Origin of the sequence: Nocardia sp. NPDC003269, assembly GCF_042888005.1 — a bacterium.
Lineage (GTDB): Bacteria > Actinomycetota > Actinomycetes > Mycobacteriales > Mycobacteriaceae > Nocardia.
This window is the reverse complement of sequence record NZ_JBIAPA010000003.1, coordinates 335,077-392,747: the sequence shown is the minus strand read 5'-3', so window position 1 is coordinate 392,747 and position 57,671 is coordinate 335,077. Positions and strand designations below refer to the sequence as shown.

The 57,671-nt window shown below is 70.4% G+C and carries 48 protein-coding genes (2 of these 48 only partly in view); 20 read left to right on the top strand and 28 right to left on the bottom strand.

From position 1 onward, the window contains the following. The 9 genes in view from ACFYWJ_RS21760 to ACFYWJ_RS21720 are tightly spaced (at most 32 nt apart) and all read right to left on the bottom strand, a layout consistent with a single transcriptional unit that may run on beyond the window. Window positions 1-454: the 5' portion of an SRPBCC family protein gene (locus tag ACFYWJ_RS21760; RefSeq protein WP_355272276.1), read on the bottom strand. The gene continues 44 nt to the left of window position 1, outside the view; the window shows 454 of its 498 coding nt (coding positions 1-454); its start codon is at window positions 452-454; its stop codon lies beyond the left edge, outside the window. Window positions 455-469: 15 nt separating this feature from the next. Next, the gene (locus tag ACFYWJ_RS21755; protein ID WP_355272277.1) at window positions 470-1,171 is read right to left on the bottom strand and encodes a TetR/AcrR family transcriptional regulator; all 702 of its coding nucleotides are present in this window, start codon (window positions 1,169-1,171) and stop codon (window positions 470-472) included. A 5-nt stretch (window positions 1,172-1,176) separates the two neighbouring features. After that, the gene (locus tag ACFYWJ_RS21750) at window positions 1,177-3,342 is read right to left on the bottom strand and encodes a 3-hydroxyacyl-CoA dehydrogenase NAD-binding domain-containing protein (RefSeq protein ID WP_355272279.1); all 2,166 of its coding nucleotides are present in this window, start codon (window positions 3,340-3,342) and stop codon (window positions 1,177-1,179) included. A 29-nt stretch (window positions 3,343-3,371) separates the two neighbouring features. Next, on the bottom strand, window positions 3,372-4,583 hold the full coding sequence (locus ACFYWJ_RS21745) for an acetyl-CoA C-acetyltransferase (protein ID WP_355272281.1): 1,212 nt from the start codon (window positions 4,581-4,583) through the stop codon (window positions 3,372-3,374). A gap of 32 nt (window positions 4,584-4,615) precedes the next feature. Next, the gene (locus ACFYWJ_RS21740; RefSeq protein ID WP_355272283.1) at window positions 4,616-5,392 is read right to left on the bottom strand and encodes an enoyl-CoA hydratase; all 777 of its coding nucleotides are present in this window, start codon (window positions 5,390-5,392) and stop codon (window positions 4,616-4,618) included. Further along, a complete protein-coding gene (gene mmsB / locus ACFYWJ_RS21735) occupies window positions 5,389-6,285 on the bottom strand; it encodes a 3-hydroxyisobutyrate dehydrogenase (RefSeq protein WP_355272285.1) in 897 nt (298 codons plus the stop codon). The genes ACFYWJ_RS21740 and mmsB overlap by 4 nt, the downstream gene beginning before the upstream one ends. Then, on the bottom strand, window positions 6,282-7,352 hold the full coding sequence (locus ACFYWJ_RS21730) for an enoyl-CoA hydratase/isomerase family protein (RefSeq protein WP_355272287.1): 1,071 nt from the start codon (window positions 7,350-7,352) through the stop codon (window positions 6,282-6,284). The genes mmsB and ACFYWJ_RS21730 overlap by 4 nt, the downstream gene beginning before the upstream one ends. After that, window positions 7,349-8,488, bottom strand: coding sequence for an acyl-CoA dehydrogenase family protein (locus ACFYWJ_RS21725; RefSeq protein ID WP_355272289.1), 1,140 nt, complete (start codon window positions 8,486-8,488; stop codon window positions 7,349-7,351). Before ACFYWJ_RS21725 ends, ACFYWJ_RS21730 begins: the two co-directional genes overlap by 4 nt. Window positions 8,489-8,495: 7 nt before the next feature. Beyond that, complete coding sequence (locus ACFYWJ_RS21720; protein WP_355272291.1) at window positions 8,496-9,995, bottom strand: CoA-acylating methylmalonate-semialdehyde dehydrogenase; 1,500 nt, start codon at window positions 9,993-9,995, stop codon at window positions 8,496-8,498. A gap of 187 nt (window positions 9,996-10,182) precedes the next feature. On the opposite strand from ACFYWJ_RS21720, the gene ACFYWJ_RS21715 reads away from it, so the two are divergent. From ACFYWJ_RS21715 to ACFYWJ_RS21705, 3 genes are all read left to right on the top strand, one after another. Then, window positions 10,183-11,340, top strand: coding sequence for an acyl-CoA dehydrogenase family protein (locus ACFYWJ_RS21715; RefSeq protein ID WP_355272293.1), 1,158 nt, complete (start codon window positions 10,183-10,185; stop codon window positions 11,338-11,340). Between the two features lie 71 nt (window positions 11,341-11,411). Continuing rightward, window positions 11,412-13,889: an aminopeptidase N gene (gene pepN / locus ACFYWJ_RS21710; RefSeq protein WP_355272295.1), complete on the top strand. Its 2,478-nt coding sequence runs from the start codon at window positions 11,412-11,414 to the stop codon at window positions 13,887-13,889. A gap of 90 nt (window positions 13,890-13,979) precedes the next feature. After that, window positions 13,980-14,666 (top strand): DNA alkylation repair protein, encoded by a 687-nt coding sequence (locus ACFYWJ_RS21705; protein ID WP_355272296.1) that lies wholly within the window; start codon window positions 13,980-13,982, stop codon window positions 14,664-14,666. Between the two features lie 54 nt (window positions 14,667-14,720). Here ACFYWJ_RS21705 and ACFYWJ_RS21700 read toward each other — a convergent pair whose 3' ends face one another. Continuing rightward, complete coding sequence (locus ACFYWJ_RS21700) at window positions 14,721-15,344, bottom strand: TetR/AcrR family transcriptional regulator (protein WP_355272298.1); 624 nt, start codon at window positions 15,342-15,344, stop codon at window positions 14,721-14,723. An 84-nt stretch (window positions 15,345-15,428) separates the two neighbouring features. Between ACFYWJ_RS21700 and ACFYWJ_RS21695 the strand changes: the two genes are divergently transcribed. Next, window positions 15,429-17,099, top strand: coding sequence for an FAD-binding dehydrogenase (locus tag ACFYWJ_RS21695; RefSeq protein WP_355272299.1), 1,671 nt, complete (start codon window positions 15,429-15,431; stop codon window positions 17,097-17,099). 65 nt (window positions 17,100-17,164) lie between these two features. Here ACFYWJ_RS21695 and ACFYWJ_RS21690 read toward each other — a convergent pair whose 3' ends face one another. The 5 genes from ACFYWJ_RS21690 to ACFYWJ_RS21670 form a co-directional block, all read right to left on the bottom strand. Beyond that, entirely contained in the window at window positions 17,165-17,608 is a 444-nt protein-coding gene (locus ACFYWJ_RS21690; protein WP_355272301.1) for a hypothetical protein, read from the bottom strand. A 187-nt stretch (window positions 17,609-17,795) separates the two neighbouring features. Then, window positions 17,796-18,428, bottom strand: a complete 633-nt coding sequence (locus ACFYWJ_RS21685; protein WP_355272303.1) for a TetR/AcrR family transcriptional regulator — start codon at window positions 18,426-18,428, stop codon at window positions 17,796-17,798. Window positions 18,429-18,493: 65 nt separating this feature from the next. Continuing rightward, window positions 18,494-20,059: an acyl--CoA ligase family protein gene (locus ACFYWJ_RS21680; RefSeq protein ID WP_355272304.1), complete on the bottom strand. Its 1,566-nt coding sequence runs from the start codon at window positions 20,057-20,059 to the stop codon at window positions 18,494-18,496. 41 nt (window positions 20,060-20,100) lie between these two features. Further along, window positions 20,101-21,195 (bottom strand): saccharopine dehydrogenase NADP-binding domain-containing protein, encoded by a 1,095-nt coding sequence (locus ACFYWJ_RS21675; RefSeq protein ID WP_355272306.1) that lies wholly within the window; start codon window positions 21,193-21,195, stop codon window positions 20,101-20,103. An 11-nt stretch (window positions 21,196-21,206) separates the two neighbouring features. Then, entirely contained in the window at window positions 21,207-22,484 is a 1,278-nt protein-coding gene (locus tag ACFYWJ_RS21670; RefSeq protein WP_355272308.1) for an NADH:flavin oxidoreductase/NADH oxidase family protein, read from the bottom strand. A gap of 105 nt (window positions 22,485-22,589) precedes the next feature. On the opposite strand from ACFYWJ_RS21670, the gene ACFYWJ_RS21665 reads away from it, so the two are divergent. Further along, a complete protein-coding gene (locus ACFYWJ_RS21665; RefSeq protein WP_355272309.1) occupies window positions 22,590-23,171 on the top strand; it encodes a TetR/AcrR family transcriptional regulator in 582 nt (193 codons plus the stop codon). A gap of 23 nt (window positions 23,172-23,194) precedes the next feature. On the opposite strand, the gene ACFYWJ_RS21660 is transcribed toward ACFYWJ_RS21665, so the two are convergent. The 4 genes from ACFYWJ_RS21660 to ACFYWJ_RS21645 form a co-directional block, all read right to left on the bottom strand. Further along, the gene (locus ACFYWJ_RS21660) at window positions 23,195-24,793 is read right to left on the bottom strand and encodes a succinic semialdehyde dehydrogenase (RefSeq protein ID WP_355272311.1); all 1,599 of its coding nucleotides are present in this window, start codon (window positions 24,791-24,793) and stop codon (window positions 23,195-23,197) included. Window positions 24,794-24,863: 70 nt separating this feature from the next. Next, entirely contained in the window at window positions 24,864-25,817 is a 954-nt protein-coding gene (locus ACFYWJ_RS21655; RefSeq protein WP_355272313.1) for an alpha/beta hydrolase, read from the bottom strand. Between the two features lie 32 nt (window positions 25,818-25,849). Continuing rightward, window positions 25,850-26,776 (bottom strand): acetoacetate decarboxylase family protein, encoded by a 927-nt coding sequence (locus ACFYWJ_RS21650; RefSeq protein WP_355272314.1) that lies wholly within the window; start codon window positions 26,774-26,776, stop codon window positions 25,850-25,852. Between the two features lie 63 nt (window positions 26,777-26,839). After that, entirely contained in the window at window positions 26,840-27,541 is a 702-nt protein-coding gene (locus ACFYWJ_RS21645; protein WP_355272316.1) for a type 1 glutamine amidotransferase domain-containing protein, read from the bottom strand. A 213-nt stretch (window positions 27,542-27,754) separates the two neighbouring features. On the opposite strand from ACFYWJ_RS21645, the gene ACFYWJ_RS21640 reads away from it, so the two are divergent. Both ACFYWJ_RS21640 and ACFYWJ_RS21635 read left to right on the top strand, forming a co-directional pair. After that, complete coding sequence (locus tag ACFYWJ_RS21640) at window positions 27,755-28,582, top strand: serine aminopeptidase domain-containing protein (protein ID WP_355272318.1); 828 nt, start codon at window positions 27,755-27,757, stop codon at window positions 28,580-28,582. Window positions 28,583-28,665: 83 nt separating this feature from the next. Next, complete coding sequence (locus ACFYWJ_RS21635; protein ID WP_355272320.1) at window positions 28,666-28,998, top strand: plasmid stabilization protein; 333 nt, start codon at window positions 28,666-28,668, stop codon at window positions 28,996-28,998. Window positions 28,999-29,008: 10 nt separating this feature from the next. On the opposite strand, the gene ACFYWJ_RS21630 is transcribed toward ACFYWJ_RS21635, so the two are convergent. Then, entirely contained in the window at window positions 29,009-30,598 is a 1,590-nt protein-coding gene (locus tag ACFYWJ_RS21630; protein ID WP_355272322.1) for an FAD-binding protein, read from the bottom strand. A gap of 96 nt (window positions 30,599-30,694) precedes the next feature. Then, the gene (locus ACFYWJ_RS21625; protein ID WP_355272324.1) at window positions 30,695-31,297 is read right to left on the bottom strand and encodes a hypothetical protein; all 603 of its coding nucleotides are present in this window, start codon (window positions 31,295-31,297) and stop codon (window positions 30,695-30,697) included. 228 nt (window positions 31,298-31,525) lie between these two features. Between ACFYWJ_RS21625 and ACFYWJ_RS21620 the strand changes: the two genes are divergently transcribed. Continuing rightward, window positions 31,526-33,070: an acyl-CoA carboxylase subunit beta gene (locus tag ACFYWJ_RS21620; RefSeq protein WP_355272326.1), complete on the top strand. Its 1,545-nt coding sequence runs from the start codon at window positions 31,526-31,528 to the stop codon at window positions 33,068-33,070. A gap of 30 nt (window positions 33,071-33,100) precedes the next feature. Here ACFYWJ_RS21620 and ACFYWJ_RS21615 read toward each other — a convergent pair whose 3' ends face one another. Continuing rightward, window positions 33,101-34,729: an alpha/beta-hydrolase family protein gene (locus ACFYWJ_RS21615; protein ID WP_355272327.1), complete on the bottom strand. Its 1,629-nt coding sequence runs from the start codon at window positions 34,727-34,729 to the stop codon at window positions 33,101-33,103. 252 nt (window positions 34,730-34,981) lie between these two features. On the opposite strand from ACFYWJ_RS21615, the gene ACFYWJ_RS21610 reads away from it, so the two are divergent. Together ACFYWJ_RS21610 and ACFYWJ_RS21605 are read left to right on the top strand one after the other, a co-directional pair. After that, the gene (locus ACFYWJ_RS21610) at window positions 34,982-35,308 is read left to right on the top strand and encodes a hypothetical protein (protein WP_355272329.1); all 327 of its coding nucleotides are present in this window, start codon (window positions 34,982-34,984) and stop codon (window positions 35,306-35,308) included. A gap of 31 nt (window positions 35,309-35,339) precedes the next feature. Continuing rightward, window positions 35,340-36,623 (top strand): DUF1576 domain-containing protein, encoded by a 1,284-nt coding sequence (locus ACFYWJ_RS21605; protein WP_355272331.1) that lies wholly within the window; start codon window positions 35,340-35,342, stop codon window positions 36,621-36,623. A 47-nt stretch (window positions 36,624-36,670) separates the two neighbouring features. Here the strand turns inward: ACFYWJ_RS21605 and ACFYWJ_RS21600 are convergent, their stop codons facing one another. From ACFYWJ_RS21600 to ACFYWJ_RS21580, 5 genes are all read right to left on the bottom strand, one after another. Then, a complete protein-coding gene (locus ACFYWJ_RS21600; protein WP_355272332.1) occupies window positions 36,671-38,146 on the bottom strand; it encodes an aldehyde dehydrogenase family protein in 1,476 nt (491 codons plus the stop codon). 72 nt (window positions 38,147-38,218) lie between these two features. After that, on the bottom strand, window positions 38,219-39,229 hold the full coding sequence (locus ACFYWJ_RS21595) for an alcohol dehydrogenase catalytic domain-containing protein (protein ID WP_355272334.1): 1,011 nt from the start codon (window positions 39,227-39,229) through the stop codon (window positions 38,219-38,221). A gap of 37 nt (window positions 39,230-39,266) precedes the next feature. Next, window positions 39,267-41,213 (bottom strand): hydantoinase B/oxoprolinase family protein, encoded by a 1,947-nt coding sequence (locus ACFYWJ_RS21590; protein ID WP_355272336.1) that lies wholly within the window; start codon window positions 41,211-41,213, stop codon window positions 39,267-39,269. 2 nt (window positions 41,214-41,215) lie between these two features. Then, window positions 41,216-43,258: a hydantoinase/oxoprolinase family protein gene (locus ACFYWJ_RS21585; protein WP_355272338.1), complete on the bottom strand. Its 2,043-nt coding sequence runs from the start codon at window positions 43,256-43,258 to the stop codon at window positions 41,216-41,218. A gap of 25 nt (window positions 43,259-43,283) precedes the next feature. Beyond that, the gene (locus ACFYWJ_RS21580) at window positions 43,284-43,493 is read right to left on the bottom strand and encodes a hypothetical protein (RefSeq protein WP_355272339.1); all 210 of its coding nucleotides are present in this window, start codon (window positions 43,491-43,493) and stop codon (window positions 43,284-43,286) included. Window positions 43,494-43,684: 191 nt separating this feature from the next. Between ACFYWJ_RS21580 and ACFYWJ_RS21575 the strand changes: the two genes are divergently transcribed. The 9 genes from ACFYWJ_RS21575 to ACFYWJ_RS21535 all read left to right on the top strand — a co-directional run bounded on the left by ACFYWJ_RS21575 (window position 43,685) and on the right by ACFYWJ_RS21535 (window position 55,906). Next, a complete protein-coding gene (locus ACFYWJ_RS21575; protein ID WP_355272340.1) occupies window positions 43,685-44,656 on the top strand; it encodes an AraC family transcriptional regulator in 972 nt (323 codons plus the stop codon). A 147-nt stretch (window positions 44,657-44,803) separates the two neighbouring features. Continuing rightward, window positions 44,804-45,988 (top strand): MFS transporter, encoded by a 1,185-nt coding sequence (locus ACFYWJ_RS21570; RefSeq protein ID WP_355272341.1) that lies wholly within the window; start codon window positions 44,804-44,806, stop codon window positions 45,986-45,988. A 41-nt stretch (window positions 45,989-46,029) separates the two neighbouring features. Then, window positions 46,030-47,265 carry an aminotransferase class I/II-fold pyridoxal phosphate-dependent enzyme gene (locus tag ACFYWJ_RS21565; RefSeq protein WP_355272343.1) on the top strand — a complete coding sequence of 412 codons (1,236 nt, stop codon included), beginning with the start codon at window positions 46,030-46,032 and terminating at the stop codon, window positions 47,263-47,265. Beyond that, entirely contained in the window at window positions 47,262-48,827 is a 1,566-nt protein-coding gene (locus tag ACFYWJ_RS21560; RefSeq protein ID WP_355272345.1) for a carboxyl transferase domain-containing protein, read from the top strand. Before ACFYWJ_RS21565 ends, ACFYWJ_RS21560 begins: the two co-directional genes overlap by 4 nt. After that, window positions 48,824-50,758, top strand: coding sequence for a biotin carboxylase N-terminal domain-containing protein (locus tag ACFYWJ_RS21555; protein WP_355272347.1), 1,935 nt, complete (start codon window positions 48,824-48,826; stop codon window positions 50,756-50,758). Before ACFYWJ_RS21560 ends, ACFYWJ_RS21555 begins: the two co-directional genes overlap by 4 nt. A 116-nt stretch (window positions 50,759-50,874) precedes the next feature. Continuing rightward, window positions 50,875-52,392 (top strand): ABC transporter substrate-binding protein, encoded by a 1,518-nt coding sequence (locus ACFYWJ_RS21550; protein ID WP_355272349.1) that lies wholly within the window; start codon window positions 50,875-50,877, stop codon window positions 52,390-52,392. 36 nt (window positions 52,393-52,428) lie between these two features. Next, window positions 52,429-53,427: an ABC transporter permease gene (locus ACFYWJ_RS21545; protein WP_355272351.1), complete on the top strand. Its 999-nt coding sequence runs from the start codon at window positions 52,429-52,431 to the stop codon at window positions 53,425-53,427. Next, on the top strand, window positions 53,424-54,266 hold the full coding sequence (locus ACFYWJ_RS21540; protein ID WP_355272353.1) for an ABC transporter permease: 843 nt from the start codon (window positions 53,424-53,426) through the stop codon (window positions 54,264-54,266). Before ACFYWJ_RS21545 ends, ACFYWJ_RS21540 begins: the two co-directional genes overlap by 4 nt. Continuing rightward, window positions 54,263-55,906, top strand: a complete 1,644-nt coding sequence (locus tag ACFYWJ_RS21535; protein WP_355272354.1) for an ABC transporter ATP-binding protein — start codon at window positions 54,263-54,265, stop codon at window positions 55,904-55,906. The genes ACFYWJ_RS21540 and ACFYWJ_RS21535 overlap by 4 nt, the downstream gene beginning before the upstream one ends. A gap of 13 nt (window positions 55,907-55,919) precedes the next feature. Here ACFYWJ_RS21535 and ACFYWJ_RS21530 read toward each other — a convergent pair whose 3' ends face one another. Then, window positions 55,920-56,564 (bottom strand): hypothetical protein, encoded by a 645-nt coding sequence (locus ACFYWJ_RS21530; RefSeq protein WP_355272356.1) that lies wholly within the window; start codon window positions 56,562-56,564, stop codon window positions 55,920-55,922. 131 nt (window positions 56,565-56,695) lie between these two features. Between ACFYWJ_RS21530 and ACFYWJ_RS21525 the strand changes: the two genes are divergently transcribed. Further along, a protein-coding gene (locus tag ACFYWJ_RS21525) for an AI-2E family transporter (protein WP_355272358.1) crosses the window boundary here: on the top strand, window positions 56,696-57,671 show its 5' portion. Its footprint extends 191 nt past the window's final position; 976 of the gene's 1,167 nt are visible here — the first part of the coding sequence; it begins with the start codon at window positions 56,696-56,698; its stop codon lies beyond the right edge, outside the window.

The following is a 57,671-nucleotide window of genomic DNA, read 5'->3' as shown; positions in this document are numbered from 1 at the left end:
TGGAGGCTGTGAGGCGGTTCGTAATCGGGCCGGAGAGGCGTAGGAGCGGGCGTAGGGCCGCACCGCCTTCGACGGCGAAGGTCCAGGTCAGGCGGGTGCCGGTGGGGGTGGGGGTGAGGTCGATGTCTTCGGCGAAGCGGCGGAGGCCGGGGATGGAGGCCGAGTCGACGGTGAAGGTCATGCGGCGTTCGTCGTCCCAGCGGTAGAAGCGTTCGGTCAGGGCGGCCGCGCCGGCGAGGGTGACGACCCGGGTGGAGCCGATACCGTAGGGCCGCGGGGAGATCCAGCGCATCCCGGTGACGGCACCGGACCACGACACCAGCGCGTCGTCGGCGGTCAGCGCGGCCCAGACGGCGCTCGGCGGTGCGGCGAGGTCGACCACGTGCACGTAGCGATTCGGGGCGGACGCGAGGAAGGTGTCATCGGATTCGTGCAGGACAAAGGACGGTGACATGGCGTTGCGGTCCATTCAGTTGTGCGGATCGAGTTCTTTTGGCGGTGAAGGTCTTTCGTGTCCAGACTGCGGTCGGACCCCGGACAGGCCGTTCCAGCACAGCGCGACGGTGACGTCGACGGCGTCGTGCTTGGCGATCGGGCGGCCGGCGTCGAGCCACTGCCGGGCCGCGAGGTGACTGGCGCCGACCAGGCTCCAGGCGTACATGTCCGCGGGTGCTGCGGCCACCCCGACCGCCCGCAGCTCGGCGGCCACGAGGTCGGCGCACGCCCGCAGAGCGCTGCGCACCCGCCATTCGATGCTCGGTTCGCTCGGCACCGGTGATTCGAAGACCAGCACGTGCCCGCCCGGATCCTCGTCGACGAAATCGAAGTACACCGCGACGGCCACCCGCACCCGGGACCGGGGCGTGGTCTCGGCGGCGACCGCGGTGCGGACACCGTCGACCATCCGGTCCAGATACTGCTGCAGGACCGCGAGATACAGGTCAAGCTTGTTCGCGAAGTGGTCGTAGAGCACCGGCTTGGAGATCCCGGCGCGCGCACTGATCTCCTCCATGCGCGCGCCGTGATAGCCGTTGACGACGAACACGTCCCGTGCGGCGGCGACCACGGCGCGCCTGCGATGCGCGCGCCTGCCGTCACCACGCACCCCGCGCGCGGAGGCGGCCCCGGTGCCCGGCAGCACCGGATGCCGGAAGGTCGTGTCCGTCGTCATGTCGCTCAGCCGAGCGTTTCCCCGGCGGCGGCCTTGGTGCGCAACGACTCCGGCACCTCGAACCGGTCACCGTAGGCGGCCCGCAGCTCATCCGCGCGGGCCACGAATCCGGCCAGACCGCCCGCGTACTGGTTGATGTACTGCACGACACCACCCGTCCACGCCGGGAACCCGATACCGAAGATGGAGCCGATGTTCGCGTCCGGCACGGTCCGCAGCACGCCCTCGTCGAAACACCGCACGGTGTCCAGCGATTCGGCGAACAGCATCCGCTCCTGCATGTCCACGAACGAGATGCCGTGATCGTCGCGGGTGTACTTCTCGACCAGCCCGGACCACAGCCCGAGCTTCTTGCCGTCGGCGTCGTACTCGTAGAAGCCGCGGCCCTCGAGCCGGCCGGGCCGGTCGAAATCGTCGACCATCGCGTCGACGAGCGGGTACGCCTTGGAGTCGGTCCAGCGCTTGCCCTCGGCGAGCAGGTTCTCGCGCAGGCTGCGCCGGATCTTCTGCGCCAGCTTCATATTGATCTCGTCGGCCAGCGCCAGCGCGCCCACCGGATAGCCGGCCTGGGTGGCGGCCTGTTCCACCGACGCCGGGTGCACGCCCTCGGCGACCAGCGCGATCGCCTCGTCCATGAACTGGCCGATGACCCGGCTGGTGAAGAAGCCGCGGCTGTCGTTCACCACGATCGGGGTCTTCTTGATCGCGAGGGTGTAGTCGATGGCGCGGGCGATGGCCTCGTCGCTGGTCTGTTCGCCGACGACGATCTCCACCAGCGGCATCTTGTCCACCGGCGAGAAGAAGTGCAGACCGATGAAGTCCTGCTGCCGCTGCACCCCGGTGGCCAGATCGGTGATCGGCAGGGTGGAGGTGTTGGACCCGAGCAGCGCGTCGGGGTTCACCAGGTGCTCGATCTCGCCGAACACCTTCTGCTTCAGGCCCGGATCCTCGAACACCGCCTCGACGACGAAGTCGCATCCCGCGGCGTCGGCCGGGTCGGCGGTCGGGTGGATACGGCCCAGGACCTCGTCGTAGGAGTCCTGGCTGATCGCGCCCTTGCGCAGCGCCTTGTCGAGCAGCTTGCGCGAGTACTCCTTGCCGCGCTGCGCCGCCTCGAGGGTGACGTCCTTGAGCACGACCTGCATGCCGGCGCGGGCCTGCACGTAGGCGATGCCCGCGCCCATCATGCCCGCGCCGAGCACGAGGACCTTCTCCGGCGTGCGCACGGGGAAGCCTTCGGGGCGGCTGCCGCCCTTGTTGATCGTCCCCAGATCGAAGAACAGGGACTTGATCATGTTGGTGGAGACCTGACCGCAGATCAGGTTGGTGCAGTAGCGGGTCTCGATCGCGAACGCGGTGTCGATGTCGACCTGCGCGCCCTCCACGGCCGTGGCCAGCACCGCGATCGGCGCCGGCATCGGCGCGCCCTTGAGCTGCTTGCGCACGTTGGCCGGGAACGCGGGCAGGTTGGCCGCCAGCGCCGGGCTCGACGGGGTGCCGCCGGGGATCTTGTAGCCCTTCACATCCCACGGCTGGGCCGCTTCGGGATTGGCCGCGATCCAGGCGCGAGCCCGGTCGAACATCTCCTCGCGGGTGGCGGCGACCTCGTGGATGATCCCGGCCTGCAACGCCTTCGCCGGCTTCATCCGCTGGCCCTGACCCACGACGTTGAGCACCGCGTCGGTGATGCCGAGCAGCCGCACCGTCCGGGTGACACCACCGGCGCCGGGGAGCAGGCCGAAGGTGACCTCGGGCAGGCCGAGCAGGCTGCCCTTCGCGTCGAGCGCGATGCGGTGGTGGGTGGCCAGGGCGACCTCGAAGCCGCCGCCCAGCGCGGTCCCGTTGATCGCGGCGACCACCGGCTTGCCGAGGCGCTCGAGCCGGCGGAACGCGGCCTTGTAGGTGTCGAGGCCGAGCGCGATCTCCGGCGCGGTCTCCGGGGTCGCGTTCATCAACAGGTTCAGGTCACCACCGGCGAAGAAGGTGTCCTTGCCCGAGGTGAGGATGACACCGTCGTAGCTGTCCTTCTCGGCTTCGAGCCGGTCGACCGTGGCAGTGAGGTCGCGCGCGAACGCCTCGGTCATGGTGTTGGTCGACTGGTTCGGGTCGTCGATGGTGAGCACGAGCACCCGGTCGGTGCCGAGGTCCCAGCCGATCATGTTCTCTGTCATGGTCTTTCCTCTGTCTCCGGGTCCGGCGCTCAGACGCGCTCGATGATGGTGGCGATGCCCATGCCGCCGCCGATGCACAGGGTGATCAGCGCCCGCCGCGCGCCGCGCCGCTCGAGCTCGTCGACCATGGTTCCGGTGATCATGGCGCCGGTGGCACCCAGCGGGTGCCCCATGGCGATGGCGCCGCCGTTGACGTTGAGCTTCTCGTCCGGGATCGCCAGCTTCTTCTGGTAGTTGAGCACCACCGAGGCGAACGCCTCGTTGAGCTCGAACAGGTCGATATCGTCGACGGTGAGCCCGGCCAGCGCCAGCACCTTCTCGGTCGCCGGGACCGGGCCGGTCAGCATGATGGTCGAGTCGCTGCCGCTCACCGCGGACGCCACGACCCGGGCGCGCGGGGTGAGACCCGCCGCGGCACCGGCGGATTCGCTGCCGATGAGCACCAGCGCCGATCCGTCGACGATGCCCGAGGAGTTACCGGCGTGGTGGACGTGGTCGATCTTCTCGACGTGGTGGTAGCGCTGCAGGGCGACCGCGTCGAACCCGCCCATCTCCCCCATCGCCGCGAACGACGGGGTCAGCCCGGCCAGGCTCTCGACCGTGGTGTCCGGGCGCATGAACTCGTCGTGGTCGAGCAGCACGGCGCCGTTGATGTCGGTCACCGGCACGATCGACTTGGCGAAGTAGCCACCCGACCTGGCCGCCGCCGCCTTCTGCTGCGAGCGCACCGCGAACGCGTCGACATCCTCGCGGGTGAAGCCCTCGATGGTGGCGATCAGGTCCGCGCTCACCCCCTGGGGGACAAAGTAGGTGTTGTAGTTGGTGACCGGGTCCATCGCCCAGGCGCCACCGTCGGAGCCCAGCGGAATCCGCGACATCGACTCCACGCCACCGGCGATCACCAGCTGTTCCCACCCCGAGCGCACCTTCTGCGCCGCGGTGTTGACCGCTTCGAGGCCCGACCCGCAGAACCGGTTGAGCTGCACACCGGCCACCGTGTCGGGCAGCCCGGCCGCGAGCGCCGCCGTCTTGGCGATGTCGGCGCCCTGATCGCCGACCGGGGAGACCACGCCGAGGACGATGTCATCGATCAGCGCCGGATCGAGCCCGGGGTAGCGGACCTTCAGCTCCTCGATGAGCCCGACCACCAGGTCGAGCGGTTTGACGCCGTGCAGGGCGCCGTTCTTCTTGCCGCGACCGCGTGGGGTGCGGATCGCGTCATAGATGAATGCCTCGGTCATGGTTCCTCGAAACTGTGTCGTGTGATGACAGGTCAGCGATGGGTGAACTGTGCGGAGCGCTTGTCGACGAAGGCGTTCATGCCTTCCTTCTGGTCCTCGATCGCGAACAGCGAGTGGAAGACCCGGCGCTCGAAGCGGATGCCCTCGGCCAGCGTGGTCTCGAAGGACCGGTTCACGGCCTCCTTCGCGATCATGGTGACCGGCAGCGACTTGGCCGCGATGGTCTCGGCGACCTCGGCGGCGACGTCGAGCAGGTCGTCGGCGGGCACGATGCGCGAGACGAGCCCGGCTCGTTCGGCTTCCTCGGCACCCATGTTCCGGCCGGTCAGCACCAGATCCATCGCCTTGGCCTTGCCGACCGCCCTGGTGAGCCGCTGCGAACCGCCGATGCCGGGGATCACCCCGAGTTTGATCTCGGGCTGTCCGAACTGCGCGGTGTCGGCGGCGATCAGGATGTCGCAGAGCATGGCCAGTTCGCAGCCGCCACCGAGGGCGTACCCCGCGACCGCGGCGATGGTGGGCTTGCGGAACTGCGCCAGCCGGTCCCAGCGGGCGAAGAAGTCGTCCATGAACATGTCCATGTAGGACTTGGGCTGCATCTCCTTGATGTCGGCGCCCGCCGCGAAAGCCTTGGCGGAGCCGGTGATCACCACCGCGCCGATCTCGTCGTCGCGCTCGAGCTCGTCCAGGGCGGCGACGATGTCGTCGAGGACCTGGGTGTTGAGCGCGTTGAGGGCCTTGGGCCGGTTCAGGGTGATCCAGCCGACGCGGTTCTTGCGCTCGAGCAGGATCGTCTCGTACTCGGTCATGCGGTGGCCTCCCCGGAACGATCCCGGATGTCGGTGACGATGGCCGAGAAGTCCCGGCCCGCGTCGGTCTGGTTGAACCGCTCGTAGATCGCGGCGGCCAGCTCGCCGAGCTGCCCGTCGATGCCGTTGGCGCGCAAGGCGTTCGCGGCCAGCGTGAGGTCCTTCGACATCAGCGCGGTCGCGAAGCCGGGCTGGTAGTCGTTGTTGGCCGGACTCGCCGGAACCGGGCCGGGGACGGGGCAGTAGCTGGTCAGCGCCCAGCTCTGGCCCGACGCCGTGGAGACCACGTCGAAGAACGACTGGTGGCTCAGACCGAGCCGCTCACCGAGCACCAGGGCCTCGGACAGGCCGATCATGGAGATGCCGAGCAGCATGTTGTTGCAGATCTTGGCGGCCTGGCCGACGCCGGCGTCACCGCAGTGCACGACCTTGCCGCCCATCACGTCGAGGATCTCGCGCGCGTCGGCGAAGTCGGCGGCCGCACCGCCCACCATGAAGGTGAGGGTGCCCGCTGTCGCGCCCGCCACGCCACCGGAGACCGGGGCGTCCAGCGGCCGGTGACCGGCCGTCACCGCCTGCGCGGCAGCGGCTTTCGCGTCGGCCACATCGATCGTCGAACAGTCGATGAACAGCGTGCCCGGCGTGGCGGCAGGCAGCAGCTCGGCGTAGACGTCGAGCACGAGCTTGCCGTTGGGCAGCATGGTGATCACCACGTCCCGGTCGACCGCCGCGTCGGCGGCGACCGAGACCACGGTCGCGCCGTCGGCGCGCGCCTGATCCTGCGCCGCGGGCACCGGATCGAAGGCGACCACGTCGTAGCCCGCGCGCACCAGGTTCGCCGCCATCGGCGCACCCATGTGGCCGAGGCCGAGGAATCCGATCTTCTTGCTCATCGCTGCGCCTCCTGCGTGGTCGCGCCGAGTTCCTTGTCCCCCAGTGCGGCGAAGTACGCCGCCACCTGGGCATCGTCGACCTCGGCCAGCGTCGCCGGCTCCCACCGCGGATTGCGGTCCTTGTCGACGACCTGGGCGCGGATCCCCTCCACCAGGTCGTGCGAGCGCAGCGCGGCGATCGAGACCCGGTACTCCTGATCCAGTACCGCCTCGAGGCTCGGCAGCTCCCGCGCGACGCGCAGCGAGCGCAGCGTGACCTTCAGCGAGACCGGCGATTTGGCCAGCAGGTCCTCGGCGGCCTTGGTCGCCTCGGGCGAGTCGGCGGTCTGCAGGCGAGCCGCGATCTCCTCCACGGTGTCGGCGCTGTAGCAGGCATCGATCCAGCTCCGCTGAGCGAGCAGCTCCGAAGCAGGTGCCGGTTCGGCGAACTCCGCGATCGCCGCGTCGACCTCGGTCGTGCGCAGCGCGTCGAGCAGCGCAGGGAGGGCAGCCGAGGGCACGTAGTGGTCGGCGAAACCGGCCGCGATCGCGTCGCCCGCGCTCATCCGCGCGGTGGTCAGCGCGACGTGCGTGCCGATCTCCCCGGGCGCCCGCGACAGCAGGTAGGTGCCGCCGACATCGGGCACGAAACCGATCCCGACCTCGGGCATCCCGATCCGGGAGCGTTCGGTGACGATGCGGTGGCTGCCGTGCCCGGACAGGCCGACCCCGCCGCCCATCACGATGCCGTCCATGATCACCACATACGGCTTGACGTAGCGGCCGATCAGCGCGTTGAGGTGGTATTCGTCGCGCCAGAACACCCCGGTCGGTGAATCGGCGTTCGCCGCTCCGCCTTTCGCGTCGGCGTGGATGGCGACGATGTCACCGCCCGCGCACAGCCCGCGCTCGCCCGCGCCGCGTACGACGACCGCGCGCACCGCGTCGTCGTCGGCCCACGTGCGCAGTGCCTCGGTGATGGCCAGTGCCATCGGGTGGTTGAGCGCGTTGATGGCCTTGGGCCGGTTCAGGATGATGAGGCCGAGGCCGTCTTCGACGGTGATCAGCACTTCGGGTTCGTCGGTCATGCCGCTCCTGTCAGCGTGCGGGCCACGACCACCCGCATGATTTCGTTGGTGCCCTCGAGGATCTGATGGACCCGCAGGTCGCGGACGATCTTCTCCAGGCCGTATTCGTGCAGGTACCCGTACCCGCCGTGCAGTTGCAGTGCCTTGTTGGCGACCTCGAACCCGGCGTCGGTGGCGAATCGCTTGGCCATCGCGCACAGTTCGACCTTGTCCGGCGCATCGGCGTCGAGCGCGGCCGCGGCCCGCCACAGCAGGGTCCGGGCGGCTTCCAGCTGGGTCCGCATGTCGGCCAGCTCGAATTGCAGCGCCTGGTTGTGCGACAGCGGTTTACCGAAGGCGTGCCGTTCGGCCAGATACGGGACGGCCTTGTCCAGCGCCGCCTGCGCGCCGCCGATCGAGCACGCGCCGATATTGAGCCTGCCGCCGTTGAGGCCGTTCATCGCGATCGCGAAGCCGTCGCCCTCGGCGCCGAGTCGGTTGGCCACCGGCACCCGCGCGTCCTCCAGGATGACCTGGCGCGTCGGCTGGGCGTTCCAGCCCATCTTGCGCTCGTTCGGCCCGACCGTCAGGCCGGGTGTGTCGGCCGGGACGATCAGCGCGGAGACGCCGCGCGCGCCGTCCTGGCCGGTGCGCACCATCATCACGTACACGTCGTTGGCGCCCGCGCCGGAGATGAACTGCTTGGCGCCGGTGAGGATGTAGTCGTCGCCGTCGCGGACCGCCTTGGTGCTCAAGGCCGCCGCGTCGGAGCCGACGCCCGGTTCGGTGAGGGCGTAACTGCCGAGCAGTTCCATCGATGCCATTCCGGGCACCCAGCGATGGCGCTGCTCCTCGGTGCCGTAGGCGTCGATCATCCAGGTGGCCATGTTGTGGATCGAGATATAGGCCGCCACGGCCGGGCACCCGGTGGCCAGCTCCTCGAAGATCCGCACGGCGTCGAGCCTGCGCAGCTGTGAACCGCCGACGTCCTCGCGCACATAGATCCCGCCCAAACCGACCGGGCCCGCCTTGCGGAGCACGTCGACCGGGAAGTGTTTGCGCTCATCCCATTCCAGCGCGTTCGGCGCGAGGAATTCGTCGGCGAACTGGCGCGCGGTCTCACCGATCGCGCGTTCGTCGTCGTCGAGTGTGAACACGAGCGCCTCAGTCCATCGTCGGGATGACGAAGGCGTTGGACTCCTTCAACCCCGCGGGCCAGCGCTGGGTCACCGTCTTGGTCTTGGTGTAGAAACGGATCGAGTCCGGGCCGTGCTGGTTCAGATCGCCGAAGCCCGAACGCTTCCAGCCACCGAAGGTGTAGTAGGCGATCGGCACCGGGATCGGCACGTTGATACCGACCATGCCGACCTGCACGCGCGCGGCGAAGTCGCGGGCGGTGTCACCGTCACGCGTGAAGATCGCGACACCGTTGCCGTACTCGTGCTCGTTGGCCAGCCGCAGACCCTCCTCGTAGTCCTCGGCACGCACCACGGTCACCACGGGACCGAAGATCTCCTCCTGGTAGATCCGCATGTCCGCGGTCACCCGGTCGAACAGGCTCGCGCCGACGAAATAGCCGTCCTCGGCGCCCTCGACAACCAGCCCACGCCCGTCGACCACGAGCTCGGCGCCCTCGTCGACACCGATCTGGACGTAGTTGTTCACCCGGTCCACGCCGTCACGGCCGACCAGCGGACCGAAGTCGGCGCCCGGATCGTCGGACCGGCCCACATTGAGCTTGTGCACCCGCTCGGTCAGCTTGGCGACCAACCGGTCGGCGGTCTCCTCCCCCACCGGCACGGCCACCGAGATCGCCATGCAGCGCTCACCCGCGGAACCGTAGCCCGCGCCGATCAGCTGGTCGGCGACATCGTCGAGGTCGGCGTCGGGCATCACGATGGCGTGGTTCTTCGCGCCGCCGAAGCACTGGGCCCGCTTGCCGTTGGCGGTCGCGGTCTCGTAGATGTACTGCGCGATCGGGGTCGAGCCGACGAAGCCGACCGCCTTGATCCGCGGGTCGTGCAGGATCGTGTCCACGGCCTCCTTGCCGCCGTTGACCACGTTGAACACGCCCGGCGGCAGACCCGCCTCGAGGAACAGCTCGGCCAGGCGCAGCGGCACCGACGGGTCACGCTCGGACGGCTTGAGCACGAACGCGTTGCCACACGCCAGCGCCGGACCCGCCTTCCACAGCGGGATCATCGCCGGGAAGTTGAACGGGGTGATGCCCGCGACCACACCCAGCGGCTGGCGCATCGAGTACACGTCGATCCCGGTGCCCGCGCTCTCGGTGTACTCACCCTTGAGCAGGTGCGGGATACCGACGGCGAACTCGATCACCTCGAGACCGCGCTGGATATCGCCCTTGGCGTCGGCGATCGTCTTGCCGTGCTCCGAGGACAGCAGCGCGGCCAGGCTGTCGATCTCGTCGTTGACCAGGGTCAGGAACTTCATCAGCACCCTGGCCCGCTTCTGCGGGTTGAACGCCGCCCACACCGGCTGCGCGGCCGCCGCGTTGGCGATGACCGCCTCGACCTCGGCGGTGTCGGCCAGCGGAACCGTGGCCTGCACCTGCCCGGTGTTCGGATCGAACACCTCACCGAACGCGCCCGAGGCGCCCTTGACGTGCTGTCCGTCGATGAAGTGGGTGAGTTCGCGAACCATGCCAGTCCTTAGTCGTGGGTCGGTGCGCCGCGGCGCAGGTGAATGGAGCTCCAATAGTTGGATGTCCAATCAATTGATACCATGGAGCACTATTGGCGGTTTGTCAACATCTACTCGTCCTATTGACAGAACGCCAACAACTGCTCACTCTGGTGCGCAGCCCATCGACATCAGGGAGAGGAACCCGATGACCACCGCCGAAACCGACCGCGGCATCGACGCCGAGTCGGAGCTGCAAGGCCTGGCCGAGTTGGCCCGCACCTTCTTCGCGAACACCGTCGCGCCGCATCGCGAGGAGTTCGCCGCGCAGGGCTTCCCGAGCCGGGAGGTCTATCGGCAGGCCGGCGAACTGGGCCTGCTGTGCATGTCGATCCCCGAGGAGTACGGCGGCGGCGGTGGCACCTTCGCCCATGAGGCCGTGCTGTTCACCGAGCAGGTCAAGGGCGGCGATTCCGCCATGCAGCTCGGCGTGCACACCGGCATCGTGCCGCACTACATCCTGGCCTACGCCTCGGAGGAGAACAGGAAGCGCTGGCTGCCCAAGCTCGCCTCCGGCGAGTGGATCGGCGCCATCGCGATGACCGAGCCCGGCACCGGCTCCGACCTGCAGAACATCGCCACCAAGGCGGTCAAGGACGGCGACGACTACGTCATCACCGGCGCCAAGACGTTCATCTCCAACGGCCGCAACTGCGACCTGCTGATCATCGCCGTCAAGACCGATCCGACCCAGGGCGCCAAGGGCGTGTCGCTGGTGGTCGCCGAGGTCTCCGACGACACCCCCGGCTTCGAACGCGGCAGGCTGCTCAAGAAGATCGGCCAGAAGGGCCAGGACACCACCGAGCTGTTCTTCGACGGGCTGCGCGTGCCGCAGGCCAACCTGCTCGGCGCCGAGGGCGAGGGCTTCATCCAGCTCATGCAGCAGCTGCCCCAGGAACGGCTGATCTGCGGCGTCGCGGCCGCCGCGGCGATCGAAGCGGCCGTCGCCGAGACGCTGGCCTATGTCAAGCAGCGCAATGCTTTCGGCAAGCCGCTGTTCGCCATGCAGAACACCCGGTTCGAGCTGGCCGACTGCGCGACGATCGCCGAGGTCGTGCGGACCTTCGTCGACTCGGCCGTCGAGAAGCACCTGCGCGGCGCGCTGGACGTGAAAACCGCCGCGATGGTCAAGTACTGGACCACCGATCAGCAGTCCCAGGTGATCGACCGGTGCGTCCAGCTCCACGGCGGCTACGGCTACATGGAGGAGTACCCGATCGCCCGGATGTGGGCCGACGGCCGCATCTCGCGGATCTACGCCGGCGCCAACGAGGTCATGAAGGACCTCATCGCCCGCTTCCTCTGACGCGCGACGCCTGATCGAGGCCGCGACGCCGAGCGGCGGCGTCGCGGCGCTCGGGCTGGCAGGATCGACGCGTGACTACCGCGAACCTGACCCGTGCCGAGACCGCCGCCCGATCGGCCGCGGTCACCGTCCGCGCCTATCGCGTCGACCTCGACCTGTCCGGCGCCGCCGACCACAGCGGCGACACCTTCGCCACCACGACCACCGTGGAATTCGACGCGACTGTGGACCGGACCTGGCTCGACTTCCTCGGCGAGTCGGTCGACTCGATGACGGTGAACGGGCAGGACGTGTCCGTCGACTACGACGGCGCGCGGATCACGATTCCCGATCTCGCCGCGGCGAATACAGTCGTGGTGCGCGCCACCGGCCGCTACAGCCGCTCGGGCGAGGGCCTGCACCGCTTCCTCGACCCGGCCGACGGCGCGACCTACCTGTACACCCAGTACGAGCCCGCGGACGCCCGCCGGGTCTTCGCGTGCTTCGAACAGCCGGACATGAAGGCGCCCTTCACCTTCGTGGTGACAGCGCCCGCGGGCTGGGAGGTGGTGTCGAATCGGCCGATCGCGACGATCGAGGACGAGGGCCCCCGGCAGCGGGTCGAGTTCTCCCCCACCCTGCCGATCTCCACCTACATCACCGCGATCGCGGCGGGCCCGTATCACCGCGTCGAATCCTCGTGGACGCGAGACGAACTCACGGTCCCGCTCGGGGTCCTGTGCCGCGCGTCCCTCGCCGGGCACCTCGACGCCGACACGATCCTCGAGGTGACGAAGCAGGGACTGGACTTCTTCGCCGAGCACTTCGCCTACCCGTACCCCTGGGGCAAGTACGACCAGATCTTCGTCCCCGAATACAACCTCGGAGCCATGGAGAACCCGGGCCTGGTCACCTTCACCGAGGCCTACGTCTTCCGCGGCGCGGCCACCGCCGCGCAGTACGAGGGCAGGGCGAACACCATCCTGCACGAGATGGCGCACATGTGGTTCGGCGATCTGGTGACGATGGTGTGGTGGGACGACCTGTGGCTCAAGGAGTCCTTCGCCGACTACATGGGCGCGCTGGCCAGTGCCGAGGCGACCGAGTGGACCGATGCCTGGGTGGCGTTCGCGAATCGCAGGAAGGCGTGGGCGTATTCGCAGGACCAGCTTCCGACGACGCACCCGATCGTCGCCGACATCGGCGACCTCGAGGCCGCCAAGCTCAATTTCGACGGCATCACCTATGCCAAGGGCGCCAGTGTGCTCAAGCAACTGGTCGCCTATGTCGGGCGCGACGAGTTCTTCACCGGCGTGCGCCGGTACTTCCGCACGCACGCGTTCGGCAACACCACCCTGGCCGATCTGCTGACCGAGCTGTCGGCGGATTCGGGCCGCGATCTGGCGGGCTGGGCCCGGGCCTGGTTGCAGACGACCGGCATGTCGACGCTGCTGCTCGACGACGGCGCGATCGTACAGACCGACCCGCGACCGCATCGACTCGCCGTCGGACTCTACGACTTCGACGCCGCGGGCGATCTGGTGCGCCGGGATCGGGTGGAGCTCGACCTCGTTGCCGAGCGGACGCCGGTCGCCCTCGAGCCCGCGCCGCTGCGCCTGCTCAACGACGGTGACCTCACCTACGCCAAGGTCCGGCTGGACACCGATTCGCTGGCCACCGTGGAGAAGTCGCTGGACCGGGTGACCGATCCCCTGGCACGCGGATTGATCTGGTCGGCGCTCTGGAACGCCGCGCGCGACGGCGAACTCGAGGTCGAGCGGTATCTGCGGATGGCCCGCGACTTCGCCCCCGCCGAATCGAACACAGCCCTGCTCGCCGCGGTGCTCGCCAATGCCTCCTTCGCCATCGGCCACTACCTGCCCGCGGCCGACCGGGAGCGGTGGCGCGGCGAATGGCTGGAATCATGCTGGGCCACTCTGCATTCCGCGGCACCGGGCTCCGGTGAGCAGCTGGCGTGGGCGCGGGCGACCGCGTCCGCCGCCACCGTCGACGGCCGCCGGGCCGCCGATCTCCGCGCGATCCTGCTCGGCGACGCGCCCGCGCCGGAGGGTCTGGCGCTGGATCCCGATCTGCGCTGGCAACTGTGGACCGCCCTGGCCGCGACCGGTGCCGCCACGGAGGCCGAGCTGGACGCCGAGCTCACCGGCGACAGCACCGCCTCGGGCCGGACCGCCCATCGCCGGGCACTGGCCGCCCGCCCGGAACCGGAGGTGAAGGCCGCCGCGTGGGCCGCGGCACTCGGCGACACCACCTTGACCAACGACCACCTCGACGCCGTCATCGACGGGTTCCGCGCCGGACAGCGCCGCGACCTCGTCGCCCGCTACGACGACGAGTACTTCGCGGTGCTGCGGGAGGTGTGGGAGCAGCGCAGTATCGAGATCGCGCGGCGCATCGTCCTCGGCCTCTTCCCCGCGGCCGACTCGCTCGACCAGGTGGACGCCTGGCTCGACACGCATGCCGACGCACCGGGTGCGCTGCGACGCTTGGTGATCGAACAGCGCGACCATCTCGCCCGCGATCTGCGGGTGCGCGCGGGCGGCCGGTAGCCCGCGGTCCCGACCTCGGGTGGGCGAGGTCGGGACCGCCGCCGGACGTACGCTGACAGCGCAGTGGAACCGACCAGCGAGGAGACCGGTGTGACGACCAGTTCAGCGCCCCAGACCACGGTGGACGAGGTGCTGGCCGAGCTGGCCGCCCTGGCCGACCCGAAGATCCTCGCCGTCAACACCCGGCACGGCGACGACCACGCGGTCAACCTGACCAAGCTCCACGCGGTGGCGAAGGCACTGAAAACCCAGCACGAGCTGGCCGGCGAGCTGTGGGCGACCGGTGACACCGCCGCCCGGCTCGTCGCGATCCTGATCAGCCGCCCCAAGTCCTACACCGCCGCCGAACTCGACGCCATGCTGCGCGACGCCCGCGTCCCCAAGGTGCACGATTGGCTCGTCAGCTACCTCGTGAAGAAGAGCCCGCACGTCGAGGAACTCCGCATCGCCTGGTTCGCCGACCCCGACCCCGTCGTCGCCGGTGCGGGCTGGGCACTGACCAGCGACCGCGTCGCGAAGTCCCCCGACGGACTCGACCTGCCCCACCTGCTCGACCTCATCGAGTCCCACATGAAGGACGCCCCCAACCGCCTCCAGTGGGCCATGAACGAATGCCTGGCCACCATCGGCATCCACCACCCCGCCCTACGCCCCCGCGCGATCACGATCGGCGAAACCCTCCGCGTCCTCGAGGACTACCCCACCCCACCCAACTGCACCTCCCCCTACGCCCCCATCTGGATCACCGAAATAGTCCGCCGCAACACCCAGCCCTAGCCACGACGGCGGTTCCCGCCAGCGCCACCCTTGACCTCGAGCTGTGTTGACGCGTCAGGCCCGGGGTGGGGCGACGACGCCGAGGCGGGTGATCAGGCGGGCCAGCCAGTCTCGGGCGGCGGGCTGGTCGTTGTCGAGCAGGAGTTGGACGGTGACGCCGTCGTAGGCGGCGACGACCGAGTGGGCCAGTTCGGCGATCGAGCCGAGTTCGGGGGGCACGGTGAAGCCGCTGGCGGCGAGTTTGTCGGCGATGGCGGCGCGGAGCTGGGCGCGGTGGGTGATCAGGCGGGCGGCGATGTCGGGGCGGCGGGCGGCGTGGGTGAGGAAGTCGGTCTTCACCAGGAGCCAGTCGCGGTCGAGGAGCAGGGTCGCCGACAGCCGGTCGACGAAGCCTGCCACGTCCGCGGGGTCGTCGATCGCGGCGAGCGCGTCGCGCACCTGCCCGGTGATCAGGGTGGCGCGCTGGTCGTAGAGGACGAAGAACAGTTCCTCGAGACTGTCGAACTGGGAGTAGAACGCGCCCCGCGTGTAGCCCGCCGCGCCGCACACGTCCTCGATGCGCACCAGCCCGAAACCCTTCTCGGCGAACACGGAGAACGCGGCCTCGAGCAGGCGCGCCCTGGTCTCGGCCCGGCGCCGGGTCACGCGGGGTGGCTTGGCCGTCTCGGTCGTGTTCACGGATCGACGATACCTCCCGCCATCAGATGCACTAATGTATCCGATGCAGCAATGAAGCTTTTGCGGAGAGTGGAGGTAGTCCGGATGGATGCCGATGTCATCGTGGTCGGCGCGGGCCTGGCTGGCCTGGTCGCGACCCATGAGCTGACCCGCCGGGGCAAGCGTGTCCTGGTGGTCGATCAGGAGAACGCGGCCAACCTCGGCGGGCAGGCGTTCTGGTCCTTCGGCGGGATCTTCCTGGTCGACAGTCCCGAGCAGCGCAGGCTGGGCATCCGGGACTCGCTCGAGCTGGCGTGGAACGACTGGAGCGGCAGCGCGGGCTTCGACCGGCTCGACGACGAGGACAGCTGGGCCGCCCGCTGGGCCCGCGCCTACGTCGAGTTCGCCGCGGGCGAGAAGCGCTCCTACCTCACCGATCTCGGCATCGGCTTCGTGCCGTCGGTCGGCTGGGCCGAGCGCGGCGACCTGCGCGCCGAGGGCCACGGCAATTCGGTCCCCCGCTTCCACGTCGCCTGGGGTACCGGCACCGGTGTCGTCGGGCCGTTCACCGACTCCGCGCTCCGCGCCGCGGACGCCGGACTGGTCACCTTCCGGCATCGGCACCGGGTCGACGAGCTGGTGTTCACCGACGGTGCCGTCACCGGCGTGCGCGGGGCGATCCTCGCCGACGACGACGCCGAACGCGGCGCACCGTCAACCCGGGACGTGGTCGGCGAGTTCGACTTCGGCGCGGCCGCCGTGGTTCTCGCGACCGGTGGGATCGGCGGCAATCACGACACGGTCCGGCGACACTGGCCCGCGCGGCTCGGCGCGCCGCCGGCGCACATGATCACCGGCGTCCCCGCCTATGTCGACGGGCGCATGCTCGATATCGCCGCCGACGCCGGAGTCCGGCTGGTCAACCGGGATCGCATGTGGCACTACACCGAAGGCATCCGGAACTGGGATCCGATCTGGCCCGAGCACGCGATCCGGATCCTGCCCGGTCCGTCGTCGCTGTGGTTCGACGCGCTGGGCCGTCGGCTGCCCGCCCCGTACCTGCCCGGCTACGACACCCTGGGCACGCTGCGCTACCTGCGCACTACCCCCGAACTGGCCGAGCACGACCATTCCTGGTTCGTCACCACGCAGCGGATCGTCGCCAAGGAGTTCGCGCTGTCGGGGTCGGAGCAGAATCCCGACATCACCGCGAAGAACCGCGTCGGGATGATCCGGGAACGGGTCTTCGGCAAGGGCGCTCCCGCGCCGGTGGAAGCGTTCAAGCGGCACGGCGCCGACTGGGTGGTCGCCGACACGCTCGACGACCTGGTCGCAAAGATGAACGCACTCACCGAGCGGCCGCTGCTCGACCCGGATCGACTGCGCGAGCAGATCGTCGCCCGGGATCTCCAGGTGGACAACGCGTTCAGCAAGGACGCCCAGATCCAGGGCATCCACAATTCCCGCCGCTACCTCGGCGACCGCATCACCCGCACCACCGCACCGCACCGCGTTCTCGATCCGGCCGCCGGACCGCTGATCGGCGTGAAACTCCATGTCCTGACCCGCAAGTCGCTCGGCGGCATCCAGACCGACCTCGACTCCCGCGCGCTCGGCGCCGACGGCACGCCGATTCCCGGGCTCTTCGCGGCGGGCGAGGCCGCGGGCTTCGGCGGTGGTGGCGTGCACGGCTACAACGCGCTCGAGGGCACCTTCCTCGGCGGGTGCGTCTTCTCCGGACGAGCGGCGGGCCGCGCCGCGGCCGACGAGGCCTGACCAGCGGAACGCGAACGGCGCCCCCGGAATCCCGGAGGCGCCGTTCCGCGCATCGCGTCAGCGGATCAGGCGGTGCGCACCGCCGTGACGATCGCGACGGCCGCCGCGGACAGCGCCGCGAGCACGACCCCGCCGAGGACGACCGCGGCGGCGGCGACCGTGAACTGGGCCCAGCCCACCATCAGCGCGGCCACGCCGAGCACCACGAGGACCGCGTCGACACTCACCGAGGCCAGTACCACATCATCACGCTCCAGCAGCCGCGGAGCCAGGGCGACGGTGGCCAGGCCGAGCAGGACCGAGACCAGGCCGACCGCGACGAAGACGGGGACGGCCATTCCGGTGCCGACCTCGACTCCGAGGATCAGCGCGGCGAAGGGGACGAGGCCGTAGAGCACGCGGATCGCGCCCACTCCGCGCAGCGTCCACGCGGACGCGTCGACGGGGGCGCCCCCGGTGGAGGTCCGGGTCGCGTACGCCATCTGCACAGTTGCCACCTGGCTGGTCATATCCCGCTCCTTCGATATTTTCACACTTGCGTGCAATTGCACGATGATGTGAAACTACGCCTGTTGCACAACCTTGTGCAACAACTCGTGGGGGGACTCACAGCGCCTCCGATTCGTGCCGAGCAGCACAGTCGGAGCCGTTCGCGGACAGCGTGATTCGTCGAGCGGTCGCCCGCCCGCGGCACAGTCAGTGCGGTGCCGAGGCCGCCGCGGTCCGGGCGATCGCCGCGGCGGTGGAGCGGTCGACTCCGGCCGCGATCAGGCAGGCCAGGGCGGCGTCGCGCCCGGCGTCGGCGTCGACCCACTCACCGTCGCTGTGCGCGTTCAGCAGCGCGAGCACCAGTGCTGTGAGCACCCGGGCGACCGCGGCGGGCGGCAGATGGTCGGCGAAGGTTCCGTCGGCTTGACCAGCGGCGATCAGGGTGACCAGCCGGGTGCGGACAGGCGCGAGCCGGTCGGACATCCGGGCGCGCGACCCGGCTTCGTCCAGGCGCAGCAGCAGCTGGAACTCGTCGCCGACCGCCCACAGCGCGACGGTCATCTCGGCGATCACCGTGGCGGGCGCGTGCGCCGTGTCGATGCCGTCCAGCGCCCGGTCCACCTGCTCGAAAGCTTCGTCGAGCATGCCGTCGATCAGCGCTTCTCTGGTGGGGAAATGTCCGTAGAGAGTACGGCGGACCATGCCCGCGGCGGCGGCGATGTCCTCCATGCTCGCCGCGGGGTTACGCAGCAGCTCGTCCCCGGCCACGGCGAGAATGCGTCGCCGGTTGGCCAGGGCGCGCGGCCCGAGGGCGGCGGTCGAGTGCGTCGTCGCAGTCACGTACTTCCTTTCGCCCACCACCCTCCCACACCTGCGCGGGGGCGGGCAAAAGACCCTCCGGGGGCTCACCGGATGCGCCGATCCTCCTCCGCCCAGGCCGCTTCCCGCAGGAGATACTTCTGCACCTTCCCGGTCGACGTGCGCGGCAGCGGCCCGAACGTCACGGACTTCGGCGCCTTGAACCGCGCCAGCCGCTCCCGCACGAAGTCGACGAGTTCGCCCTCGGTCACGCTCGCGCCCTCCTTGAGCGCCACATACGCGGCGGGCACTTCACCCCATCGCTCGTGCGGTACCGCGATCACCGCCGCCTCCAGGACCGCGGGGTGGTCGGCGAGTGCCTGTTCGACCTCGACGGAGGCGATGTTCTCGCCGCCGGAGATGATCACATCCTTGCTGCGGTCGCGCAGTTCGATGTAGCCGTCGGGGTGGACGACACCCAGGTCGCCGGTGCGGAACCAGCCGTCGGGGACGGCCGCCGCGGTCGCGTCCTCGTCGTCGAGGTAGCCGAGCATCAGGTTGTTGCCGCGCAGGGCGATCTCGCCGACCGATCGGCCGTCGGCGGGAACATCGGCGCCGGACGCGCCGATCACCCTGGCCCGGCACGAGATCATGTTCCCGACGCCTTGCCGGGCCTTGAGCCGCGCCTGGGTGTCCTCGTCCAGTCCGTTCCATTCCGGTCGCCAGTCACAGATCATCGCCGGGCCGAAGGTCTCGGTCAGCCCGTACAGGTGGGTCACCTCGAAACCGAGTTCGTCCATGCGGCGCAGGATGGCCGGGCTCGGCGGCGCTCCCCCGGTCGCGACCCGCACCGGCGGCGTGACCGGATGCGCCTGCGGCGCGTAGGCGAGCATCGAGAGCACCGTCGGCGCGCCGTTCAGATGGGTGACCCCCTGCTCGGCGATCAACCGCCAGACCTCGCCGGGATCCACCTTCGGCAGACAGACGTGGGTACCACCGGCCGCGGTGACGGCCCACGGGAAACACCAGCCGTTGCAGTGGAACATCGGCAGTGTCCACAGGTGCACCGACGACGGCGACAGACCGGTGTGGCCCACCATCGCCAGCGCCTGCAGGTAGGCGCCACGATGGTGGTACATCACGCCTTTCGGCTTGCCGGTCGTGCCCGAGGTGTAGTTGATCGACAGCAGCGACCGCTCGTCGGCGGGTGCGACCGACGACGGTGTGGCCTCGGCGAGCAGCCGTTCGTACCGTTCGTCCGCGACGATCACCCGGGGCGGCACCGGCAGGTCGTCGAGCGCCTCGGCGAGGAGGTCGACGAAGACCGGATCGACCACCACCACGGCGACTTTCGCGTGCCGGAGGACATAGGCGATCTCGGCGGCGGCGAGGCGGGTGTTCAGGGCGACGAGCGCGACACCCGCCCAGGGCACGCCGAAGTGCGCTTCCAGCAGCACATGGGTGTTCGGCGCGAGGACCGCCACCGGTCGCCCCTCGGCCAGCGGCCCGAGCGCGCCCGCGAGCCGGCGGCACCGCTCCCGCACCTGCGCGTAGGTCCATCGGTCGTCGCCATCGATGACGGCGATCCGGTCGCCGTGCGCGTCGGCCGCCCGGTCCAGGAAGGCGACCGGCGTCAGCGGCTCGAAGGACAGACGATCCAGATCCGGCGACATCCGTCGCCTCCTCTCCCGGGTGGTTGACGGCGGGACACGGCTCAGATCGGCCGGAGCCCGACTTCGGCACAACCGGCCACGAACTGGCCGAGCCCGAAGGCCTCGACGGGGCCGACGACTCCCGCGGTGTGCGGTGGCGTGGACGCCAGCCGCTCGGCGGCCCAGGCCATCAGTTCACCGGTCAGGCTGTACGCGCTGGGGCCTTCGACGTGCACTTCGGCCAGCGGGCCGTGCGCACCGGACGCCACGGCGACGACCTGTGAGCGGGTACGAGCCCGTTCGGCGGCATCGGGACCACCGGGCGGGCCGATCATCGGCCGGGTGAGTACCTCGATGGCCTTGCGGCCGAGCGGGATTCGCGTCGTGACCGCGGCCATCGCCGAGAGCGCAACGAGCGGTCGGCTGAGTCTCGGGAACCAGCCGTTGTAGACGGTGATCTCGTCCAGGGCGGGAAAACCGGTGGGCAGGAACAGCACCTCGGTGCCGGAGACGAGCGTGGCGTACTTGCGCTTGCCCCCGATGTCGAAGCCGCGGACCCGGGATCCGGTGCGTTCCTCGACGAGTCGTCCGCCGCGTCGGCGCGCCGACGGCAGCGTCAGGCCGTCGCGCAGTGTACTGCGGGTGCCGTGGCTGAGGCCGCGCCGCAGCGAGCCGTTAGCGAAGTAGCCGATGTCGATTGCACGCAACTCCGAGCCGGCCTTGCGAGCGGCGAGCGTGCCCGCCAGGATCCCGGGAACATAGTCGTAGCCGAACGCGGGCAGCATCAGCGAACCGGTCTCCCGGGCCCGCTCGTGCAGCTCCCGGCGCAGGTCGAGGACGAATCCGACCTCGCCGGTGGAATCGATGTAGTGCGCGCCCGCCTCGGCGGCCGCGCGGGCCACGCCGTGGCCGAACCGCTCGAACGGGCCGACGGTGCTGATGAGCACATCACCCCGACGCACCAGGCGCGCGACGCTGTCCGCGTCGGTGGCGTCGGCGACGACGGTGGCCAGACCGCCGGCGCGGGTGGCGATCGCGGCGAGGGCGGCGCCGTCGCGCCCGGCGAGCACGGGTGTCAGGCCACGGCGCAGCAGCGCGTCGAGGACGAGCCCGCCGGTGTAGCCGGTGACGCCGAGCAGGACGATCCGTCCGGTCATCGAGTTCTCCTTCATCGTGCGGCCGCCGCGATCGTCTGCCGACGCTGCTTCGACGAGAGCCACTGCGCGTAGCGGCGCAGGGCGCGCGCTTGGACGCGCTGGTCGGCGATCATCGCCAGGGCCGGACTGACAGTGAAGGCCGGCGCCGAACCGGTCGCCATGCGGCGCATCTGGTAGCGAACCATCGCCATCTCGGTCGCCGAGGCCAGGGCCTTGTCGGTCCAGGTCACCGGCTTCATCGACCGGGGCGCTTCGCGGCCGTCACGCCAGCGGCGCGGCAGGTCGGGAGTGACCGCGAGGGCCGTCGCCATGCCGACCACCTCGACCTTGTTGGCCAGGACGCGACGCGCGGTCTCCTGGCGGGAGATGCCGCCGGTCAGCATGAGCGGCAGCGCGCTGGTCCTGGCCAGGTCGGCGGCCAGCTCCAGGAAGTAGGCCTCGCGGGCGGCGATACGGCCGTCGACGGGTCGGCCGGACATGGCCGGGCTCTCGTAGCTGCCGCCGGACACCTCGACGAGGTCGACCCCGGTCGAGGCGAGCATGCCGATCACCGTGTGCGCGTCGGTGGCGTCGAAACCACCGCGCTGGAAGTCCGCGGAATTCAGTTTCACCGCCACCGCGAACGACGGCGCCACCACCGCGCGAATGCCGCGCACGATCTCGACCAGGAACCTCGCCCGATTCTCGAGCGATCCGCCCCATTCGTCGGTGCGATTGTTGACCAGCGGCGAGAGGAACTGCGACAGCAGATATCCGTGCGCGGCATGCACTTCCACGCCGTCGAATCCCGCTTCCTCGGCACGCCGGGCCGTGGTGACGAATCGTGTGATGGTGTCGTCGATCTGCCCGGCGGTCATCGCCACCGGCTGACCGAATCGCTTGGTATGGCGGCCGAGGTCGACCCCGATGTCGGAGGGACCCCACACCACGCCCGGCATGCGCGCCTGCACCTGCCGACCCGGGTGACTGATCTGCATCCACATCGTCGCGCCCGCCGCCTTGCCCGCCTGTGCCCACGCCACGAACGGCGCGAGCGGGGCGTACGCGTCCAGGACGATGCCGCCGGGCCCAGTGAGCGCTTCGGCGTGCACCATCACGTTGCCGGTGATCAGCAGGCCGGTGCCGCCGGCACCCCAGCGCCGGTACAGCGCGACCAGGCGCTCGTCGGGAATCTGCCCGATGCCCGCCATCCCCTCCTCCATGGCCGCCTTGGCGATCCGGTTCGGCAGGATGTGGCCGGATCGCAGTCGCAGCGGCGAGAACAACCCGCCCGGGTCCGGACTCGACATCGATGGCTCCTTTCGCGCACGCATATTGACACTGCTTACATTCGTGCGTGAGCGCCAACGGTAGGGATAGATGTAAGCATTGTCAACACTTGCTAAATTGATCCCATGGCACAGTCGAGCACCTCGTACCACCACGGCGATCTCCCCAGCGCGCTGGTGCGTGCCGCCGTGGAGCTCCTCGAGGAGGACGGCGCGGCGGACCTCTCGCTCCGCGCGGCCGCCCGCCGGGCCGGGGTGTCCACGGCCGCGCCGTACCGGCATTTCGCCGATCGGGACGCGCTGCTGTCGGCCGTGGCCGCCGTCGGTTACCGCGACCTGGCCGAGCAGCTCGTGGCCGCCAGCCCGGCGCCGAGCACGTCCGAGGACCTGGCCGCGATCGCGGTCGCCTACGTGCGCTTCGCCCTGGCCCGGCCCGCGCTGTTCCGGGTGATGTTCTCCGATCCCTGCGATCCAACCAGCCCGGAACGCGTGGCCGCCACGACCGCGATCCACGAGTACGTCAGAGCGATTGTGCGCCAGGTGTTTCCCGACGGCGACGAGGACTCCCTCGCGACCGCGATGTGGGCGCTGGTCCACGGGCTCGCGTTCCTCTACCTGCACGGGAAGTTCGACGCCGACGGGCTCGACGACCGAGTCCGCGCCACCGTCTTCGCGGTGCTCGAACTCCCGGGCCGCGCACCCGCCTGAGGCGATCCGGGCAGGGCCGGTGCTCAGTGCGCGCCGACCCGCTTCAGGCCCTTCAGCACTGTCGTCAAGGTGGTGGCCCACGCGCTCTGCGACAGGCCCGCGGGCGCGTCGAAGCCCAGGAGCCGCTGGTGGGCAACGGTTTGCGCCTCGGTGTACTTCAGCATGCCGTCGGCACCGTGCCGTCTGCCCAGGCCGGAGTCACCCATACCGCCCATCGGGGCGTCGACACTGCCCCACGCCGCGGCGTAGGCGTCGTTGACATTGACCGTGCCCGCGTGCACCCGCGCCGCGACCGCACGGCCCTTGGCGCCGTTGCGCGTCCAGACACTGGCGTTGAGGCCGTAGTCGGTGGCGTTGGCCCGCTCGACCGCCTCGTCGATGTCGCCGAAGGAGTAGATCGAGACGACCGGACCGAAGGTCTCGTGGTCGTAGAGCGTCATCTCCGGGGTGACACCCGTCAGAATCGTCGGCTCGTAGAACAGCGGCCCGAGGTCGGGCCTGGCACGGCCACCGGCCAGCACCGTCGCGCCCTTGGCGACCGCGTCCTCGACATGCGCGGTGACGGTGTCCAGCTGCGACCGGTTGGTCAGGCAGCCGACATCGGTGCTGTAGTCGTAGGCCGCGCCGATGGTCAAGGCCTCGGTGCGGGCGACGAACGCGGCCACGAACTCCTCCCGGATCGACTCGGCGACATACATCCGCTCGATGGAGACACACAGCTGTCCGGTCGAGGAGAAGCAGGCGGAGACGGCGCCCGCGGCGGTGCGCGCGATATCGGCGTCGTCGAGCACGATCATCGGGTTCTTGCCGCCGAGCTCCAGGGAGGCCCCGATCAGGCGTTCACCGGCGGCACGCGCGATCCGGCGGCCGCTTGCGGTGGACCCCGTGAACATCAGGTAGTCGGCGTTGTCCATCAGTGGCGTCCCGATCGAACTGCCGCGACCGACCACCATCTGCCACACGCCCTCCGGCAGACCGGCTTCGCGCAGCAGGTCCAGCGCCCACAGCGCGGTCAACGCGGTCTGGGTGTCGGGCTTCTGCACCACCGCGTTGCCCGCGAGCAGCGCCGGAATGGCATCGCCCGCACCCATGCTCAGCGGGTAGTTCCAGGGCGAGATGATCGCGACCACGCCTTTGGGATGGCGCAGTTCGGTCGTGTGGGTCAGCACCGGAATCGCGCCGCGCCGCCGCTTCGGGGCGAGTAGCTTCGCGGCGCCGCGGGCGTAGTACCTGGTGGCGATCGCGATGTCGGTGACCTCGAGGAAGGCGTCGCGGCGGGTCTTGCCGTTCTCGGCCTGCATCAGGTCCAGCACCTCGTGCTGACGGTCGAGCAGCAGATCGTGGAATCGCAGCAGGATCGCCTTCCGGGCCGCCACCGGGGTGGCGGCCCACCCGGCCTGGGCGACGCGGGCGCGCGCGAAGGCGGCCTCGACGTCGGCGGGCGTCGAGACCGGCAGGGTCGCCAGAGGTGCCCCGGTGAACGGAACGGTGGTGGTGACCTGCGCGGCATCGGGCGCGGCCGTGATGTGCGCGGCCAGCCGCCGGATCACGGCCTGCGTCAGCGACGGCGGGAGATCCGCGCCGCGGTGGGTCGTGGGTCGGGGTGCGTGGTCGAGGGACATGTGGGACTCCATGGTGTCGACGTCCCCCTGCCGGGTTCGGCGCGCGGCCGAACCCGGCAGGGGGACGGATTCAGTGCAGTGCCGCGCGCAGGGTGTCCTGCGCCAGCTTGATGGCGGCGTTCGCCGCCTGGGTCGAGCGCATGGCGTTGATCATCACGAAGTCGTGGATGATCCCGCCGAAGCGCACCTGGGTGACCGGTACCCCGGCCGCGCGCAGCTTGGCCGCGTACGCCTCGCCTTCGTCGCGCAGGACGTCGGCCTCGCCGGTGATCACCAATGCCGGTGGCAGCCCGCGCAACTCGTCGAGCGAGGCACGCAGCGGCGCGGCGTAGATCTCCGCGCGCTGCGCGTCGTTCTCGGTGTACTGATCCCAGAACCACCGCATGCCCTCGCGGGCGAGGAAGTAGTGCTCGGCGAACTGCCGGTAGGACCCGGTGTCGAAATCGGCGTCGGTCACCGGATAGAACAGCACCTGCTGGGTGATGTGGACGTCGCCGCGATCCTTGGCCATCAGGGTGAGAACGGCGGTCATGTTCCCACCGACCGAGTCACCCACCGCCGCGAAACGGGAAGCGTCCAAGCCCTTCTCGGCACCGTGCGCGACCACCCACTGGGCGGCGGCGTAGTTCTGTTCGATGGCCGTCGGGTACTTCGCCTCGGGCGACAGGTCGTACTCCGGGAACACGACGGCGGCGTCGGCACCGACCGCGAGTTCGCGCACCAGCCGGTCGTGGGTGTGCGCGTTGCCGAACACCCAGCCTGCGCCATGAATGTAGAACACGACGGGGAGGGTGCCGGTCGCGCCCGCGGGTTTGACGATGCGGACCCGCACCGATCCCGTCGGACCACCCTCGACGGTGAGCCATTCCTCGTCGATCGCGGGTTTGCCCTCTTCGCTCGCCTGGACCTCGTCGACCGCCTTGCGCCCCTCGGCGGGCGGCAACTGGAACAGGAACGGTGGGGTGTCGGTGGCTTTCGCGAACTCCGCCGCCTCGGGCTCGAGAACCGGCTCGATCTGCGTCATCGTGCTCTCCTTCTGCTCGGGTGTTCGGATACTCAGCTCTCGCCGGCGCGACTCCGGACGGAGGTCGGGACCGGCATGTGCAGGGCCAGTTGGCCTTCCGTCGTCACATCGAGACGGACGGTCTTGATCGGGGCGAGCGAGCGCAGATCCTCGGACAGGCGGCCGCGCCCCAGCCGCAGGTCGACGCCCCGGGGGAAGCTCGCGCTGCCCGCCGAGAGCAGGTTGATCTGGCTGAGCGTGGCGAACCAGGCGCCGTCCATGGTGGTGTAGGAGGTCAGCGACGACACCCGGTCACCGCTGCGGTAGCTCGTCTGCGCCGGGGTGGCGACCGACAGCGACAGGTCGGTGTCACCGTTGTCGTCGGCGACCCGCGCCGTGGTGCGGGTGGCGTCGATGTCGACGTCGACCTCGGTGACCCACTTCGGGAAGCCGTAGCCGTCGTGCCCGCGGACCTGGGCGATCTGGGTGCTCACCGGGAGCGAGAACACATAGGAATCGAGGTGATCGGTGTCGAGGCCGGTGACCAGATCGGCGAAGCCGAGCCTGCCGTGACGCGCGGGCCGCACCGCGACACCGATCCCGACCTCGGTGTAGAAGTCGATGTCGCACACGTCGTAGCGGAAGAACATCGCCGAGACCAGGCCGATCCCCGGCGCGACCTCGAGCGGCGCCAGCTCACGTGGCAGCCTGGCCCGGATCGCCTTGGACCGGGCCAGCATCGTGAGCCGCGCGCTGGCCATCCGGTAGTAGAAATTCGGGGTGTAGGTCTCGCCGATCCGCGAGTCGACCCGACTCTTGGGCAGGCGCCGGAAATAGTCGACACCGCTCACCCGGGGATCGCGGGCGACCTCGTCGAGATCGGTCTGCATCCGGTAGCGGTCGTACAGCCCGCCCTCCGGAACGGTGACCACCCGGCCACCGAGGTCCACCTCGACGGTGTCCTGACGAGTCGCTGACATCGGCGTAGCTCCCTTGCTCGCGGTAGTTGATGTAAGCGACGTTAACTTCGAATGTAAGCACTGTCAACGCGGCAGGTCGGCGATGAGCCGATCGGCCAGCTCCGCCGACGAGCCCGGGTTCTGCCCGGTATACAGATTGCCGTCGACCACGATGTAGGGCCGCAACGGAATCCGGCCCTTCGAGTAGTCGACGCCCAGCTCCTTCAGCCGGTCCTCGAGCAACCACGGCGCCTTGCGCGCGAACCGGTTCAGCAGCTCCTCGCGGTTGGACAGCCCGGTCATCCGGCGGCCGGCGAACGGCGAGACGCCGTCGGGCCCGGTGGCCGCCGTGATGGCGGCGGGCGCGTGGCACAGCAGCGCGAGCGGTCGACCGGAGGCCGAGCGATCGGCGAGCAGCGCGCCGGACGTCGCGTCGTAGGCGAGGTCCTCCATCGGGCCGTGACCGCCGGGATAGAAGACGAGATCGAAGTCGTTCGCGTCGACGGTGTCGAGGGCGACCGGGCTGTCGAGTTCGGTCCGGATACCGTCCAGATACCGCTCCACCTCGCGGCGTTTCCACGGCATACCGCCCGCGATCCCCACGCTCAGCCGGTCGAGTGTCGGCGCTTTCCCGCCCGGCGTGGCGATGGTGATATCCCAGCCAGCCCGGCTGAACGCCCGGTGCGGGACGGCGACTTCCTCCGCCCAGTAGCCGGACGGGTGCACGGTGCCGTCGTTCAATGTCCAGCGGTCCGCGGCGGTGATCACCATCAGAACCTTCGTCATCATTCCTCCTGATGCGGTCGTGCCCAGACGGATGCGGCATCAGGCAGCCGAGGTCTGGGCGATCGAAAACGGGCGGACGTTCGCGCCCCGGATCGCCGACGAAGAGCAGACCCACTGCCGAATGTTTTCGGCGCTTACATTAGTCTCCGTGCTGTCCGGCGTCAACGGAGCCGGGGCCGCCGGACCGAGCCGATCCACCGAGGAGCACCCCCTATGACCAGGCCGAACGACCCCCGAGCCGACGGCAGCGCCACCGCGCCGACGGCAGCGCCGATCGTCTTGATCGCACCGGCGATGGCGATCGGTTCGCGCTTCTACGCCCCGCTCGTCGCGGCGTTCGCCGAGCGCGGCTGGAGCGCGCGGGCACTGCCACGGCGCGGCTTCGAGCAGGGTGAACCGCCCGCAGCGCGCGGGCACGACTGGTCCTATCGGGACGAGATCGACGTCATCGATCGGGCGGTGACCGCGGCCCGCGCCGAAGCGCCGGACCGGCCGGTCGTCGTGCTCGGGCACAGCCTCGGCGCGCAGCTCGCCGCCGGTCTCGAGTTCACCGGCACCGGCGCGGACGGCCTGGTCACGATCGGCGGCTGCCTGCCGTACTACCGCCACTATCGGCGCGGCGGACTCGACATCGCCGTGATGGCCACCCTGGTACCGCTGCTGACCTCGGTGGCCGGGTATCTCCCCGCGCCCGCGTTCGGCGCCCCCGGCGCCCGCACGATGATGCGGGAATGGGCCCGGATGGTGCTGACCGGCCGCACACCGTTTCCCGCGCGGGGCACCATCGCCACCGCGGCCCTGGTGATCTCGCTCCAAGGCGACACCCTCGGACCGCGCCGCGGTATCGAGGCGTTCGCGCGCGACCTGTTCGCGCCCGACCGCGTCACCCGGTGGGACTATCGCAGCGCGGACGTCCCGGCCGGGGCGAGCAACGACCACATCCGCTGGGTGCGCAGTCCCGGACCGGTCGTCGACCGTGTCGTCGCGTGGTGGCAGGAGGCGACGGCGACCCCATCGGTGCGTGTGCACGCCGCGGACTGACGGCGGTCGACCTGTTTCCCCGTATCGATGCCGGGTACCGCGTGAATGAACGAGACCCGATCCGCCACGAGGAGGTACCGGTCATGCCGCAGCGAGCGTGGAGCACCAAGCGCGAACGTCAGTACGAGCACATCAAGGAGTCCCAGCGCGAGCGGGGCGTCGGCGAGGACAGGGCCGAACAGATCGCGGCCCGCACCGTCAACAAGGAACGCGCCCGCAAGGGCGAGTCGGCGACGTCGAGCAAGTTGTCCCGCACCGACATGTCCTCCGGCCGGCGCGGCGGTCAGCGTGCCCATCGCCAGGGGCCGCGGGGCCTCACCCGCGACCAGCTCTACGAGGAAGCCCGGCACCGCAATATCGAGGGCCGCTCGAAGATGAACAAGAAGCAGCTGGCCCGCGCACTCGGGAAGGACTGACCGCGACGCGTCAGGCCAGGGCGTGCGTTCCCGCGCGGCGGCCGGAGAAGACGCAGTCGGCCAGGGACAGCCCGCTGACATAGGAGTTCGAGCAGATGCCGACGGCCGCGCGGCCCGCCGCGAAGAGGCCGGGGACGACGCCGCCCGCCTCGGCGCGGACCGCGCCGGTGTCCTCGTCGACCAGCAGGCCGCCGAGGGTGAGCATCGGCATCGGGTAGGTCAGCCGGGCGGTGAACGAGATGTCCAGCAGCGTGAAGGGTCCCGTGCGCAGCGGACGGCGGATGTCGTCGGGCTTGCCGAACGGGTCGGGCAGGTTGTGCTCGATGGCCCGGTTGTGCGCGTCGACGGTGTCGCGCAGGGTGGCCGGGTCGATGCCGGCGCGGGTGGCGGCCTCCTCGACCGTGCGACCGCGCGAGGTCCCGATCCGCAGCAGGCGCTCGGTCTGCATCCGCTGGAACCACACCGACTGCGGGCCCAGCTGCTCGCGGGCGTCCCGGTGGAGCTCGGCGTCGACCAGCAGCCACGCCCGGTTACCGGGGCTGGTCGCGATCGCCGCGCCGAGCGCGGCGCCGTAGCGGGATTCGTCGATCATCCGCTGCCCCAGGGAGTTCACCGCGATCGCGCCGAACATGGCGCTGGGGGGCGCGATGAATCGCCAGGTCGACAGGGCGTCCAGCTTGCCGCTCGCGGCGCCGATGTCCTGCGCCATGGTGATGCCGCTGCCGTCGTCACCCGCGGTGCCGAGGGGCAGGCCCTGCGACCACGGGTAGTCGGGGGCATGGCGGGCGACCATCGCGCCGTTGGCGATGAATCCGCCGGTCGTGAGGACCACGCCGGACTTCGCCTGGATCCGGACCGGCCTGCCGTGCTTGCGTTCGATCCGGGTCAGCAGCGCTTCCATCGCCGCGCGGAGACCCGGGTGGTACACGCCCGGCTTCGCCGAGATCCGGGCCAGGGCGGCGAAGCGGCGGCGCACGGACGCGGGCGCGTCGGCGATCGTGACCGCCTCGATTCCGGTGACGCGCCCGTCCTCGACGACGAGCCGGGTGGCTCTGGTGCCGGAGTGCACCCGCACGCCGCGGTCGGCCGCCGCGGCGGCCAGCGGCCCGAACAGCGCCTTGCCGGACACACCCGGGCCGTGCGCGCGGTGCCCGCGCTGCCGTGGCTTCGCGAGATCCCGGTACCCGCCGGAGTTCTCGCTGCCGGAGTAGTACAGGTAGTAATCGTCGGACGGATACGAGGTCTTGTAGGGGCAGAGCGACGCCTGGAAGGGCACGCCGTGCTCGGTCAGCCAGTCGATCATCGCCGGGGACTGCTCGCAGAACCGGCGCAGGGTCGCGGCGCTCACCGCGTCACCGACCTCGGCCTCCAGGTAGGCGAGCATGGTGTCGACATCGTCGTCGATCCCCGCGTCCCGCTGGACCCAGGTTCCGCCACCGGCGTAGACGATGCCGCCGGACAGTGCCGTCGCCCCGCCACCGAGGTGCCGGTCGATCGCGAGCACGTCCGCGCCCGCCTCCCGCGCGGTCAGCGCGGCGGTCACGCCCGCGCCGCCGTACCCGACGACCACGACATCGGCCGCACTGTCCCAAGCCCGCACCAGTCCACCTTCCGAGCGGACGCCGACCCCGTCGTCGCCGTCCGCCCACAACTATAACGTGTTCTAGAAATCTGGCAGCCGGACCGGCACGCGCCGCTATCCGTGGACGCGCACCCGCCCGCCGGTCAGTTGCGCGGCGACGTGGTCGATCGCCGCGACGGGCTGATCCAGAATGCGCACGGCGGTCCGCAGCCCCTTCGTGCCCCCGACCTTCTTCCGCAGCACACGCTGTACGTCGGGATGCTCGAGCCCACACACTCCGACGGTCTCCGGCCCCACTCCCGGGAACAGATCGATCACCAGCAGCTCGTGGCCGAGCTTGCGGTACAGGCGCAGCCCCTGGATGGTGGCCCACGGCAGGAAGACCGAATCCGGTGCGGCATCGATGCTCAGTCGCAGCCCCGCGGGCGACAGGCGCATCGCCGTCGGCGGCACGCCCTGCGCTTGCCAAGTCGCGCGCAACTCGCGCAGGCGCCGCAGTTTGCGCACCCCGTCGACACCGAAGATCGCCACGACCGGCAGTTGCACGAGTCCGATCGGCCCGGCCAGCCAGACCAGCAGCGCGGTGATTCCGGCGACGAAGACCGCGGTCACCAACCCCACCCAGGCCGCCACCGCCCCCAGTCTGAGCACCGATTCCCGCGACCGCTGTACGGCCACCGCGTCCACGCCGACGACGAACTCCCCCACGGATTCCATCCCGCGCACGCTACCGGTGTTCTCGACGGCACAGCGTCCTTGCACGCGCTGCCACCATGCAGTCACTGCCACATATCGGCTCGGCGACCCGCCTGCCCAACGGTCGGACGGCATTTCGTGGTCGATCACAAACCCGGACGGCACCGGGGGGTGGTGGGCACCGGTACTGTGGCTAGCGCCCACCGGACGCGGTGTCGGCGTTCCACTGCGACAACCTGGATGTAATCGATGAGTGCTACTGCCGAAAAGCTTGCCGACCTGCGAGAGAAGCTGGAGCTCGCGCAGGAACCGGCCGGAGAGGCGGGAGCCGCCAAGAGAGCGCGCAAGGGCATACCCTCGGCCCGCGACCGCATCAACATGCTCATGGACCCGGGCACTTTCGTCGAGATCGGCGCCCTCGTGCGCAATCCCACCGACAAGAACGCCCTCTACGGCGACGGCGTGGTGACCGGACACGGTCTGGTCGACGGCAGGCCGGTGGCGGTGTTCTCGCACGATCAGACCGTCTACGGCGGCACCATCGGCGAGATGTTCGGCCGCAAGGTCGCCGCGATCATGGCCCTCGCGGGCAAGATGGGCTGCCCGCTCGTCGGCATCAACGACTCGGGCGGCGCGCGCGTGCAGGAGGCGGTGTCCTCGCTGCGCTGGTACGGCGAGCTGGCGACCATGATGGAGCCGCTCTCGGGTGCGGTGCCGATGGTCTCGCTCATCCTCGGCAACTGCGCCGCCGGTGCGGTGTACCAGCCGATCTGCACCGATGTCGTGGTCGCGACCGAGAGCGCGCACATGTTCGTCACCGGCCCCAAGATCATCGAGGACGCCATCGGTGAGAAGGTCGACATGGAGGAGCTGGGCGGCGTCTACAACCAGGCCGCCTATGGCAACATCCACCACGTCGCCAAGGACGAGCCCGCGGCCTTCGAGTGGGTCCGCACCTACCTGAGCTACCTGCCGTCGAGCTCCACCGAGCTCCCGCCGGTCGTCAACCCCGGCCTGGAGCCGGAGATCACCGAGTCCGACCTCATGCTGGACAAGCTGGTCCCCGACTCCGACAACATGGTCTACGACATGCACGACGTGCTGCTGCGGATCTTCGACGACGGCGAGTTCCACGAGATCGGCGCGGCCGCCACCGAGAACATCATCACCGGCTTCGCCCGGGTCGACGGCAGGCCGGTCGGCGTGGTCGCCAACCAGCCGACGGTGCTGGCCGGCGCCCTCGACGCCAAGGCCAGCGACAAGGCCTCGCACTTCATCCACATCTGCAACGCCTTCGAGATCCCGCTGGTGCTCGTCGTCGACACCCCGGGCTTCCTGCCCGGCGTGGAGCAGGAAAAGGCGGGCGTCATCAAGCGCGGCGGCCGGTTCCTGTTCGCCTATGTCGAGGCCACCGTGCCGAAGGTGACCGTGGTGATCCGCAAGGCCTACGGTGGCGGCTGGGCCGTGATGGGCGCCAAGGCGCTGGGCTGCGACGCCTACCTGGCGTGGCCGACCGCGCGGATCGCGGTGATGGGCGCCGAGAGTGCCGTCGGCCTGACCCAGCGCAAGATCCTCGAGGCGACGCCCGAGGAGCAGCGCGGCGCCATCCGCCAGCAGATGATCGACTTCTACAACGCGACGATCGCGACGCCGTGGATCGCGGCCGAGCGGGGCTACATCGACCGCGTCATCGAGCCGTCGACCACCCGCCTCGAGATCCGCCGCGCCCTGCACCTGCTGCGGGACAAGCAGGTCGTGCGCTACCCGCGCAAGCACCACCTGCTGCCGCTGTGATCCGGTGCGGGCGGGTATCCGCCCGCACCGTCACTTCCCGTCCCGCATGACCGACCGCAGCCGCTCGGTGTCGGCCGCGGTCCAGCCGGGCGGTGACAGGATCGCCGCCCAGGCGTCGGCGATGTCGGCCTGAAAGGTGTGCCCGTGTCCGTCGGGCACATCGGTGGAGACCGCCATGTCGGCCGACACCTGCAGGAATGTCACGACCGGGATCCACCGGGTACTGGGCAGGACGTCGGGACCGCGCGGCTCGCGCAGCCAATCCGGTTGCTGGAACAGCATTTTCGGCGTCCACCAGGTGATCGGGTCGGAGGCGTGCTGGAGGTAGACGACCCGAGGGGACGGCCACGGCGCGTCGGGGCGGGCCAGATCGGCGGCGCTCGCGACGAAGCGCGCGGCGTGCCCGTCGCGGTAGATCGGCAGCCATTCCGGCGAGCCCGGGTCCCGGCGCATCGTGGCGTCGCGCCAGACCGGGTTGGTGGCGGTCGGGCCGACGAACAGCACACCGTCGGTGCGGGCAGCCATGTCCTGCACACTCGAGAACGCCGCTTCGCCGCCGAAGGATCCGAGGCTCTCGCCGAAGACCACCAGCTTCGGCCGCCGGTCCGGCGGCAACGTCGCCCACTCCGCGTGCACCGCCTCGAACAGGGCCTGTCCGGCGTGGCGAGCCCGTTCCTGGTCGACGAGGAACGACAGCCAGCTCGGCAGGAACGAGTACTGCATACTCACCAGGGCGCTGTCGCCGTTGGCCAGGTACTCCACGGCCGACGCGGTGGATTCGTTGATCCAGCCCGTGCCGGTCGTGGTCGCCACGCCGAGCACGGCCCGCTCGAAGCCGCCCGCCCGCCGCAACTCGGCGACCGCGAGATCGGCTTCGGCCTCGACGGTCTCGGCCGAATCGAGACCCGTGTAGACCCGGATCGGTGGCCGCGCCGGGCGGCCGTTGAACGCGGCCAGCTCGACCTCGGTGGGCCCGTTGGACACGAAGATCCGGCCCTGCCTGCCCAGCGAGTCCCAGGTCACCAGTGAGCCCGGTCCGCCGGAACGCTCCGGGGACACAGGCTGCAGGGTGTCCGCCGACGTCTCCTGGTTGACCGCCTTGAACGTCGAATTCAGCAGCGACATCGCCGCACTCGCCACCACGCCGTTGAGCAGCGCGATCACCACCGCCACGACGACGACACCGCCCAGCAGCACCGACACCCGCGGCGGCAGGACCCGTCCGAGCAGACCGCCGACCCAGCCCACCAGCGCCCGCCCCACCCGGACGAGCCCCATCAGCACCCCGAACACGATCAGGCCGATCAGCACCATGATCGGATACGCCGACCACGACAGGCCCGCCACGCCCATCAGCTCGCGCAGCTCCCGCTGCCAGCCCGCATACCAGATCAGCGCCACGACGGTGCCCGCGATCGCCACGACGCCCAGTCCCCAGCGCAGGACGGGCGGCATCGGGACCGGTTCCCGTTCGAGCACCCACCACACCAGCGCTGCGATCGCGGCGCCGAGGCCGAAGCCGACGGCCGCCGCCGCGCCGGACACGACGCCCTGGAACAGCGGCCCGCGCGGCAGCAGGGAGGGAGTCAGCGACAACCACACCAGGATCAGCGCACCGGTGAGCCCGCCGAACCCGTGTCCGCGTGGTGTGGAATTCATCTGTGCCCCTACGGTTCGATCAGCGACCACCCGGGGCGCGCCCCCGGTGCTGCACGTTCACCGGTACGGAGCAGACGCCGGTCTCCGCACGGACAGGTGAACTGTACGACCGGTCACGGCCTCGCCGCCGGATCCGCTGCGACGCTGCTCCGAATCGTGATCCGGTCCCGGCCGGGGCCACCGGGATGTGGGCGGACCCGGTCATGGCGCGTCGTAGCCCGGAGTTCGCTGTCCGTCGCGCACACTGGGGTCATGGGTTCGCTGTGGATTCTGCTCGGGTCGGGCGCGATTCGCGCCGACGAGGTGTCCGAGATCGCGGTCGTCAAGACCGGCCGGGTGGTGGGTGGCCGGGTCGGACGTGAGCAGTTCGCGGTGGTGGTGCGCTCGTTCCGGGGGTCGCCGACCGCCGGGCGCGCACTGTCGCGGACCGTCTGGACCACCGCGCGGGAGCCACGGGCCGAGGAGGTCGCCCGGTCCCTGCTCGACCAGCTGATCGCCCAGGCCGACGCGGCGGGCACGCTGGCCGTCGACGCCTCGGGCACGGTCGAATTCACGAGCCCGCCCGCCGAGACCCGCTGACCGGCTCGTGCCGAGGCGAACGAACGCGCGCGTGCGCGGTGTGGGCGATCAGCAGGTGCTGTTCCGGGTCGTCGTCGCGATGTCGGTGGCGTTCGTGGTGTTCGGGTTCGTGGTCGACTCCCCCGGCGCCGTGCTGCGCGGTGTCGTCGACATTCTCAGCGCGCGCGACAATCTCGTCACCGACTTCGTCGGGGTCGGGGGGCTCGGCGGCGCGTTCGTGCAGGCCGGGCTGCTCACCCTGGTCGCCTGCGCGACCTACCGGATCACCGGCGCCGCCGTCGACGGACCGGCGGTGGCCGCTCTGCTGCTGGTGCTCGGCACCGCGCTCTACGGCAAGACCCTGCTCAATGTCTGGCCGATCCTGGCCGGAGTGGCACTGTATGCAACAGTGCGTCGCGAGCCGCTGTCCGCCCATGTCTCGACCGCCTGGTTCGGGACGGCGCTGTCTCCGATCTTCGTCGAGCTGGCCTTCAACACCGCGCTACCGGTATGGGCGGGAGCCCTGCTCGGCGGGGTCACCTCGGTGCTGATCGGGTTCGTCCTGCCGCCGGTGGCGCGTCAGCTGTTCCGCGCGCACGACGGATTCACCCTGTACAACATGGGTTTCGTCGCCGGTGTGGTCGGTGCGGTGGTCGTCGCGGTGTACCGCGCGTTCGGGCTCACCGCGCCACCGGAGATGGTGTGGACCTCCGGCGACGACGGGCCGCTGTCGATCCTGCTGGCGATCCTGCTCGTCGGCCTGGTCGGCACCGCGTTCGCACTCGACCGCGCGCCGTGGCGCGCCTACCTCCGGCTGACCCGCCGCGACGGCCGGGCCCCGTGCGATTTCATCACCGACGACGGCGCGGCCGCGGTCCTGCTCAATATGGCGGTGACCGGCACGCTCGCCACCGGGTACGTGCTGGTGATCGGCGCGCCCCTGAACGGGCCGGTCATCGCGGGCATTCTCAGCGTCATCGGTTTCGGCGCCTGCGGGAAGAACGCCGCCAACATCGTGCCCGTCATCGCCGGGGTGGCGATCGCCGGCCTGCTCAAGCCCTTCGAACTCACCGACCCCGGCCTGATCTGGGCCGCGCTGTACGGCACCTGCCTGGCCCCGATCGCGGGACGCTTCGGCCCGCACTGGGGTGTGGTCGCCGGGTTCTTCCACGCCTCGGTCGCCCAGGTCACCGGCGCGCTGGTCGCCGGACTCAACCTCTACGGCAACGGCTTCGCCGCCGGTTTCGTCGCCGCGGTGATCGCACCGGTCGCCGCCCTGCTCTCACACCCCCGCCGCGGCGCCGGCGAGAAGGAGATCCCGGTCCCCGCGGCGTGAGCCACCGGCCGTCCGTCGATGCGACGACAGGGACGGCCGGTCCCGGGTCAGCTCAGGTTCAGGTAGACCGCCTTGGGGTAGAGGTAGCTCTCGACGTGGTCGCGGCCGCCCTTCCAGCCGTAGCCGCTCATCTTGGTGCCGCCGAAACCGACGGCCGGGTCGAGCACGCCGTAGCAGTTGACCCAGACGGTGCCCGCGGTGATGCCACGCGACACCCGGTGCGCGGTGGCCAGATCCGTGGTCCAGACGCCGCCGGCCAGGCCGTAGGGCGTCGCGTTCGCCAGGGTCAGCGCCTCGTCGACGTCGTCGAAGGGGATCACGGTGGCCACCGGGCCGAAGATCTCCTCCTGCGCGATGGTCATGTCGTTGGTGGCGGCGGCGAAGACGGTGGGCTCGACGAAGTAGCCCGCGGCGCGGTCACCGTCGACCCGTCGGCCGCCGCTGACCAGCTCGGCCTCGCCGGACCCGATATCGATGTAGTTCAGCACCCGGTCGAGCTGGCGCTGCGAGATCAGCGGACCCAGATGGGTGTCGGGGTCGAGGCCGTCGCCGACCCGCAGGGTCCGGGTGAATTCGGCCATCCGCGCGACGAATTCGTCGTGGATCGAACGTTGGACGAAGATCCGCGAGCCCGCCACACAGACCTGTCCGCTGTTGGTGTAGACACCCATCGCCGCACCACGGACGGCACGGTCGAGATCGGCGTCGGCGAAGACGATGTCGGGCGACTTCCCGCCCAGCTCGAGCTGCAGCCGCTTCATATTGCCCGCCGAGGCCCGCACGATCGTCTGCGCGGTACCGACCGAGCCGGTGAACGCGATCCGGTCGACGCCGGGATGCTCGGCCAACGCGGCGCCCGCGTCCTTGCCGTACCCGGTGACCACATTGACCACGCCGTCGGGCACTCCGGCCTCGGTCAGCAGCTGCGCGACCCGCAGCACCGACAGCGACGCGTCCTCGGCCGGCTTGAGCACCGCCGTGCAACCGGTCGCCAACGCCGGTCCGAAGATCCACCACAGGCCGATGAGCGGCCCGTTCCACGGGATGATGCCGCCGACAACGCCGACCGGTTCGAGCGAGCGCAGGGTCAGGACGTCGCCGGGCAGCGAGTTCGGCGCGGTCGCCACGCTGCCCGCGTCGACCTGCGAGGCGAAGAACTGCAGTACCTGTGAGGTCCACTCGCGCAGTCCCTGGGTCCGGGTCAGCGGTGCGCCCATGTCCAGGGTCTCGATCGTGGCGAGCTCGTCGAAGTTGGCCAGCACCAGGTCGTGGACGCGCAGGATCAGCGCGCGCCGCTGGTGCGGGGTCCAGCGGCTCCATTCGCCCTCGAACGCGGCCCGCGCCGCCGCCACCGCGGCGTCCACGTCGGCCGCGCCGCCGGCGGCGATGGTGCCGAGAGTGGTGCCGGTGGCGGGGTTGATCACGTCGATGGTCTCGCCCGACGCGGCGGGCACCCAGCGACCCCCGATCAGGTTCTGCTGGGCGGCTCCGACGAAGGCGGGAACCGGATGTGTGGTGGTCATGAATGCTTCTCCCATTGCCCCGGCCGTGCCGGGGGCGTTGCTGAAATCGCCGGTCGGGCAGTGCCGCGCCGGTCAGTCGAACAGGAACACGCCCTTGCCCGCGTCCTGCTTGTCGAACCACCGGTAGGCCTCGTCGGCCTGCTCGATGGTCCAGGTGTGCGAGTACAGCTCGTCGACCGGAAGATCGTGGGCGACCACGTAATCGGCGCAGCGCGCCTGCTCGATCGACGACATCGTCCACGACGTCAGCAGCGTCCACTGCTTCTTGTAGACGGCCTGCGTCGTGAACGTCACGTCCCCGGGCAGCCCCGTGAACACGGCCCGGCCGAAGGTGCCGAGCACCGCCAGGGCATCCTCGCTCGCCCGCCCCGAGGTCTCCAGGACGACATCGGCCAGGCGCCCGCCGGTGAACTCCGCGACCACGTCGGCGAGCGACTGTGTCCGCGAGTTCACCACCAGGTCGGCGCCGAAGGTCGCGCTGTGGGCCAGGCGCCGGTCGTCGACGTCGACGGCGATCACCCTGGCCCCCATCGACGCCGCGAACATGGTCGCCGACAGCCCCACCGGCCCCTGCCCGATCACGACCGTCGTCGTGTCCGCGACACCGCCGAGGCGTTTGATCGCGCCCCACGCCGTACCGGTTCCGCAGCCGATCGCGGCACCCGCCTCGAACGAGAGCCCGTCGGGCATCGGCAGCAGCGAGGCCACCGGCACCAGCGCGAACGGGGCGTGGCCGCCGTGGACATGGACCGCCATGGTCTTGCCGGGCGCGGTCTCACACATCTGTGGCCAGCCCGCCCGGCAGCGGCGACAGCTGCCGCAGCCGATGTAGTGGTGGATCATCACCCGTTCGCCGATCCGCGCCGGGTCGACACCGGGACCGACCGCGAACACCTCACCGCACGGTTCGTGTCCCTGGATCACCGCGTGGTCGAAGTCGAACGCACCGTGGTAGAGGTGCAGGTCCGATCCGCACATCCCGGAGGCGCGGATCTTCACCACGACCTCGCCGTAACCCGGTGTGGGCTCAGGGAATTCCCGCAGCACGATGGTCCCGTCACCCGGGAACACGACACCCTTCATCACGATCTCCTCTGGCTGGCTGATATCGCGCGGTCGCTCATGCCGACCGCCCGGCCCGCAGGCGCGCCGTCGCCTCGTGGTCGACGCGTAGTCCCTCGGGGTCGGTCCGCGGGTCGCCCTCGACGACGACGCCGTAGTCGCGCGCGGAGCCCGCGATGCTCACGTACTCGTTGCGGACGTCGGCGAGGACGTGGTCGGGATCGCGGCGCAGCGGATCACCCCAGCCGCCACCGCCGTTGGTGAGGCAGCGCAGGACGGTGTTCGGCACGGTCGACCACACCGGCTGGGCGGCGAAGTAGTGGTAGGTGCCGTCGACCGGGTCGAGTGCTTTGGTCTCGGGGTCGAGCACGCCGGCGACGGGAACGCTGTCGGCGTACACCTCCGGACCAGTGCCGAGGATGCCCGGCGCCGTACCGTCCGCGCGCGGCGGGAACAGCCACATCGCGCCGGTGGCGCCGGACCCGCCACCGTCGGCCCCCACACCCGTGGCCTGCTTGGTACGGAACGGCGACAGATGGTGCTCACCGGCGGTGAGCCACAGCGCGTCCTTCAGATTCGCCGCGCCACCGCGGAACAGGCCGGCGCCGCCGGTGTCGATGGCATGTTCCTTGCGCAACAACACCACCGGCGCGTCGCGTTCGATCGTCTCGGTCGCCGGATCGAGGTTGTTGAGGGTGAACAGCACGGTGTAGCTGTCGCCGTCGCCGACCCGGGTGGCGCCCCACGGCCCGTGCTCGCCACCGCACTGGGTGGCCGAGGTCCACGGCGTGCCGTCGGCGCGCACGCCGGAGGCGTTGTGGGTGTTGGTCGACCCGTAGTCGCCGCCGACGCCCTGCGGTCCCAGCACCGGATTGAGCGCGTCGAAGATGGCCGACGCGACCGCGCCCGAGGCCTCCCAGAACATCATGATGCCGCCGTCGGGCGGCAGCGAGGAGACGATGGTGCCCGGCGGCACCGCGAGGTCGACATTGCGCCAGGTGCCCGAGGTGAACGGCACCTTCGGATCCAGGAGCATCGTCAAGGCAACGCCCACCGCGGTTTTCGTGTCGAGGACACCGCAGTTGATGCAGGTGCGCGCCTGCGGCGAGGTGCCGGACAGGTCGATCTCCATGTCCTCGCCGCGCTTGCGGACGAGCACCCGCACGGTGTAGTCGACGCTGTCGTCGAGGCCGTCGGCGTCGATCAGCGCCGAGCCGGCGTAGTCACCGTCGGGGACCGCCGCGATGGCGTCGCGCATCCGCTCGGCGGAGGTGTCGCAGGCGTAGTCCAGGGTGCCGAGATAGGCGGCGAGACCGTAGCGCTCGATGTTCTCGAGGACGAGCCGCTCCCCCAGCCTCAGCTGCTGGAAGATGCTCTTGAAGTCGGGCAGCAGCATGCCGCCCCAGCGGGTGTTGTCGAAGATCAGGCTGAAGGTCGACCGCACCGGCTCGTCGCCCGACCACAGCAGCATGGGCGGAATCACCAGCCCGTTCTCGTAGACATTGGCCTTGGTCGCCGAGAACCCGCCCGGCACGGTGCCGCCCATGTCGAGCTGGTGCGCGCACAGGGTGACGAAGGAGACGATCGCGCCGTCGACGAACACCGGCCGGGTGAAGGCCACGTCGTTGACATGCCTGCCACCGCGATACGGGTCGTTGCAGATGAGAACGTCACCGGGACGCAGGTTCTGCGGCCCGTACTCCTCCACGGCATTGCGGACGGCGTCGCCCATGGTGCCCAGGAACACGACCAGGCTGTTGCTGACGACGGCCATCGGATAGCCCTGGTCCGCGGGACCGCTGATGGTGCAGGCGAAGTCGTACCAGTCGCGGATGATGGGCGAGAACGCCTCGCGCATGAACCCGGTCGACATGTGCTCGACCGCGTAGCGCAGCCGGTTGGTGAGCACGGTGGCGCTGAACCGATCGCACCCGTAGCGCTCGCGGAACTGCGCGTCGGAGAGTTCGCGCAGCCGGGGTGCGGCGGGAATGGTGGTGCTGGACATGGTCACTTCCTCCGGATGACGATCTCGCCGTAGGCGCCGACGGTGGCCTGCTGCCCCGCGCCGACGTGGGTGGTGGACAGGCCTTCCTCGACGACCGCGGGACCGTCGAGCCGGTCGCCCGCGCGCAGGGTCGCGTGGTCGTAGACGTGGGCCCGCTGGGCCCCGACGCCGTCCGCGTCGAGGTCACCGAGGTAGCGCAGCGTGACGGTCCGCACCGGGGTGAGGGGTCCGTCCTGCGCGCCGCGGGCGTCGATCCGCGTGTACTCGACCTTCGGGGTGTCCAGGATCGCGCGGACCCGGAAGGTCACCCCCTCCACCGGCATCGCCTCGAACCGGTTGCCCGAGCGGGCCTCGTAGGTGTCGTGGAAGGCCGACACCATGAGCTCGACCGCGGATTCGTCGATGAGTCCGCCGGGCACCGGCACGAACGGTGTCTCCCAGCTCTGTCCGGCCAGGTGCGCGTCCATGCTGCGCAGCAGGGTCACCGACCCGTCACCCGCCTGGGCGCGCAGCTGCTCCTCCATCTCGACGAACAGCGCGTCGATGGCGGGCGCCGCGTCGCCGGTGAGCATCAGATACGCGCTGCGGTTGACGGTGAAGACCTGGTCGGCCGAGAGCAAGCCGACGGCCGAGAACAGCCCGGGGTTGGGCGGCACGATCACCTGCTTGCACTGCACCGTGTCGAGTACGGCGGGCAGCAGCATCGGACCCGCCGCGCCGAACGCGACCAGGCTGTAGTCGCGGGGATCGACGCCGTTCTTGATGGCGACGTTGAACACGCCCTCGGCCATGTTGTGCACGGCCATCTCGTAGGCGTAGCGCACGCGATGGGCCAGGTCGAGCTCGGTGTCGAGGCTCTCGAAGGCCCGCCGGGCCGCGGCGGCGTCGAGCTGGAGCTCGCCGCCGGCGAAGTCCGCCTCGTCGAGGATGCCGATCAGCAGGCAGGTGTCGGTGGTCGTAGGCTGGGTGCCGCCGCGGCCGTAGCAGGCCGGTCCCGGCTGGGCGCGCGCGCTGTCGGGACCCACCTGGATCTCACCGGCCGGACCGATCGCCACGATGCTCCCACCACCGGCGCCGATACTCGAGATCGCGTTGGCGAGGGCGTTGACCACGAGGTCGTGCTCGAGCTCGAAGGTGGTGTCGACGAACGGCTCGCCGTCGCTGACCACGCTGATATCGCACGAGGTGCCGCCGACATCGGCGCACAGCAGGTCGTTCTCGCCGATCAACGCGCCGAAGTGCGCGCAGGCGACGGTGCCGGCGGCGGGCCCGGAGAACACGATCCGGAACGGTTGTTCCATCGCGCGGGCCGCGGGGACCAGGGTGGCCGCGCAGTCGGCGAAGTTGAGCTGACCGGTGAAGCCGAGTTCGCCCAGTCCCTTCTCCAGGCCCGCGGTGTAGTCGGTGTAGATGATCTTCATCAGGGTGTCGACCACCGTCGTCGAGGCGCGCGCGTACTCCTTGGCCAGCGGGGAGACCTCGCTCGAGATCGAGCACGGCACGTCGCCGAGTACCTCGCGCACCAGTTCGCGCAGCCGCAGTTCGTGCACCGGCGTGACGTAGGCGTTGATCAGGCAGATCGCGACGCCGGTGACCTCGCACCGCCGCAGCACCTCGAGTTCGGCCCTGGCCTGGTCCTCGTCGAGGGCGAACAGCACGCCGCCGTCGGCGGTGATCCGCTCGCGGATCCCCCGGCGCAGGTAGCGCGGCACCAACGGCCGGGACGCGTCGCCGAAGCTGCGCCGCCAGTGCGGGTCGAGGATGGCCTCGGCCGGGCGCCAGACCCGGCCCATGTCGAGGATGTCGCGGTGCCCCTCGGTGGTCAGGAACCCGATCTTGGGCAGCCGCCGGGTGATCACCGCGTTGAGGCCGTGCGTGCTGGCGTGGTTGAACACGGCGGCATCGGCGACGCCGAGCACTTCGGCGCCGCGCAGCACCGGGCCCGCGACCTCCGCGTAGTCGGTGGAGATCTTGGCGGTGTGGATCCGGCCGTCGCGCCAGGCGACGACATCGGTGAACGTGCCGCCCACATCGACTGCGATCATGGTTGTCTCCTCAGGTGTTTCGCGCTCAGACGAGGTCGGCGAGCAGCTGGATGGGGCCGAGCCGGTGCCAGGGTTCGCGCGACACCGAGTGCAGGCAGCGCTGGCACTTGATCACCCGCACCCAGCCCTGTTCCGCGACAACGGCATACGCGCGCAGCTCGGCGGCTCCGCACCGGGGACAGGCCCCGTCCCGGGGTTCCCGGATCAGCTCGGGCGGTGTCGATGCGTCGGGCATTGCTGGTCCTCCTGCGGCTGAGATGTACGGCCGAATGCCGTGCCGACGACGCTAGGAGTGGGAGACCCAGGTCACAATCCGCGCAGCGAAGGGCAGATAGCCGCGGACCGAAGCTGGTCTTTTCGCGCGACATGTTTATATTATATTCAGATTGATGTGACACCCATCACGCCCGAAAGGAGGGTGGATCGTTGCCCGCAGCACCGGTGACGTGCGCGAACGCCTTCCGCACCGCGGACCCGGCCGCCGCCCACGCGCACGTGGCCGCCACGTTCGCCCATCACGAACTCCGCCTCGACGAGCGCACCGGCATCGACTTCGCACTCGAGTCGGTCCGCACCGAACGCCTCACCGTCGGCCGGATGACCTACGGCACCACGGCACGCCTGGACGGGCCGCCGATGCAGTCCTGCTATCACGTGAACCTGGTGGTCACCGGGAACAGCACGGTGCAGCAGCACGGTGAGCGCCGATCCTTCGGCGCGGGCCAGGCGGGCGTGGCCTTCGTCCACGACGCGCCGCTGTCGATCCGCTGGAGCGCCGACGCCGAGCACTTCCACATCAACCTGCGCCGAGACCCGCTCGAACGCCACGCCGCGCACCTGCTCGGTCGCCGCGACCCCGAGCCGGTCCGCTTCGATCTCACCTTCCCGACCGACTCCCCCGCCGGTCTCGCCTTGGTGGCCGCCACCCGTTTCGTCTACACCGAACTCGCCCGCGAAGGCGGCCTCTCGACGATGCCGCTGGCCTGCCGCGACCTCGAGTCGACCCTGATGACACAGGTCCTGCTCACCGCGCCGAGTCAGCTCACCCCCGCCCTCACCGGGTCCGCGCCGACGATCGGCTCGTCCCGGATCCGCGACGCCGTCGCCTACATCCACGCCCATCCCGACGCCGACGTCTCCACCGCCGAGCTCGCCGCCCGCGCCGGGGTCTCGGCCCGCGCGCTGCAACTCGGATTCCGCGACGCGGTCGGCATGTCGCCCAGCGCCTACGTCCGCACGGTCCGCCTGGATCGCGTCCGCGACGAACTGACCTCGGGCCGCGCGCTGTCGGTGAGCGACACCGCGATGCGCTGGGGCTTCTTCCACCTCGGCCGCTTCGCGCGGCAGTACCGCGAGCGGTTCGGCGAGTTGCCCTCGGCGACGACCGCGCTCCGGTAGCACCGCCGGTTCACCGGGACGCCATCATCCGTTCGTTCTCCTAACGAGAATCACGGCGATTCGAACCATGGCCCCGCCGTGTCCTGACGCCGTATACCTGTACCCCGGACCGGATAATCCGAATAGTTCAGGGGGAGAACATTGTTCGTGCGCGAGGGCGCCGAGACCGTGTCACCGGCGACGCAGCGGGCCGTGGTCGCCACCGCGTGTGGCGCTGTCACCGCCGCCCAGATGGCCACCACGATCTACCTTCCCGGGATGCCCGCGCTGGGCGCCGACATCGGCGCGAGCGAAGGCGTCCTGCAACTGTCGGTGGCCGTGTTCGTGGTGTTCGCGGCGCTGCCCGTCGTCGCGTGGGGCCGCGCGGCCGAACGCTACGGCCGGGTCCCCGCGTTCGTCGCGGCCGGGGCGCTCTTCGTGCTCGCCAGCGCGGCGCTGGCACTGATCAGCAATGCCCCGGAACTGCTGGGGCTGCGTGTGCTCCAGGCGATCGGCGCGGGCGGCATCGCCGTGGTCGGGCGGATGATGATCAAGGACCTGTTCACCGGCGCCGACCTGGCCCGTCAGCTCGCGCTGCTGTCGATGGCGTTCGTGGTCGCGCTCGGTGGTGGCCAGGTGATCGGCGGCATCGTCACCTCCACGGTCGGGTGGCGCTACGGATTCGTCGTCCTGGCGATCCTCGCGGCGATCCCGGTGATGTTCGCGCTGCGCGTCACACTGCCGAGACCGGCGGAGACCGCGAGCGGGCGCGGAGCGGCGCGGCGCCTGTTCGGCGACCGGACCTTCGTCGCCAGTGCGGTCGCCGGTGGCATCGGCTTCGCCGTGATCGTGATGATCCAGCAGAAGTCCGCGTTCATCTTCACCGATCGATTCGCGTTGCCGCCCTGGGTCTTCGGCCTGTTCGGCGTGCTCTACGGCGCCGCCTACCTCGGGGGCGCCACCTATGTGCGGCGGGCCGTGCGCGGGGTCGGCGCGCGCACCATGATGCGCCGCGGCGCCTGGATCATGCTGGCCGGATGCGTGCTGGTCACCGTCGTCTGGGCGGTGGACCTGCCGCGCGCGGTCGCGCTGCCGATCTTCCTGGCCGGCTACGTGACCACCACCTTCGGCCAGGCGACGCTGTTCCCCAACAGCGCCGCGCACGCCGTCAGCCACCTGGCCACCGGCGCCGCCATCGCCGTCTCCTGGTGCGCCCTGATCCAGCAGGGCCTGGCCGGCCTCGCCTCGCTGGCGGGCCCCGCGCTCACCGGGCTGCTCGCCTGGTCACTCGTGCTCACCGCGCTCGCCGCGGCCAATGTCGCGCTGGTCGCGACCCCCGACAACCGAACCTGAACGCCCTCATCGACGCTCGACCGCCAACGAAGGACTACCGAATGGTTACCCACCAGTTCGCCAACATCCGTAGGCAGCTGCACCTGAGCAACACCTTCTGGGACGACAGCACGGCCAACGGACTGGTCGACATCGTCGCGACCGACATGCGCGACGGCCTGGTCAACGACCGCGACGGTCGCACGATCGTGAACTTCTCCTCGTACTCCTATCTCGGTCTCGACAGCGACCCGCGCATCGTCGCCGGCGCGCACCGCGGCCTCGACGAGACCGCGACGATCAACTCCTCCATCTCCCGGATGCGGATCCGGTTGTCGCTGCTGGAGGAGGCCGAACAGCGCCTGTCGCGCACCTTCGGCGCCCAGGCGGTGACCGTGTCGTCGTGTGCCGCGGCGGCCTGGGCCACCCTGCCACTGCTGGCCTCGGGCGAACTCACCGACGGCCGTCCACCGCTGGTGGTGTTCGACAAGAACGCCCACTTCTGCCTCAACGCCATGAAACCGCTGGTGGCCGACGAGACCGAGCTGGTGACCATCGAGCACAACGACATCGCGGCGCTGGAAGAGCTGTGCCGCACCCATGACACGGTCGCCTATGTCGCCGACGGCGTCTACAGCACCGGCGGCGGTGCGCCGCTGCGGGAACTGCACCGCCTGCAGGACCGGTACGGGCTGTTCCTGTATTTCGATGAGGCGCACGGCATCTCGACCATCGGGCCGGGCGGGCGCGGGTACGTCCTCGGGGCGTACGAGGGCTGGCGCGAGCGCACGCTCGTGATCGCCTCGCTCAACAAGGGTTTCGGCGCCAGCGGCGGCGTCATCTTCCACGGCGCCGAGGGCGACCACTCCCGCACGCCGACCCTGCTGCGCACGAGCGGGCCGCTGATGTGGTCGCAGCGGGTGAACACCGCCGGGCTCGGCGCCATCGTGGCCGCCTGCGATCTGCACGACGACGGCACCGTCGACACCCTCCAGCGCGCGCTGCGCGAGCGGGTGCGCCTGTTCGACTCCCTGGTCGACACCGAACTCGCCGGGGACGGGCTGCCCATCCGGTTCGTCTCCATCGGCAGCGAGGACGTCACCGTGGCCGTCGCCAGGGACATGCTCGAGGCCGGTTTCTACACCTCGCCCGTGTTCTTCCCGATCATCCGGCGCGGCAGCGCGGGCCTGCGCCTGATGCTGCGGGCCGATCTCGCGCCCGAGACGATCCACCGCTTCGCCGACACCTTGAGCGCGAGCCTGGCCGAGCATCAGCAGCGGGCGGAGCAGCCCGCATGACCGTCACCGTGGAGAACACCCTCGGCTTCGAGGGTCAGCGCACGCTGCTGCGCGAGCACACCGCCGAGATCGTCGCGCCCCGCCGACGTCCGGGCGACGCCAAACTGCCGGTGCGCGAACGGGTCAACCGCGTCCTCGACCCCGGCACGCCGTTCCTGGAGATCGGCCGCCTGGCCGCGCACGAGGTGTACGACACCGATCTGCCCGCCGCCGCGCTGATCGTCGGGATCGGCACCATCCACGGCCGCCCGTGCATGATCTTCGCCAACGACCCGCACGTCAAAGGCGGCACGTACTACCCGCTCACTATCAAGAAGCAGCTGCGCGGCCAGAAACTGGCCCGCGAGTACAAGCTGCCGTGTGTCTACCTGGCCGACTCGGGCGGGATCTATCTCCCGCTGCAGGAGGAGATCTTCCCCGACGAGGAACACCTCGGGAAGATGTTCCGCAATATCGCGGAGATGTCGGCGCTGGGACTGCCGCAGATCTCGGCGGTGCTGGGTATCTGCACCGCGGGCGGCGCCTACATCCCCGCCATGAGCGACGAGACGGTGATGGTCAAGGACCTCAGCACCGTCTTCCTCGGCGGGCCCCAGCTGGTCGAGGCCGCCACCGGCGTGGTCGTCGACGCCCAGACCCTCGGCGGCGCCGACCTGCACGTGCGCGAGACCGCGGTCGCCGACCATCTCGCGGTGAACGAGGTCGAGGCACTGGCGATGATCCGTGACATCGTCGCGCGCACCCCGGGTGACCGGGTGCATCCCCCAGCCTTCGAGGTACGCGAACCCCTCGACGATCCGGCGCGGCTGCCGGAACTGATTCCGGCCAGCACCAAGAAGGAGATGGACGTGCGCGCGATCCTGCGCTGCGTCGTCGATGCCGGATCCTGGGTCGAGTACCGCAAGGACTACGGCATCACCATGGTGTGCGCGACCGCGCGGATCGCCGGCTACGAGGTCGGCATCGTCGCCAACCAGGGCGTGATCTTCCCCGACAGCGCCCTCAAGGCCACCAACTTCATCCAGATCTGCCACCAGCGCCGCATCCCACTGTTGTTCGTGCACAACGTGAGTGGGTTCATGGTCGGCGAGGAGTACGAGCGGGCGGGGATCGCCAAGCACGGCGCGAAGATGGTCAATGCCGTGTCCTGCGCGACCGTGCCGAAGATCTCGCTGGTGATCGGCGGCAGTTTCGGCGCCGCCAATTTCGCGATGTCGGGCCGCTCGATGGGCGGGCAGTTCATGGCGATGTGGCCCAATGCCCGCTCCACCGGCGTCGGCGGCGAACAGGCCGCGGCGGTGATGGCGATCCTCAAGCGCGACCGGCTGCGCCGCGAGGGCAAGGAACTGGGTGCGGCCGAGGAGGCCGCCATCAAGCAGCCGATCATCGACAGTTTCGAACGCCAGTCGCTGCCCACCTATATCGCCGCCCGCATGTGGATCGACGCGGTGGTGGAGCCGGAGGACACGCGATCGTGGCTGGCCCAGTGCCTCTCACTGGCGCACGAACGGTGGGACCGGGCCGAGCCCGCGCCCGCGAACTTCGGGGTGTTCCGGCTGTGATCACCCGACTGCTCATCGCGAACCGGGGCGAGATCGCCGCCCGGATCGCGCGCACCTGCGATCGTCTCGGCATCGAGTACGTGACGGTCGCCGTCGACGAGGACCGCGACCTGACCGGCCACGCCGGCGCGGTGACCACGGTCCCGCTGCCCACCGGCGGCTACCTCGACGCGGCGGCGTTGATCCGCGCGGCCACCGACACCGGCTGTGACGCCGTCCATCCCGGCTACGGGTTCCTCTCTGAGAACGCGGGTTTCGCCCGCGCGGTGCGGGCGGCCGGGCTGGTGTTCGTCGGGCCGAGTTCGCGGGTGATCGAGACCATGGCCGACAAGGCCTCGGCCCGTCGCGTCATGGCGGCCGCCGGGGTGCCGGTCCTGCCGGGCACGGCCGAGGCGACCGAGGACATCGACGTGCTGGTCGACGCGGCCGCCGCCATCGGCTATCCGCTGATCGTCAAACCCGCGGGAGGCGGTGGCGGCAAAGGCATGTCGGTCCTGCGCTCGGCGGCCGGGCTGCCCGCGGCACTGGCCTCGGCCGCACGCACCGCGACCGCGGCCTTCGCCGACGGCCGCCTGCACCTGGAACGCTACGCTGAGCGGGCGCGCCACATCGAGGTGCAGGTGTTCGGTGACGAATTCGGCAGCGCCGTCCATCTTTTCGACCGCGACTGCTCGCTGCAACGGCGGCATCAGAAGGTGATCGAGGAAGCGCCCGCACCCGGGATTCCGGCGCAGGTGCGCGACGCGATGCTCGCCGCCGCGGTGCAGGGCACCCGGGCGCTGCAGTACGTCGGCGCGGGCACCTTCGAATTCCTGCTGGTCGGCGACGAGTTCTTCTTCATCGAGATGAACACCCGGCTGCAGGTGGAACACACCGTCACCGAGGAGATCACCGGCGTCGACCTGGTGGAGTGGCAGCTGCGGGTCGCCGCGGGCGAACCGCTGCCCGCCGATCAGGCCGAGATCACGGCATCGGGCGCCGCGGTGCAGGTGCGGATGTACGCCGAGGATCCGTTCCGGTCGTTCCTGCCGTGCCCCGGCGAGCTCGAGGTCACCCACTGGCCGCCGGTGCGGGTGGAGCGGGCGTTCACGCGACGGCTGCGCGTCACCGGCGGCTTCGACCCGATGATCGCCAAGCTCGTCGCGACCGGCGCCACCAGGGCCGCGGCCCTGGCCGCCGCCCGCGACGCCGCCCTGGCGCTGCGCTGGACCGGCATCTCGACCAATCTCGGCTTCGCCGCCCAGGTGCTCGACGCCCCGATCGTCGCGGCGGCAGGCCACGACACGGCCTATCTGGACCGCATCGACCCCGTCACCGAGTTCGGCGACCCCGACGAGCTCGCCGCCCTCGCGGTCGCGGCGACCCTCGCCGCGCCCGACCGGGCGACCCCGTGGTCGGCGGGCGCACCGGGCGGTGACCGCGTCTGGCTCGATCCCGCCGACGGCGACCTGGGCACCGTCGACCTCACCGTCGACGGCAGGCCGATCACCGTGCGGGTCGGCGGCTACACCGGCGACGCGGTCCTGCTGCGCGCCGACGCCACCACACCCGCCGTCCCCGCCGTGCGCACCGGCGAGACGGTCACGGTGGACTCGGTGCCCGGCACCGTCCGGCGCCGCGGCGACGGATGGGAGTGCCAGATCTCCGGGGTCACCCGGGCGGTCCGGTTCGCCGAATACCGCGCACTCGCCGGGGCCGACGCCGACCCCGAAATCCGTTCTCCCATGCCCGGAACGCTCGTCCGGCTGCATGTCGCGTCGGGCGCGGCGGTCGAGCAGGGCCAGCTGCTCGGGGTGGTCGAGGCCATGAAACTCGAGCACGAACTCACGGCGACCCACGCCGGAATCGTCACGGTGACCGCCGCCGAAGGCGCGGTGGTCACGACGGATCAATCACTGTTTCTCATCGAGGAGAGGGGCGCCGCGCTGTGATGCGGACACGCCGACTTGCGACAGCTCTGATCGCGGCCACGGCCGTGCTGGTCTCCGCGTGCAGCGGAACCGACACCGCCGCAAGCGAATCGGCCCAACCGACGAGCGGCGGCTCGTTGACCTGGGGGGTGGAAACCGAGCCGACCACGCTCAACCCGCACCTCAACGGCCAGAGCAACACCAAGATGCTGCTGCGCAACACCTACGAGACGCTGCTCGCGCGCACCGCCGACGGCGGCTTCGTGCCGTGGCTGGCGACCGGCCACGAGGTGTCTGCCGACGGGCTCACCTACACCTTCACCCTGCGCGACGGCGTGAAGTTCACCGACGGCACCCCGCTCACCGCGGCCGGGGTGGCCCGCAACTTCACCACCATGCAGGACGTCGCCTACTCCGGCGGGTTCTCCTCCGGCCCGCTGTCGAACCTCGCCGGCGTGACCGCGCGCGACGACCGCACGGTGGTCTTCACCCTGAAGAACCCGTACGCGCCGTTCCTGGACTTCGCCTCCGGTTTCGACATCATCTCCCCCGCCGCGTTCGACAAGCCGCAGCTCAAGGCCGGTGGACCCGAGATCGCGGGCACCGGTCCGTTCATCCTGGACCGCTACGTCAAGGGGCAGGAACTGCACTTCCGGAAGAACCCCGACTACAACTGGGCGCCGCAGAACGCCGCGCACCAGGGCCCGGCCTACCTCGACGAGCTCACCTACCGGTTCCTGCCCGAATCCTCGGTCCGCACCGGCGCGCTCACCTCCGGCCAGGTCGATCTCATCGAGGGCGTCTCCGGCAACGACGCGTCGCTGTTCCGGGACAACCCCGACTTCACCTATCGCACCGCGCTCAACAACGGCAGCCCGTACACGCTGTACTGGAACGCCACCTTCGGCGCGGCCACCGACGAGAAGGTGCGCAAGGCGCTCAACAACGCCGTCGACGTGGACGCGGTGCTGCAGTCGATCTATCGCGGCCAGCGCACGCGCGGCTGGGGCATCGCCTCCACCGTCGACACGCTGTTCTACGACAAGAGCATCGAGCGCGCCTACGGTGCCGACAAGAACGCCGCCAACCGCCTGCTCGACGAGGCGGGCTGGACCGCCAAGGACGCCGACGGGTTCCGGACCAAGGACGGTCGGCGCCTGACCATCGAACTGGTGCAGGCCCAGTCCACGGTCCGCGACCAGCGTGAGGTGCTGCTGCAGGCCGTGCAGGCCCAGGCCAAGCAGAACGCGGGCATCGACCTGAAACTGTCCTATGTCGACCTGGGCACCTACGCGGAGCTGCGCAAGAACAACACCTTCGGCTCGATCGCCAACTCCGACACCCTGACCGGCGGCATCGACATCGAGAACCACTGGTACCCGCCCACCGCCAAGGGCACGCTGAACTACAGCCGCGCGGGCGATCCCGAGCTGTCCGGCTGGCTGCGGGCCGCCGCGGCCACGATCGACACCGCCGAGCGCGCGAAACAGTACGCCCAGCTGCAGCGCTTCGCGCTCGTCGACAAGGCCTACGGGCTGCCGCTGTACATCCCCGAGAACCAGATCGCGGCCGCGACCCACGTGCACGGCGCGGGCTTCCGTCCGTACAAGCAGCTGCCGGAGAGCGCCTACGACATCTGGGTCGATCGTGGCTGACCCGGCGCCCGCACCCACCGCCGCGAGGTGGTGCCGGTGACGCTCGACGTCACCGCGCCCACCCCAGTGGCGCCCGCGGCCGACTCCGCTCCCGGCGCTCGCGCCGGGGTGGCGGGACGGGTTGCGCTGCGGGTACTTTCGGGCCTCGGCGTGCTGTGGGGCGCGGCCACCCTGTCCTTCCTCGGCGTGCGGCTCGCGCCGGGCGATACGGTCGACGTCCTGATCGGCGAGCAGCCGCGCACCCCGGAGGTGGAGGCCGCCATCCGCGCCGAATGGGGTCTCGACAGCCCCACCGTGGTCCAGTACGCGCGCTATCTGTGGAATGTGGCGCACGGCGATTTCGGGCGCTCCTATGTGCTGCAGCGGCCGGTGTCGGAGGTGATCGGCTCGCAGGCCGGGCCGACGCTGGCCCTCACCGGGGCGGCGCTGCTGGTCGCGCTGGTGTTCGCGGTCGTCGTCGCGACCACCACGGCCCGGCGGCGGCGCGCCGCCGCGGTGGCGAACGCCGTGGAGCTGGCACTGGTCTCGACGCCGTCGTTCTGGCTCGGCATCGTGCTGCTGTCGGTGTTCAGCTTCCAGCTGAAGATCTTTCCGGTGGCGGCGAACAAAGGGCTCGCGGCGCTGGTCCTGCCCGCGCTCGCGCTCGGCCTGTCGCTCGGGGCGGTCATCTCCCAGGTGCTGCGCGACGGGCTCGAGCGGGCCCTGGACGAACCGTTCGCGGTGACGGTGCGCTCCTGGTCGGTCAGCGAGACCGAGCTCGGGCTGCGGCACGGCCTGCGCCACGCCGCCCTGCCCGCGGTGACGCTGACCGGCTGGCTGGTCGGCGGACTGCTGGGCGGGGCGGTGATCATCGAGGAGGTCTTCGGCAGGCCGGGGCTGGGCCGGGTGACGGTGGACGCCGTCCTCGCCCAGGATCTTCCGGTGGTGCTCGCCGTGGCCATCCTGTCGGCCTTCGTCTACGTGGTGATCAGCACGCTGGTCGATCTGCTGTATCTGGTGCTCGACCCGCGGCTGCGCCGGGGCGGTGCGCGATGACCACGATCGAACTCCCGCGCGCACGACGTTTCACTCCCGCGCCGGGGGTAGCCGTCGCGGCGGTGACGGTGGGACTCGTCGCCGTCGCGGTGCTGGCTCCCACCGTCCTGGCCGGCGCCGACCCGCTCGCCGCCGATCCGCTGTCGGCGCAGCTGGCGCCCAGCGGCTCGCACTGGTTCGGCACCGATCATCTGGGCCGCGACGTCTTCACCCGGGTGGTCCACGGCGCGCGCTACTCACTGCTCATCGGCGTCACCGCCGTGGCGATCGCGGTCGTGGCGGGCACGCTGCTCGGCCTGCTGTCCGGGCTGGCGCGGGGGCCGCTCGACGAGCTGATCACCCGCTTCCTCGACGTGGTCTCCGCGTTCCCCGATCTGCTGCTCGCCCTGGTGCTGATCTCGTTCACCGGGCCCGGCACCACGAATCTGATCGTCGCCCTCGGCATCGCCTCGATCCCCCGGTTCGCCCGGGTCGTGCGCGCACAGACACTGGTCGTGCAGGAGTCCGGGTATGTCGAACAGGCCCGCACCTTCGGGCTCACCCGGGCCACGCTGGTGTGGCGTCATGTGCTGCCGCACGCGGTGGCGCAGGTGCCGATCCTGGCGACCATCGGCCTCGGCACCGCGATTCTCGGCGCGGCGGGCCTGAGCTTCCTCGGCATGGGTCCGCAGCCACCGGAACCGGAATGGGGCGCCATGCTCGCCGAGGGCCGCAACTATCTGCGCAATGCCTGGTGGATCGCCGTGCTCCCGGGCGTGGCCGTCACCGCGACGGTGATCGCGGTGAGCTCGCTGGGACGGCACTGGCAACGGCACTACGACGGAAGGCCGCGGGCATGAGCCTGATCGACATCGCGAACCTGCGCATCGGATTTCCCGGGCAGGGCGAGGTGGTGCACGGCATCGATCTGCGGATCGCACCGGGCGAGGCCGTCGCCCTGGTGGGCGAATCCGGGTCGGGCAAGTCGGTGACGGCCCGCGCGCTGGTCGGCCTGGCCGGGCCGGGCGCGACGGTCCGCGCGGACCGGCTCGCGCTCTTCGGACAGGACGCGCGGCAACACCGAGACCGGCAGTGGCGCACGATCCGCGGCAGCGACATCGGTTTCGTGTTGCAGGACGCCCTCGTCTCGCTGGACCCGCTGTGCTCGATCGGCGCTCAGCTGGCCGAAGCGCAACGCGCACTGACCGATCTGCGCGGGCGGGCGCTCGCCGAGCGCAGCGTGCGGCTGCTCACCGAGGTCGGCGTGCCCGAACCCGAACTGCGCCTGCGCCAGTACCCGCACGAACTGTCCGGCGGACTGCGGCAGCGGGTGCTGATCGCCACGGCGATCGCGGGCGACCCGCGCCTGATCATCGCCGACGAACCGACCACGGCACTCGATGTGACCGTGCAGCAGCAGATCCTGGACCTGCTCCGGCAGCGCAAGGCCGACGGCACCGCGCTGCTGCTGATCAGCCATGATCTCGCGGTGGTCGGCGAGGTGGCCGACCGGGTGCTGGTCATGCGCGACGGGGAGGTCGTCGAACAGGGCGCCACGATCGATGTCCTGACCCGTCCGGCGCACCCGTACACGAAGAAGCTGCTGGCGGCCGTGCCGTCGGCGGCGTCGCGCGGGTCGCGGTTGTCGGTACCCGCCGAACCCGCGCCGGACCACCCGGCCGCACCCGAGCGTCCGGCCCTGCCGCCACGCGTGGTCGACGAGACCCGGGTCGTGCTGTCGGTGCGCGCGCTGCGCAAGACCTACGGCGCACGCACGGTGGTCGACGATGTCGACTTCGACCTGTTCGCGGGCGAAACCCTCGGCATCGTCGGCGAATCGGGCTCGGGGAAGACCACGACCGCCCGGCTCGCGCTGCGGTTGGTCGCACCGTCGTCCGGGCGCGTCATGGTCGACGGGAAACCGTGGAGCGACTACTCCGAGCGCGAGCTCCGCCCGTTGCGCGGCGCCGCGCAACTCATCGCACAGGACCCGCTCAGCTCCTTCGATCCGCGCTACACCGTCGAACGCGTCATCGGCGAGAGCCTGGACACCGTCGGGGTACGCGGGGCGGCACGCGCCCGCCGAGTGCGCGAGCTCCTCGACGCGGTCGGCCTGGGCCGCGACCTGCTCGAGCGTCATCCGCGCACGCTGTCCGGCGGGCAACGGCAGCGGGTCGCGATCGCGCGCGCCCTGGCACCCAGCCCGGCGCTGCTCGTCGCCGACGAACCGGTCTCGGCCCTCGACGTCTCCGTGCAGGCCCAGATCCTGGACCTGCTGGCCGATTTGCAGGCCGAGTTCGGTACCGCGCTGCTGCTCATCTCGCACGATCTCGGCGTGGTCCAGCACGTCGCGGACCGCGTGCTGGTGATGAAGGACGGGCGGGTAGTCGAGTCGGGTGCGGTCGACGACGTCCTGCGCGCACCGCGGCACGACTACACCCGCCGCCTGATCGCCTCGGTTCCCCGGTTGCCGGAGTTCGCCGACCCGCACCGGGACTGACCGCCGGTGCGTCTCAGAACGGGTACTCCAGGCACAGCTCGCCCGCGAAACCGCGGGCCGCGTGCTCGCGCATGCGGCGTCCGTACACGGGGTCGGCGGCCAGGGCGGTGTAGGTCTCGAACACGCAGTGCACCAAGCCCGCCGCCTCCGCCGCGTAAACGTCGAACCCCGGATACATCAGGCCGACATAGGGCATGTCGTCCACGTCGAGGGCCAGCACCGGGTACTCCCCCGCCGAATCCGGCTCGCCGACCGCCAGCACCCGCCGGGAGTCCGAGCCACCGGGCAGCAGGAAGCACTCCGGGAACCGGTCGGCCAGCGGCGCGTAGATCTCCCCCCACGGTGCGCCCAGCTCGTCGTCGACCAGTTCGTCCAGGGTGCGGGGCGCGAAGGCACCGTCGTCCGCGAACCAGCCGTGGCGCTCGAACAGGCTCCGGTCGAAGGCCAGCCATTCCCGCAGGCTCGGCGACAGCGGGCGCCCCGACGGGAACACCGCGCCCGCCAGCACGTCCGCGGACATCGGCCGCGGCGCGCCGTCGACCCACGGCGTGTGGCCGACCCACGCGACGGGCTCGACCATCGACCGGCCGGGATCAGCCCGCACCGCGTCGAGCACCCTCCGGGTCAGGCCGACACCGTGCTGGACCTCTACTGTCATGGCGCGCAACGTAACAGGCCACACCGACAGCCGCGAGCGCACCGGTATCGCGGGCAGCGCAGCCGGAACGGACGCGAGACAGGCCGCGTCGGTGCCGAAATGTGGGCTCCTCCGGGGCGACACTGGGATCCGTGGACACCGACTCCCCGGACAACACCGCGCGACCGATCGCTCGGGCGAGAATGCCCGAGTGGCTCCCGCGGGCGATGGTGCTGGCCCTGGTCCTGTTCGGGTTGTTCCTGCTCGCCGACTGGGCGTTCCGCCGGCTGCTCGGGCTGCTGATCGTGCTGCTGGTCGCGTTCTTCGTCTCGCTGGCGATGGAACCGGCCGTCGGCGTGCTGGCCCGCCGCGGCGTACCGCGCGGACTCGCCACCGCGCTCGTCTTCCTCGGCACCTTCGCCTGCGTGCTGGCCTTCCTCGCGGCGCTGGTGACGCTGCTCGTGGAGACCACGACGAATCTCGCCCGCGAATCCCCCCGGCTGCTCGACGAAGGCATCGACCGGTTCAATCGGACCTTCGACCAGCACGTCACCACGCACGACCTCAGCCAGCGGCTGCTGCGCGAGTCCGATCTGATCGAGGGCTACGCCCGCACCGCGGCGGACAACGTCTGGGGCGTGTCGACCACGGTGCTCGGCGGGCTCGTCCAGATCCTCACCATCGCGCTGTTCAGCATCTACCTGACCGCGGGCGGGCCCCGGGTGCGGCGCACCGTGTGCTCGCTGCTGCCGCCGTCGCGTCAGCAGACCTTCCTGCACGCGTGGGATCTCGCGATCGACAAGACCGGCGGCTACCTGTATTCGCGGGTCCTGCTGGCCATCGTCTCGGCGATCGCGCACGGGGTCTTCCTGGCGATCCTCGGGATCCCCAATCCCGTCGCCCTCGGTGTCTGGTTCGGCGTGATCTCCGCGTTCATCCCGACGATCGGCACCTACATCGCCGCGATCCTCCCGGTGCTCGTCGCCTTGACGGTGGATCCCCTCGACGCGGTGTGGGTCATCCTGTTCGCGGTGCTGTACCAGTGGTTCCAGGACTACCTGCTGCAGCCCCGGATCACCGCGCGCACCGTCGACGTCAATGCCGCGATCGCGCTGCTCGCGGTCCTGG

Excerpts from the sequence above, each read along its gene's own strand:
- ACFYWJ_RS21755 (WP_355272277.1), bottom strand. The coding sequence starts at position 1,171 with ATGACGACGGACACGACCTTCCGGCATCCGGTGCTGCCGGGCACCGGG.
- ACFYWJ_RS21750 (WP_355272279.1), bottom strand. The coding sequence starts at position 3,342 with ATGACAGAGAACATGATCGGCTGGGACCTCGGCACCGACCGGGTGCTC.
- ACFYWJ_RS21745 (WP_355272281.1), bottom strand. The coding sequence starts at position 4,583 with ATGACCGAGGCATTCATCTATGACGCGATCCGCACCCCACGCGGTCGC.
- ACFYWJ_RS21740 (WP_355272283.1), bottom strand. The coding sequence starts at position 5,392 with ATGACCGAGTACGAGACGATCCTGCTCGAGCGCAAGAACCGCGTCGGC.
- mmsB (WP_355272285.1), bottom strand. The coding sequence starts at position 6,285 with ATGAGCAAGAAGATCGGATTCCTCGGCCTCGGCCACATGGGTGCGCCG.
- ACFYWJ_RS21730 (WP_355272287.1), bottom strand. The coding sequence starts at position 7,352 with ATGACCGACGAACCCGAAGTGCTGATCACCGTCGAAGACGGCCTCGGC.
- ACFYWJ_RS21720 (WP_355272291.1), bottom strand. The coding sequence starts at position 9,995 with ATGGTTCGCGAACTCACCCACTTCATCGACGGACAGCACGTCAAGGGC.
- ACFYWJ_RS21715 (WP_355272293.1), top strand. The coding sequence starts at position 10,183 with ATGACCACCGCCGAAACCGACCGCGGCATCGACGCCGAGTCGGAGCTG.
- ACFYWJ_RS21695 (WP_355272299.1), top strand. The coding sequence starts at position 15,429 with ATGGATGCCGATGTCATCGTGGTCGGCGCGGGCCTGGCTGGCCTGGTC.
- ACFYWJ_RS21690 (WP_355272301.1), bottom strand. The coding sequence starts at position 17,608 with ATGACCAGCCAGGTGGCAACTGTGCAGATGGCGTACGCGACCCGGACC.
- ACFYWJ_RS21680 (WP_355272304.1), bottom strand. The coding sequence starts at position 20,059 with ATGTCGCCGGATCTGGATCGTCTGTCCTTCGAGCCGCTGACGCCGGTC.
- ACFYWJ_RS21675 (WP_355272306.1), bottom strand. The coding sequence starts at position 21,195 with ATGACCGGACGGATCGTCCTGCTCGGCGTCACCGGCTACACCGGCGGG.
- ACFYWJ_RS21670 (WP_355272308.1), bottom strand. The coding sequence starts at position 22,484 with ATGTCGAGTCCGGACCCGGGCGGGTTGTTCTCGCCGCTGCGACTGCGA.
- ACFYWJ_RS21665 (WP_355272309.1), top strand. The coding sequence starts at position 22,590 with ATGGCACAGTCGAGCACCTCGTACCACCACGGCGATCTCCCCAGCGCG.
- ACFYWJ_RS21660 (WP_355272311.1), bottom strand. The coding sequence starts at position 24,793 with ATGTCCCTCGACCACGCACCCCGACCCACGACCCACCGCGGCGCGGAT.
- ACFYWJ_RS21655 (WP_355272313.1), bottom strand. The coding sequence starts at position 25,817 with ATGACGCAGATCGAGCCGGTTCTCGAGCCCGAGGCGGCGGAGTTCGCG.
- ACFYWJ_RS21650 (WP_355272314.1), bottom strand. The coding sequence starts at position 26,776 with ATGTCAGCGACTCGTCAGGACACCGTCGAGGTGGACCTCGGTGGCCGG.
- ACFYWJ_RS21645 (WP_355272316.1), bottom strand. The coding sequence starts at position 27,541 with ATGACGAAGGTTCTGATGGTGATCACCGCCGCGGACCGCTGGACATTG.
- ACFYWJ_RS21640 (WP_355272318.1), top strand. The coding sequence starts at position 27,755 with ATGACCAGGCCGAACGACCCCCGAGCCGACGGCAGCGCCACCGCGCCG.
- ACFYWJ_RS21635 (WP_355272320.1), top strand. The coding sequence starts at position 28,666 with ATGCCGCAGCGAGCGTGGAGCACCAAGCGCGAACGTCAGTACGAGCAC.
- ACFYWJ_RS21625 (WP_355272324.1), bottom strand. The coding sequence starts at position 31,297 with ATGGAATCCGTGGGGGAGTTCGTCGTCGGCGTGGACGCGGTGGCCGTA.
- ACFYWJ_RS21620 (WP_355272326.1), top strand. The coding sequence starts at position 31,526 with ATGAGTGCTACTGCCGAAAAGCTTGCCGACCTGCGAGAGAAGCTGGAG.
- ACFYWJ_RS21615 (WP_355272327.1), bottom strand. The coding sequence starts at position 34,729 with ATGAATTCCACACCACGCGGACACGGGTTCGGCGGGCTCACCGGTGCG.
- ACFYWJ_RS21610 (WP_355272329.1), top strand. The coding sequence starts at position 34,982 with ATGGGTTCGCTGTGGATTCTGCTCGGGTCGGGCGCGATTCGCGCCGAC.
- ACFYWJ_RS21600 (WP_355272332.1), bottom strand. The coding sequence starts at position 38,146 with ATGACCACCACACATCCGGTTCCCGCCTTCGTCGGAGCCGCCCAGCAG.
- ACFYWJ_RS21595 (WP_355272334.1), bottom strand. The coding sequence starts at position 39,229 with ATGAAGGGTGTCGTGTTCCCGGGTGACGGGACCATCGTGCTGCGGGAA.
- ACFYWJ_RS21590 (WP_355272336.1), bottom strand. The coding sequence starts at position 41,213 with ATGTCCAGCACCACCATTCCCGCCGCACCCCGGCTGCGCGAACTCTCC.
- ACFYWJ_RS21585 (WP_355272338.1), bottom strand. The coding sequence starts at position 43,258 with ATGATCGCAGTCGATGTGGGCGGCACGTTCACCGATGTCGTCGCCTGG.
- ACFYWJ_RS21580 (WP_355272339.1), bottom strand. The coding sequence starts at position 43,493 with ATGCCCGACGCATCGACACCGCCCGAGCTGATCCGGGAACCCCGGGAC.
- ACFYWJ_RS21565 (WP_355272343.1), top strand. The coding sequence starts at position 46,030 with ATGGTTACCCACCAGTTCGCCAACATCCGTAGGCAGCTGCACCTGAGC.
- ACFYWJ_RS21560 (WP_355272345.1), top strand. The coding sequence starts at position 47,262 with ATGACCGTCACCGTGGAGAACACCCTCGGCTTCGAGGGTCAGCGCACG.
- ACFYWJ_RS21540 (WP_355272353.1), top strand. The coding sequence starts at position 53,424 with ATGACCACGATCGAACTCCCGCGCGCACGACGTTTCACTCCCGCGCCG.
- ACFYWJ_RS21535 (WP_355272354.1), top strand. The coding sequence starts at position 54,263 with ATGAGCCTGATCGACATCGCGAACCTGCGCATCGGATTTCCCGGGCAG.
- ACFYWJ_RS21530 (WP_355272356.1), bottom strand. The coding sequence starts at position 56,564 with ATGACAGTAGAGGTCCAGCACGGTGTCGGCCTGACCCGGAGGGTGCTC.